Source organism: Fluviicola taffensis DSM 16823, from assembly GCF_943372375.1.
GTDB classification, from domain to species: domain Bacteria; phylum Bacteroidota; class Bacteroidia; order Flavobacteriales_D; family Crocinitomicaceae; genus Fluviicola; species Fluviicola taffensis_A.
Window position 1 is genome coordinate 1 of the sequence record NZ_CALRYJ010000022.1, and the last position, 55,343, is coordinate 55,343.

42 protein-coding genes are annotated in these 55,343 nt (G+C 40.6%); 16 read left to right on the forward strand and 26 right to left on the reverse strand.

All coding sequences use genetic code 11. From position 1 onward, the window contains the following. Positions 1 to 209: 209 nt before the first annotated feature. Positions 210 to 1,088: a hypothetical protein gene (locus tag AAG807_RS19360; RefSeq protein WP_341907708.1), complete on the reverse strand. Its 879-nt coding sequence runs from the start codon at positions 1,086 to 1,088 to the stop codon at positions 210 to 212. 134 nt (positions 1,089 to 1,222) lie between these two features. Beyond that, positions 1,223 to 2,155: an NAD-dependent epimerase/dehydratase family protein gene (locus tag AAG807_RS19365; RefSeq protein ID WP_341907711.1), complete on the reverse strand. Its 933-nt coding sequence runs from the start codon at positions 2,153 to 2,155 to the stop codon at positions 1,223 to 1,225. 233 nt (positions 2,156 to 2,388) lie between these two features. Here AAG807_RS19365 and AAG807_RS19370 point away from each other — a divergent pair, with 233 nt between their 5' ends. Continuing rightward, positions 2,389 to 3,549: a homogentisate 1,2-dioxygenase gene (locus tag AAG807_RS19370; RefSeq protein ID WP_341907713.1), complete on the forward strand. Its 1,161-nt coding sequence runs from the start codon at positions 2,389 to 2,391 to the stop codon at positions 3,547 to 3,549. Between the two features lie 136 nt (positions 3,550 to 3,685). Beyond that, positions 3,686 to 4,849 carry a 4-hydroxyphenylpyruvate dioxygenase gene (gene hppD / locus AAG807_RS19375; protein WP_341907715.1) on the forward strand — a complete coding sequence of 388 codons (1,164 nt, stop codon included), beginning with the start codon at positions 3,686 to 3,688 and terminating at the stop codon, positions 4,847 to 4,849. Between the two features lie 135 nt (positions 4,850 to 4,984). Here the strand turns inward: hppD and AAG807_RS19380 are convergent, their stop codons facing one another. The 7 genes from AAG807_RS19380 to AAG807_RS19410 form a co-directional block, all read right to left on the reverse strand. Next, positions 4,985 to 6,421, reverse strand: a complete 1,437-nt coding sequence (locus AAG807_RS19380) for a glycosyltransferase family 39 protein (RefSeq protein WP_341907716.1) — start codon at positions 6,419 to 6,421, stop codon at positions 4,985 to 4,987. 2 nt (positions 6,422 to 6,423) lie between these two features. Beyond that, entirely contained in the window at positions 6,424 to 6,834 is a 411-nt protein-coding gene (locus tag AAG807_RS19385) for a hypothetical protein (protein WP_341907718.1), read from the reverse strand. Between the two features lie 26 nt (positions 6,835 to 6,860). Beyond that, entirely contained in the window at positions 6,861 to 8,093 is a 1,233-nt protein-coding gene (locus AAG807_RS19390) for a serine hydrolase (protein WP_341907720.1), read from the reverse strand. Between the two features lie 2 nt (positions 8,094 to 8,095). After that, a complete protein-coding gene (lipB, locus tag AAG807_RS19395) occupies positions 8,096 to 8,803 on the reverse strand; it encodes a lipoyl(octanoyl) transferase LipB (RefSeq protein ID WP_341907813.1) in 708 nt (235 codons plus the stop codon). Between the two features lie 80 nt (positions 8,804 to 8,883). Then, positions 8,884 to 10,551, reverse strand: coding sequence for an MBOAT family O-acyltransferase (locus AAG807_RS19400; protein ID WP_341907722.1), 1,668 nt, complete (start codon positions 10,549 to 10,551; stop codon positions 8,884 to 8,886). A 20-nt stretch (positions 10,552 to 10,571) separates the two neighbouring features. Beyond that, complete coding sequence (locus tag AAG807_RS19405; protein ID WP_341907723.1) at positions 10,572 to 11,891, reverse strand: GDSL-type esterase/lipase family protein; 1,320 nt, start codon at positions 11,889 to 11,891, stop codon at positions 10,572 to 10,574. Positions 11,892 to 11,924: 33 nt separating this feature from the next. Continuing rightward, complete coding sequence (locus tag AAG807_RS19410; RefSeq protein ID WP_341907725.1) at positions 11,925 to 13,400, reverse strand: hypothetical protein; 1,476 nt, start codon at positions 13,398 to 13,400, stop codon at positions 11,925 to 11,927. Between the two features lie 416 nt (positions 13,401 to 13,816). Between AAG807_RS19410 and AAG807_RS19415 the strand changes: the two genes are divergently transcribed. Continuing rightward, complete coding sequence (locus tag AAG807_RS19415; RefSeq protein WP_341907728.1) at positions 13,817 to 15,772, forward strand: thioredoxin domain-containing protein; 1,956 nt, start codon at positions 13,817 to 13,819, stop codon at positions 15,770 to 15,772. Between the two features lie 42 nt (positions 15,773 to 15,814). On the opposite strand, the gene msrA is transcribed toward AAG807_RS19415, so the two are convergent. Next, positions 15,815 to 16,474 carry a peptide-methionine (S)-S-oxide reductase MsrA gene (gene msrA / locus AAG807_RS19420; protein WP_341907730.1) on the reverse strand — a complete coding sequence of 220 codons (660 nt, stop codon included), beginning with the start codon at positions 16,472 to 16,474 and terminating at the stop codon, positions 15,815 to 15,817. 188 nt (positions 16,475 to 16,662) lie between these two features. On the opposite strand from msrA, the gene AAG807_RS19425 reads away from it, so the two are divergent. The 6 genes from AAG807_RS19425 (at position 16,663) to AAG807_RS19450 (ending at position 22,710) form a co-directional block, all read left to right on the forward strand. Further along, positions 16,663 to 18,873, forward strand: a complete 2,211-nt coding sequence (locus AAG807_RS19425) for a peptidylprolyl isomerase (protein WP_341907733.1) — start codon at positions 16,663 to 16,665, stop codon at positions 18,871 to 18,873. 76 nt (positions 18,874 to 18,949) lie between these two features. Then, on the forward strand, positions 18,950 to 19,582 hold the full coding sequence (locus AAG807_RS19430; protein WP_341907735.1) for a hypothetical protein: 633 nt from the start codon (positions 18,950 to 18,952) through the stop codon (positions 19,580 to 19,582). Beyond that, positions 19,579 to 20,190, forward strand: a complete 612-nt coding sequence (locus tag AAG807_RS19435) for a hypothetical protein (protein WP_341907738.1) — start codon at positions 19,579 to 19,581, stop codon at positions 20,188 to 20,190. The genes AAG807_RS19430 and AAG807_RS19435 overlap by 4 nt, the downstream gene beginning before the upstream one ends. Positions 20,191 to 20,271: 81 nt before the next feature. Next, positions 20,272 to 20,949 carry an outer membrane beta-barrel protein gene (locus tag AAG807_RS19440; protein WP_341907741.1) on the forward strand — a complete coding sequence of 226 codons (678 nt, stop codon included), beginning with the start codon at positions 20,272 to 20,274 and terminating at the stop codon, positions 20,947 to 20,949. 28 nt (positions 20,950 to 20,977) lie between these two features. After that, entirely contained in the window at positions 20,978 to 22,021 is a 1,044-nt protein-coding gene (locus tag AAG807_RS19445; RefSeq protein WP_341907744.1) for a glycoside hydrolase family 16 protein, read from the forward strand. Between the two features lie 26 nt (positions 22,022 to 22,047). Further along, entirely contained in the window at positions 22,048 to 22,710 is a 663-nt protein-coding gene (locus tag AAG807_RS19450; protein WP_341907746.1) for a hypothetical protein, read from the forward strand. 52 nt (positions 22,711 to 22,762) lie between these two features. On the opposite strand, the gene AAG807_RS19455 is transcribed toward AAG807_RS19450, so the two are convergent. After that, a complete protein-coding gene (locus AAG807_RS19455; RefSeq protein WP_341907749.1) occupies positions 22,763 to 23,911 on the reverse strand; it encodes a peptidylprolyl isomerase in 1,149 nt (382 codons plus the stop codon). A gap of 229 nt (positions 23,912 to 24,140) precedes the next feature. Here AAG807_RS19455 and AAG807_RS19460 point away from each other — a divergent pair, with 229 nt between their 5' ends. Next, positions 24,141 to 25,538: an MBL fold metallo-hydrolase gene (locus AAG807_RS19460; protein ID WP_341907752.1), complete on the forward strand. Its 1,398-nt coding sequence runs from the start codon at positions 24,141 to 24,143 to the stop codon at positions 25,536 to 25,538. 103 nt (positions 25,539 to 25,641) lie between these two features. Continuing rightward, positions 25,642 to 27,180 (forward strand): glycine--tRNA ligase, encoded by a 1,539-nt coding sequence (locus AAG807_RS19465; RefSeq protein ID WP_341907755.1) that lies wholly within the window; start codon positions 25,642 to 25,644, stop codon positions 27,178 to 27,180. A gap of 183 nt (positions 27,181 to 27,363) precedes the next feature. Here AAG807_RS19465 and AAG807_RS19470 read toward each other — a convergent pair whose 3' ends face one another. Next, entirely contained in the window at positions 27,364 to 27,858 is a 495-nt protein-coding gene (locus tag AAG807_RS19470) for an LEA type 2 family protein (protein WP_341907758.1), read from the reverse strand. A 2-nt stretch (positions 27,859 to 27,860) separates the two neighbouring features. Beyond that, a complete protein-coding gene (locus AAG807_RS19475) occupies positions 27,861 to 29,249 on the reverse strand; it encodes a dipeptidase (RefSeq protein ID WP_341907761.1) in 1,389 nt (462 codons plus the stop codon). A 156-nt stretch (positions 29,250 to 29,405) separates the two neighbouring features. Between AAG807_RS19475 and AAG807_RS19480 the strand changes: the two genes are divergently transcribed. Continuing rightward, the gene (locus tag AAG807_RS19480; RefSeq protein WP_341907763.1) at positions 29,406 to 31,604 is read left to right on the forward strand and encodes a choice-of-anchor L domain-containing protein; all 2,199 of its coding nucleotides are present in this window, start codon (positions 29,406 to 29,408) and stop codon (positions 31,602 to 31,604) included. A gap of 60 nt (positions 31,605 to 31,664) precedes the next feature. Here the strand turns inward: AAG807_RS19480 and gpmI are convergent, their stop codons facing one another. The 3 genes from gpmI to AAG807_RS19495 are packed head-to-tail and all read right to left on the reverse strand — an operon-like array spanning position 31,665 to position 35,993. Beyond that, positions 31,665 to 33,194 carry a 2,3-bisphosphoglycerate-independent phosphoglycerate mutase gene (gene gpmI, locus AAG807_RS19485; RefSeq protein ID WP_341907769.1) on the reverse strand — a complete coding sequence of 510 codons (1,530 nt, stop codon included), beginning with the start codon at positions 33,192 to 33,194 and terminating at the stop codon, positions 31,665 to 31,667. Then, positions 33,184 to 34,086, reverse strand: coding sequence for a HAMP domain-containing sensor histidine kinase (locus tag AAG807_RS19490; RefSeq protein ID WP_341907771.1), 903 nt, complete (start codon positions 34,084 to 34,086; stop codon positions 33,184 to 33,186). Before AAG807_RS19490 ends, gpmI begins: the two co-directional genes overlap by 11 nt. A 5-nt stretch (positions 34,087 to 34,091) precedes the next feature. After that, positions 34,092 to 35,993, reverse strand: a complete 1,902-nt coding sequence (locus AAG807_RS19495; RefSeq protein ID WP_341907774.1) for an amidophosphoribosyltransferase — start codon at positions 35,991 to 35,993, stop codon at positions 34,092 to 34,094. Between the two features lie 165 nt (positions 35,994 to 36,158). Here AAG807_RS19495 and AAG807_RS19500 point away from each other — a divergent pair, with 165 nt between their 5' ends. Beyond that, complete coding sequence (locus AAG807_RS19500; RefSeq protein ID WP_341907777.1) at positions 36,159 to 40,070, forward strand: PKD domain-containing protein; 3,912 nt, start codon at positions 36,159 to 36,161, stop codon at positions 40,068 to 40,070. Here the strand turns inward: AAG807_RS19500 and AAG807_RS19505 are convergent. Beyond that, positions 40,054 to 41,451, reverse strand: coding sequence for a hypothetical protein (locus tag AAG807_RS19505; protein WP_341907779.1), 1,398 nt, complete (start codon positions 41,449 to 41,451; stop codon positions 40,054 to 40,056). The two genes, AAG807_RS19500 and AAG807_RS19505, sit on opposite strands and share 17 nt — an antisense overlap. A 1-nt stretch (position 41,452) precedes the next feature. Further along, positions 41,453 to 42,781, reverse strand: a complete 1,329-nt coding sequence (gene mtaB / locus AAG807_RS19510; RefSeq protein WP_341907781.1) for a tRNA (N(6)-L-threonylcarbamoyladenosine(37)-C(2))-methylthiotransferase MtaB — start codon at positions 42,779 to 42,781, stop codon at positions 41,453 to 41,455. A 96-nt stretch (positions 42,782 to 42,877) separates the two neighbouring features. Here mtaB and AAG807_RS19515 point away from each other — a divergent pair, with 96 nt between their 5' ends. Then, entirely contained in the window at positions 42,878 to 43,351 is a 474-nt protein-coding gene (locus AAG807_RS19515; protein WP_341907784.1) for a cytidine deaminase, read from the forward strand. Between the two features lie 3 nt (positions 43,352 to 43,354). Beyond that, positions 43,355 to 44,392: a methylmalonyl Co-A mutase-associated GTPase MeaB gene (gene meaB / locus AAG807_RS19520; protein WP_341907787.1), complete on the forward strand. Its 1,038-nt coding sequence runs from the start codon at positions 43,355 to 43,357 to the stop codon at positions 44,390 to 44,392. Positions 44,393 to 44,396: 4 nt separating this feature from the next. On the opposite strand, the gene AAG807_RS19525 is transcribed toward meaB, so the two are convergent. The 4 genes from AAG807_RS19525 to AAG807_RS19540 form a co-directional block, all read right to left on the reverse strand. Beyond that, complete coding sequence (locus AAG807_RS19525) at positions 44,397 to 45,404, reverse strand: T9SS type A sorting domain-containing protein (RefSeq protein ID WP_341907790.1); 1,008 nt, start codon at positions 45,402 to 45,404, stop codon at positions 44,397 to 44,399. A gap of 90 nt (positions 45,405 to 45,494) precedes the next feature. Then, a complete protein-coding gene (locus tag AAG807_RS19530; RefSeq protein WP_341907794.1) occupies positions 45,495 to 46,148 on the reverse strand; it encodes a hypothetical protein in 654 nt (217 codons plus the stop codon). A gap of 3 nt (positions 46,149 to 46,151) precedes the next feature. After that, complete coding sequence (locus AAG807_RS19535) at positions 46,152 to 46,847, reverse strand: LytTR family DNA-binding domain-containing protein (RefSeq protein ID WP_341907796.1); 696 nt, start codon at positions 46,845 to 46,847, stop codon at positions 46,152 to 46,154. Continuing rightward, positions 46,840 to 47,871 carry a histidine kinase gene (locus tag AAG807_RS19540; protein ID WP_341907798.1) on the reverse strand — a complete coding sequence of 344 codons (1,032 nt, stop codon included), beginning with the start codon at positions 47,869 to 47,871 and terminating at the stop codon, positions 46,840 to 46,842. The genes AAG807_RS19535 and AAG807_RS19540 overlap by 8 nt, the downstream gene beginning before the upstream one ends. 100 nt (positions 47,872 to 47,971) lie before the next feature. On the opposite strand from AAG807_RS19540, the gene AAG807_RS19545 reads away from it, so the two are divergent. After that, positions 47,972 to 48,187, forward strand: a complete 216-nt coding sequence (locus AAG807_RS19545) for an RNA-binding S4 domain-containing protein (RefSeq protein ID WP_341907800.1) — start codon at positions 47,972 to 47,974, stop codon at positions 48,185 to 48,187. A gap of 120 nt (positions 48,188 to 48,307) precedes the next feature. On the opposite strand, the gene AAG807_RS19550 is transcribed toward AAG807_RS19545, so the two are convergent. The 4 genes from AAG807_RS19550 to AAG807_RS19565 form a co-directional block, all read right to left on the reverse strand. After that, complete coding sequence (locus AAG807_RS19550) at positions 48,308 to 48,841, reverse strand: hypothetical protein (RefSeq protein ID WP_341907802.1); 534 nt, start codon at positions 48,839 to 48,841, stop codon at positions 48,308 to 48,310. Positions 48,842 to 48,887: 46 nt separating this feature from the next. Further along, positions 48,888 to 49,412 (reverse strand): 3-hydroxyanthranilate 3,4-dioxygenase, encoded by a 525-nt coding sequence (locus AAG807_RS19555; protein ID WP_341907804.1) that lies wholly within the window; start codon positions 49,410 to 49,412, stop codon positions 48,888 to 48,890. Positions 49,413 to 49,527: 115 nt separating this feature from the next. Then, positions 49,528 to 53,892, reverse strand: coding sequence for a T9SS type A sorting domain-containing protein (locus tag AAG807_RS19560; RefSeq protein ID WP_341907807.1), 4,365 nt, complete (start codon positions 53,890 to 53,892; stop codon positions 49,528 to 49,530). A gap of 305 nt (positions 53,893 to 54,197) precedes the next feature. Next, positions 54,198 to 55,343 (reverse strand): T9SS type A sorting domain-containing protein (locus tag AAG807_RS19565; RefSeq protein ID WP_341907810.1); only part of this gene is annotated, 1,146 nt, incomplete at its 5' end.

The following is a 55,343-nucleotide window of genomic DNA, read 5'->3' on the forward strand; positions in this document are numbered from 1 at the left end:
ATGCTGAAAAACTTAGCTTAAATGAGAAAGAGCAGCAACTGCAATAGCTACTACTCTTTACAAGCTAGCTCAAGGCTGCTTTAATAAAATAAAGGTAAAGAAAATTTAGTTTTCTTTTGGATACTAACACAGAATCTATGTGGTTAAAACAAAAATCCCCTCTACCGGAGCAGAAGGGATTTAATATTATTGAGAGTTATTGGTTGGCTTTATAATTGTCCGTCAGAGTGATAAACACCATCCTTATAGATTTTCACTTTTAGAAGGATTCCATCATTGTCATACACATAAACTTTTCCATCCCAAAGAGCTCCGTTTTTGAAGACTCCATCTTGCCAGATTTCTCCGTCGTTGTTGTAGACTTTATTGTAACCGTTTGGAGCCCATTTGACACCTTGTGTTTTCGGAGTTCCTGCAATTGAAGGGGCTTTCTCTTTCGATTGTCCCGGATCTTTGACTTTCACCATCGGATGAACCGGATCTTTCGCTTCTGTTTTCGTCTGATTTCCGGAACCATCAAAGTAAGAGATTTCTTTCACATCACCGTTTTCATAGTAACGTACTGCTTTTCCGGAAATTGTACCATTATTGGAATCGTATTCGTATTCTACCTGACCGTTTGGATAGTAGTAGCGAATTTTCCCGTTCTCTTTTCCTATTTCATTGTAATTTCCCTGGTAAGAAGGTTGACCATTCTCGTAATAACGAATCAAGGAGTCTTTATAAATGTTCTTCTCGAAATTGCCTTTCTCTTTTGGTTTCCCGTTCGACCAATAGCGTGTGAACTGACCTTTCGGACGGTTATTTTCATAATTACCTTTGAGAGATGGAGTCATTCCATCAGTGTGATATTTAATCCAAATACCCTCTTTACGGTCATCAACGTATTTTCCTTCCTCGACTTTACCGTTTGCTGGAACACCGGAATCAGGACGGTCTTTACCGTAGTAAATCCATTTGCCCTGTTTTCTTCCTTTTTCATCTGTTACATTGAGCTTGCCATCTTGATCGGTAATAGGTGATGCCTTGACAGTCATAAGTAGTGACAGGAAAAAAACAATGAGTCCGACTTGTTTATACTTCCACATGTTTTGAATTAGTTTTGTAGCGCATTCTAAAGATAGAATTATTTTGTTATAGTTGCCCAAATACAACCAAAATTTCGCTGAAGTGCTTTTTTTTTTCGATTAACAAGGAATAGTTTGATTTTTTTAAATCAAAATCACAAATTATTTAACATTTCCTTGGTTGTTTTGTCTAAATCATAACTTTCTTTCCAGCCCCAATTTTCACGTGCTTGAGAATCATCTATGGAAGCAGGCCAGGAGTCAGCGATTGCTTGTCTGAAATCCGGCTCGTAATTTATTGTAAATGAAGGGACTAGTTTCTTTATACTCTCAAAAATCTGCTTGGGAGTGAAGCTCAGAGCAGAGAGGTTATAGCTGGAACGAATGACTACTTGCTCTTTCGGAGCTTCCATTAGTTCGATGGTGGCCCGGATTGCGTCATCCATGAACATCATCGGAAGGGCGGTATCTTCTTTCAGGAAACAGGTGAAATGTTCCCCTGCTTTTGCTTTATAGTAAATGTCAACCGCATAATCTGTTGTGCCACCACCCGGTAAACTCTTGTATGAGATCAATCCCGGATAACGGATACTGCGAACATCCACGCCAAACTTGTTGAAGTAATATTCACACCATCTCTCACCGGCTTGTTTGGAAATTCCGTAAACAGTGCTCGGTTCCATTACCGTATATTGTGGCGTATTGAATCGAGGAGTTGTCGGACCGAAAACCGCAATGGAAGAAGGCCAGAATACTTTCGAAATATGTCCTTCCTTTGCCAGATCCAAAATAATGAACAAACTTTCCATATTCAGTTTCCAAGCAAAATCCGGATTCTTTTCCGCAGTTGCCGAAAGCAAGGCTGCAAGTAAATAAACATCCGAGAATTTTTGTTCTATTATATAAGACCGAACCAAATCCTTGTTTAAAGCATCCAGTTGAATATAAGGACCGTTTGAAAGATTTTCGGGACACACGTCTTTTAAATCAGCGGCAACAACATTTTGAGAGCCGAATTTCTCTCTCAATGTAAGTACCAACTCCGTACCGATTTGTCCGCAAGAACCTAAAACCAGAATTTTTTTCATGGGTGAGATTTGAGCGCAAATATACTTTTTTTTCCCACCAATGAAAGTGTCCGTTTTCGGTTAAAAACTGACAATTCTCATTTTTTAGCACTCTTTTTGTCGCTATTTTTGTCTATCTTTCAGATACTATGTGGTTGGAATTGACGATAAAACTAATGTGGCTCCTTATTCGAAAACCTGAATGAGGGAGCTGTTTTTCTATGGTCTAATTGTTAAAAATTAAATAAATAAACATGCCCTTTTACTATAATTTGGGGAAAATCCCTCATAAAAGACATATACAATTCCGGAAAGAATCAGGAGATTTGTACTACGAACAGTTATTTGGAACGGAAGGATTTCATGGTTTTTCGTCGCTGTTGTACCATGTGCACCGTCCGACGATGGTGAAATCTGTCAAGGAGTTTAAAGATTTGACTCCTGTTCCTGCGGTGAATAAGAATATTACTTCACGCATGTTGAAAGGTTTCAATGTGGCTCCGAAAGATGATTTTTTAGAATCACGTGAAATAGTCCTTTTCAATAACGATTTGAATATCGCTGTTGCAGCACCTAGAAAATCCATGCAGACTTATTTCTATAAGAATGCGGATGCTGATGAAGTGATCTTTATTCATGAAGGAAGTGGGAAATTGAGAACCATGATGGGGAATATTCCTTTCAGTTATGGAGATTACCTGGTTGTTCCCCGCGGAATGATTTACCAAATGGAATTTGAAACAGAGAAAAACCGATTGTTTATCGTTGAATCTTTTTCTCCGGTTTATACTCCACGCAATTACCGGAACAATTTCGGTCAGTTATTGGAACATTCTCCTTTCTGTGAAAGGGATCTAAGAGCTCCTTCCGAATTGGAAACGCACGATGAATTGGGAACATTCACTATTCGAATCAAAAAGGAGAATATATTGCATGAATTGGAATATGCTTCACATCCTTTTGATGTCGTTGGATGGGACGGATTTAGTTTTCCTTATGCATTTTCCATTCACAATTTTGAACCGATTACCGGACGTGTGCATCAACCACCACCGGTTCACCAAACATTTGAAGGACATAATTTTGTAATTTGTTCATTCGTTCCCAGATTGTACGATTATCATCCGCTTTCTATTCCTGCTCCATATAACCATAGTAATATAGATTCAGACGAGGTATTGTATTATGTAGATGGAGACTTCATGAGTCGAAACCATGTGGAGAAAGGATATATTTCTTTGCATCCGGGTGGAATTCCCCACGGACCGCATCCGGGAGCTTATGAAAGAAGTATCGGACAAACAGAAACGAAAGAGTTAGCCGTGATGGTTGACACATTCAAACCATTGAAATTAACACAAGCGGCTGTTGATATGGAGGATAACACCTACGCAACAAGTTGGCTGGATAAATAATTTTCAATTATTTCCCCCTTTGAAGGGGGACTAAGGGGGATGGCACCCCTCTCAATCTCCCCTCTGCGCCTAGGCTGAAGCTTTAGCGCAAGTATAAGGAGAGAGGCAAAACATTTAAAATTAAAACATTAGAAATATGAGTAACGAAATAAAGAACGTTGAATACGGTTTAGAGAAAATTTTTGAGGGAGCACAAGACTTCTTGCCTTTATTGGGAACGGATTATGTGGAGTTTTATGTGGGTAACGCGAAACAAGCGGCACATTTCTATAAAACAGCATTTGGTTTTCAGGATTTAGCTTACGCCGGGTTAGAAACCGGAGTGAAAGATCGGGCATCTTACGTGCTAAAGCAAGACAAAATCAGAATTGTATTAACAACGGCGCTGAAGAGTGATTCTCCAATCGGAGAACACGTGAAAAAGCATGGTGACGGAGTAAAAGTGATTGCACTTTGGGTAGAAGATGCCAGAAAATCATACGAAGAAACGACCAAAAGAGGTGCAAAGTCCTTTTTTGAACCAATGGTTGAATCGGATGAACATGGAGAAGTCGTTCGTTCAGGAATTTATGGGGCTTATGGTGAGACGGTTTTTGTTTTCGTTGAACGCAAAAATTACACAGGTATTTTTATGCCTGGTTATGTAGAGTATAAGTCAACTTACAATCCGGCTCCTGTTGGATTGAAGTTCATTGATCACATGGTTGGAAATACCGGGTGGAATAGAATGAATGAAGCTGTCAAATGGTTTGAAGATGTCATGGGATTTGTGAATTTCTTATCGTTTGACGATAAACAAATCACCACGGAATATTCTGCTTTGATGTCGAAAGTGATGTCGAATGGAAACGGACGCATTAAATTCCCGATCAACGAGCCTGCTGAGGGTAAAAAGCGATCTCAAATCGAAGAATACATTGATTTTTATGAAGGTGAAGGTGTTCAACACATCGCCGTTGCGACAGACGATATCCTAACAACGGTAGCCGATATGCGCTCTCGTGGAATTGAATTCTTGTCGACACCTCCACAGGCCTATTACGATGCAATTCCGGAACGTTTGAAGGATCACATGTCGAAATTCAAGGAAGACATCAAGGAGTTACAAAAATTGGGAATTATGATTGATGCGGATGAGGAAGGTTATTTATTGCAAATCTTCACGAAACCGGTAGAAGATCGTCCGACTGTTTTCTTTGAGGTCATTCAGCGAATGGGAGCAAAAGGATTTGGAGCAGGAAACTTCAAGGCTTTGTTTGAATCCATTGAAAGAGAACAAGAGAAACGCGGAACTCTTTAAGAGACAATAAGACTTATAGACAAAAGAGTCAAGACAGATTTATTAAACTTAAAACCTCGACAATCCATTCATTGGAGTCGAGGTTTTTTTATGCAATATCTTGTCTTTCATCTCTGGTCGTGTGTCTTAAGGCTATTATCTCTTTCCAAATTCATAAACATCAAAGATTTCTTCAATGTGCTGCTTGTTCGTTTGATTGTATTCCGCATTCAAGGTATTCAGAATATTGTTATTCGGTGCAGAAAAATTGCTGGCAGCATCTACCAATACAATGCGTTTCCAGGGGTTGTAATTGACACCTTCCAAACTATTAATACAGTACAATTGTCTTTTGTTCAATTCGTTTTGAACAAATTGGGCATCTGATTTCCCAAATAAGGACCGATCATAATAATAGATGAAATTCAGTGAGAAGTGAACCGGAGCCACTAAAACCAAAGTGCTGTCGTTTTCCAGACTCTTTACCAATGCTACTGTTTCCCGAACTTCTCGTTTATTCGATTTATTTGGTTTCACGGATGCAATAAACAAAAGACAAATAAAGGATGGGATGATGTATTGAAAGGTCGGTTTTTGAATGATAAAATCAACGGAAAGGGCGACAACGATGCAGAAACCAATTGAAATAAACATCAGGTATCGATCCAGGAACATGGGAATCCAAAATGAGATCACAAACATGAAAACGAAGGGGATATAAAACCAACAAATGATTAGACGGGTGGCCAACCGATTGGGATTTTGTTTGCGCTTTATAATCAGGAGAACCAAACCGATAACTAATGCTGCAATGGTAAAAACCGCAGTAACCGGAGCATTACTGAAAACGCGAAGCATCTCATAAAATTCGCTGATTCCGCCGGGAGGAGTTAACCAGGTTCCACCTTGTGTCGAATGGGTGAAACGGAGCAGGGTGATCCAAAGATAAGGAGAGTAGGTCAGCAATAAAACCCCGACAAAAAGCATCAAAAATTTGTAATATTCCCTTAGTAAATCTCGTTGGAAGAGGATAAAGAAGAATTGAATAAACAGGACAAAAAAGCCAAAAAAGTGCGTGTAAATCAATAAGGTGTTTGCCAGAAGAAACCAACACAGTTTCCAATTGCTGCGATTTTTCGAAATGATAATTTCCATATAATAATACATGGAAGCTGCAGTGAGTAATCCCATCAAAGCATACGCCCTGGCTTCGTGGGCAAAAGTAAACTGATAGTTGGAAAACAGGAAGAGAATACTCGCATAAATCGCCACGCGCAGATTGAAGAAACGCAATCCGATTCGATAAACAAAAAGAGCTGTTAAGGCGCTAAAAATAAGTGAGGGGATGCGGACTGAGATTTCAGAAATTCCGAAGAATTTAATCCAGTAGTGAAGTAGAATGAAATGCAGCGGTGGATTATTCTCATTTTGGAAAATGGTGAACAAATTACTCAGTGATTGCTGCGAATGATACACACTGAATGGTTCATCTCCACCCAAAGAGTTGGATCCTAAAAAAATCCCTTTCAGAACAAGATTCAGGATCAGGAATAAAAGCGGAATAATGAAGGCAGTGTAGTAGGTGCGTTTCATACTTATCCTACCATAATTCCTTTACGGCCTAATTTTGGAATCTCCGTGTAATTTTTTTCATTGATTGTTTCCGGCAAGAAAATGAAGCGTTTGTCATACATCACATCGTCCGCCCAAAAAGAAACCCAGTATTCATTTGTAAACCCGAAGACTTCTTCCATGATCGGTTCCAATTTAGCTGCTTCATCCGGTAGAAGGACTTCTAAAGAATGTCTCAAGGTGGAGGTTTTGATTTTCTCTCCTGTATTCACATCTTCTCCATAACCACGACTGGTGATTATGATTCCTTCCATGATATCATCTCTTAAATTGAGCAGGTAAACATAATGTTGTATTCCGCCTTCCTCATTGGTTTCAGGAATAATCACCACTCTTACATTTTCAACTACAGGACCTTTCAATTCTTCTCGCATTACTCATCCGATTTTGGATTGCAAAGTTAATCATTTGCGGCATTTGCAATCGCTCTTCCCATTCGGATGTATTCAAATAAATCGGACGGATGACCTATTTTTTCCTGATTCGCCTTGGTATTTGCGGTCTTCAGAATTTTCGGGTCCGTATCCGGAGCTCTTTTGTGACCGGTACGCACGATAATCAGCTGTTCATCCGGAATCGCGATGATGTATTGACCTTTGATTCCACGGCAGTAATAAACTTGGTTGCCATTGCTTACATAGGTCCAGATATGCAGACCGTAGCGCGTATTCGGGACTCCTTCTTCGGTAGACATCACCGGATTTTTAACCATTTCATAAAAATAGGAAGTAGGAATTACCTGTTTGTCATTCCATTTTCCCTGGTTGGCCAATACTTTTCCAATGCGGGCAAAATCCCTTGTGGTACTGTACAAACAACAGAATGCTTTTTCGTCTCCGTTTTCCTTATCCAGACTCCAAAACGCATCCGATTCAGCTCCAATCGGTTTCCATAGCTTTTCTGAAGCATACTGTGATAAATCTTTCCCGGTTGCTTTTTCCAGAATGAAAGCTAATAATTGCGAGTTCCCGCTTTGATAGATGAATTCCTTTCCGGGTGCACGTTCTACATGCTGGCGCGTAACCAAACCTCTCAAATCCCATCCATAATAAGATTCCGCGTTTTCTGACAGCGGATTTTTGCCGCTTTCACCCCAATCCAAGCCGGAAGCCATCATGAGTAAATGCCGGATCGTGATTTTTTCTTTTCCTTTTCCGGAAAATTCAGGAATGTACTTGGAAACCGGTTCGTCCAAACTTTTGATTTTCCCTTCTTCAACTGCAATTCCAATGAGGATACTCACAACGGTTTTTGCTGCAGAAAATGAATTGGAAACGGTTTCCGGATGATGCTCGTCCCAATAACGTTCATAAATGACCTGATCATTTTTTACAATCAAAAAGGAAGATGTCCTCCAGGTATCCATGTATTTCAGATCTTCTTTGCTGATCAGCTCATTCTTGTTCAGTTTAAAATTCCACGGTTCACTTTTCTTTGGGGCTTGAACCTTTGCATTATGGAATTTGTTCAAATCATAAATGGTGGGGGAGGTTTCTCCTTGCAGATAGGTATAATAAATTCCTTTGTAGAGGTAGAAACGACCGCTTAGGAGAATTAAAATGTTGACAGATAAAAACAGGATTAAAACAAACCAACCAGTTCGTTTTAACCATTTCAGTAGGGTGCGTTTCATGACTATTGTGCGTAAGTGTATCCGAATTGGGAGGCTAGTTTTTCTTTCAAGAGGTCTTTTACTTCCTGCATATCAATCGCTCTACCAAGTTCCTGTTGCAAGGAAGTTACAGATTTATCTTCAATTCCGCAAGGCACAATATGAGAAAAATAGGAAAGATTTGAATTTATATTGAAACCGATCCCGTGCATGGTTATCCATCGGGAGGCTTTTACACCCATTGCACAGATTTTTCGGGCTGTTGGTTTATCCACGTCGATCCAAACACCTGTGAACCCGGAAGAACGTTCCCCTTTGATCCCATAATGAGCCAAAACCTGAATCACCGCTTCTTCCAGATACCGCATGTATTTGTGAATATCCGTGAAAAAATAATCCAGATCAAAAAGTGGGTAAGCAACCAGTTGTCCAGGTCCGTGATAGGTAATGTCTCCACCACGATTGATCTTGTAAAATTTGGCGTCGTGTTCTTCCAGTCCGGTTTCATTCAAAAGTAAATGATCTTCCGTACCGCTTTTTCCAAGAGTAAAAACATGTGGATGCTCACAAAACAAGAGGTGATTTTGTGTTTCTTCTTCAGATGTCCCGTTTCGGCGTTCAATTTTCAGGGCAATACTTGCTCCAAAGAGTTTTTCTTGATAATCCCAGGCTTCTTGGTAATCCATGAGCCCCAAGTCTTGAAAATGAACTTTTGGTAACATAGTTTCTATCTCTTTCTTGAATGATAACTTCGACTATGCTCAGTCTGCTTTCATATTAAAAGGACGCTGAGCGGAGTCTAAGCGTGTTTTTAGAACTCCAAATATACGAAAGGTTGGAAGGAATCAGAAGCTGCCTGATAAAGGATTACAATAAATACAGCAATTATTAACATTTGAACCATCATGTGCGTTTTCACGAAACTTCCCACCATGAAATCTTTCCATTTTTGAGGCATCCAATGAATGAAAAACCCTAATAGCATGATTAGAAGTGCCGGAGAATAAGTATCTATTAACTTCTGGAAAGTCTCCCATTCAAAGTTGAAATGATTGAAAATGCGATCCAACATTTTGCTCGGAGCTCCTTCTGTTTTTAGTCGGAACCAGATGCGTGTAAAAGTAATGAAATTGAAGGTCAGTAGGATCTTCCAGAAATGGACAATCCACCAGGAACTCTTTTCATAAGGAGAAACCTTTTTCCAGTGATTGTAAATAACCAAAGCCAAACCGTTCATGGCTCCCCAGATCACAAAGTTTTGAGAAGCACCATGCCACAATCCACCCAGAATCATCGTGATCAGTAAGTTCAAATCGCGGTACATGAATGTTTTCACTTTCGGACTTATGAGAATGGCGATTCCATACAAACTCATCAAGCCGACATAGACAAAGATCAATTCGAACCAGCCTGTAATGAAGATCAGGAAAACAAAAATGACGATAATCGCAATGAAGGTTCCTACCGTTCCTTTCTTGTTTCCTCCAAGCGGAATATACAAGTAGTCCTTTAGCCAGGAACCCAGGGATTTGTGCCACCTGCGCCAGAAATCGGCTACACTGTTCGCTTTGTATGGAGAATTGAAATTGGGTAATAATTCGAAGCCCATCAATTTGGAAATTCCGATGGCGATATCGGTGTATCCGGAGAAATCACCATAAATCTGTAAGGAATATCCCCACATGGCAATCACGCTCCAATATCCGGGATAAACATCCGGGTTGTCGACAATTGCATTGATGAAATGGGTCGCAATGAAATCGGCCAGTACAATCTTTTTGAAAAGCCCTTTCATAATAAGGAAGACCGCTTCACTGAATTCTTTTTGGGAGAGTTTGAATTTCTGATAAATCTGAGGAATAAAATCGCGCGCACGAACGATTGGTCCCATCAATACATGCGGGAAGTAAGTCACGTAGAACGAATAATCCCAAAAGTTCTTTACAGGTTCGATTTCCTTGCGGTAAATATCTACGACATAACTGATTGACTGGAAGGTGAAAAAACTGACGCCGGCCGGCATCAAAATCATCGTTTCAAAAGTTCCGTCTCCAAAAAAGCCATTTCCCCATTGTGCAAAGGTGTTGAAGACCTCATATTTTGTATGGAACATCTTGTTGAAAGAGTCCGTGAAAAAGTGTGCGTATTTGAAGAAACCCAGGAAGAATAGATTGAAAATTGCGGAAAAAGCAATGATCCATTTTCGTCCCAATTTGTTGTCGACTTTAAAGATCCATTTCCCCAGGAAAAAATTGACGATCACCGAAAGTGCAAGCAAGGTCACAAAGAAACCGGAAGTTTTGAAATACAGGAACAAACTGGTTACCGTAATGAACATACTGCGAACCAATTGGTTTTTATGGAGAACGCTGAAGAGAACCATGAATACCAGGAAGAAAATCCAGAAATCCAGTCGGTTAAACGCCAGGTCATCTGCTGACATATGTGTGAAACTAAAAATGCGGTGCAACGATTCCATAAAAGGGGGTAAACTATTTTTTAATTGATGTATTTTCTTTTTTCCATTTGTTGAAGCCACTTCTCAAAAGCGTCTATAAACAGATCTGCTTTGAAGTGATAACCCGGAGCTGTGAAGTGGACTAAGTCAGCCCGCATTAATCCGGTTGCTTTCCAGGTGCGTGAAGAACCCAATTCGCCCATGATCCCATAAAAGTCCCACACAGGGCATTCATATTTTTTAGCCAATTCAATAATCACGTCGCGTTCACGAGCTACGTTTTTATTGAGGTATTTCTTTTTGTATCCGGCATCATTCGGAACAGTGAGCAGAATTGCACAATCCGGATTGGCAGCCAGGACTTTCAGCATCATGTTTTCCAGATTCTTCTTATAAACTTCCGGATTGAAGGAGCCATAAGGGACGTTTGCATCATTTGTTCCCACTGAAAAGGCAAAAAAGTCAGGAGGGGATTCCTTTAGCTGTTCTTCAAAGTTCTTATTGGCAAGGTAAGTGTACAATCCGGCGCCATTGATTCCAATTGCAGTGTATGAAATTCCGGGAGATGCATTGCTCAATTGAAAGGCATTCAACTGAAGATTGTAAGGACCGGCAATTAATCGGGTAAACTGAAGATTGAAGGTGTCGACAGCATCGGTAAAAACAGCTTCGGTATAACCCAGGCTCTCATTTCGGAATTTGTTTACGATCAGGATTTCATCGGGTCCGAAATTCAATTCGTATGGAAAAGGACCTTTGTTGTGATATACTCTCAGTCTGGTGAATCCGGGCCGAACAACCGTTTTGTCATATTTAAAGGTGATCTCCACAATGGAATCCGGTGTTTCCACCACTGCGCCAAGTAATCCGAAATCAATTCCTTCCGGTCGGTTGAAGTTCACACTTCGGTAAGTGTTCCAATGGTTTTTTGACTTGAATTCATAATTCCATGGATTATTGGTATGCGCCAGGTCAAATGGAAAAATCAACCCGCGTTCTCCGGGAATATCGAGCCAATGTGTCTGCAGGTAGGTTCGAATATCGTGTGTGTAGACATCCGCTTGAATGTGTGATCCACCGATATGGTAAAAATTCAACTTGCAATTCTTGTCCGTGACCATGTTCCTGAAATCCTGAAAAAGATGTTCCCAATTGGCACTTTGCGGACTATAAAACCGGAAACAATTATTCCCGAAATTGATGAATGGGTATTGGTATTTTAAATTCGTGTCGAGGTGATGAAAATTGGGATATGTGTAGTTGTCGAGTGGCGTTTTATCGCGCATGATCTCTACTTGCGACTGACTGTTACAGGCAATAAGAGAGGCAATTAATAATGCGGTATAAAAACTAAACTTCATCCAATATTTCATTTGAGCAACGAGCATGCCGTTTTATTGAGCTCCTTGTTTCCATTTGACGTACTCTGCTGCAAATGCATCAAAGAAGAGTTGTGATGCAATACTTGCTCCCCGATTGGTGAAGTGTATGTAATCGTTTCCTGCCAACCCTTTTTCAACCCAGCTAGGCATGGAGTTTTCTCCTCCCATTGCACTGAACAGATCCCAATAACAAGCGCCTACTTCTTTTGAAACACGCGTCATTTCCTGAACCAGGAAAGGAAGCATCTTATAGGTCACGCGACCTGTTGCTGCCTGCATCGACATATCGCTTGGTCCGATCACTATAATGGAAGCGGATGGACGCAATTTTTTCACAGTGTATAATTGACCTTTGAATTGTTTTGCATAGCGTCTTACGGATGAAGAATCATTCATGTATGGAACCCCGTTTCCTCCAAATTGCATAATGACCATTTCCACATTCAGATCCGCATACATTTTGGCTGCTGTATTGTGGTCGATCTTCCCGAAAAATGTTCCGCTGGAACCGCGCATTCCGATATTGTCGACCATTACACCGTAATCACTTTCCAAAGAGAAACCAATAATTGTTGGACTTACAGTAGCTGAGAATTCGTAACGCAATTTGCCCGGTGTAGAAGGGAATTCCAATGAAAGCACATGGTATTTTCCATCGTTTTCCAAGCTATCTTCATGAACCAAAGTTGTTCCATTGAACACTTTAATCTTGCAGGGAGCATAACAGCTTGTATAGAACATTTTTGCATTGTTGTATGTTCTTGCACGTGAATACGCTGTCTTGGTCGGTTCGATTTCAATAAATGCTTCTTTCACAGACGTGGCACTCAGCATTTGAACACTATCCATTTCAGACGTGAAACGGGCGGCAGTATTCATTGAACCGTATTTCCGCGATTTTAAGCTTGCACCACCAAAGGCAGTGTAGCGGTTGAAATTGGGTGAGCAGGTTTGTTTGAAGGTGATGGTATTGTATTCATTTTTGGCAGGAATCGTTCCCGGACCAAATCCACCGAATTGCGTTTGTAAGCGTTGACGAATGTAAGAAGTCATGCGATCTCCTTCAATTTGCGAATCGCCATAATGTAAGATGCGTACCTTTTTTCCTTTCGCTGCGCCATCCAATTTTTCGAAGAAGGTGTGAAGTGCTTCTTGTCCCTTTTCGTTGAACTGCATACTTGTTGCAGCTTCTGCGGATAATGTTCCACCTGCAGGTGCTCCCATTTTACCATCCGATTCGAATGTATTCTTGATCGTGGTGTCTGCTGAAAGTCCTTCGATATTCAAGGTATCCACCTTCACAATATTGGTGATGTCTTTCTTTTCAACCGGTTTAGGCGGAGTTAATGCATCATTAAGGGTAAGAAACCGGACATCTGCACCAAACAGGTCGATTTTGTCTCCTTTGACTAAAAAGCTGATACCGGTCAATAATGCCAGAATTCCGGCGAGGTAAATAAGAACATGAAATGGTTGTAGTTGCTTCACTTACATTAAAATTGAGCTACAAAATTAATCCAAATTGGGAATAGACCAATGATTGTTTATTATCTGCCCACATTTGAGGATTATTTGTGGAAATGTTTGAGTAGCAAGAGCGATCGCATCCAAACGATTTCCCACAGACGTGCACTGAAGAACACGGAGTTTTTATTTGCTTGTTAATATGAACGATATTTAGATTCAATCAAATAAAGAGTTTGGTTTTCTCTGGATCTGGTTTGTTTACTTCTGTGTTCCTCCGTGCACGTCCGTGGGAGAAAAAATGCAGCGGATTAGATTATGGGTGTGAAGTGTGATGAAGCCCCATTTTTCCTCTAACCCTTCCAAAATACAGATAGACATGTGTCTATTTGGTCTGTGGTGATACTGGTTTTTAGAGGGACTATTCGTAAATTTATCGGATGGAACAGTACACAAATGAATTGATTCACGAAAGTAGTCTCTACCTTCAGCAGCATGCGCACAATCCGGTAAATTGGGTTCCCTGGTCTAAAGAAGCTTTTGAACGAGCCGAAAAAGAGCAGAAACTGGTACTCGTTTCCGTTGGATATTCTGCCTGTCATTGGTGTCATGTAATGGAACACGAATGCTTTGAAGATGAAGAGGTGGCAGCATTGATGAACAAACATTTTGTCTGTATCAAAGTGGATCGGGAAGAGCGACCGGATGTGGACCAAGTCTATATGACAGCAGTTCAACTGATGACTCAAAGAGGAGGATGGCCATTGAATTGTTTTACCATTCCGAACGGACAACCCATTTACGGTGGAACTTATTTTCCGAAGGAACAATGGATGCATGTATTGAAATCCTTGAATCAGACTTATACATCCGAACCGGAAAAGGTATTGGAATATGCGAAAGAACTTTCAGATGGTGTGCAACAATCGGATTTGATTGCAGTAGCAGAACCGGTTTCCCCTTTTCCTACAGATAAATTGTGGGAGTTGGTTCGAAGATGGCAGTCGCGAATGGATATGGTGGAAGGTGGTCCAACTTCAGCTCCGAAATTCCCGCTTCCGAGCAACCTCGAGTTTTTACTGCATTATGGATCTTTGGAAAAGAATGAGCAAATCCAAAAGTATGTCGATCTGACGCTTCATAAAATGGCTTTGGGAGGAATTTACGATCAGGTTGGTGGAGGTTTTTCGCGATATTCAGTTGATGTTTTGTGGAAAATCCCTCATTTTGAGAAAATGCTTTACGATAACGGACAATTGTTAAGTGTATATGCCCAGGCCTATGCTCAAACAAAAACTCCCGAATACAAGCGTGTATTGGATCAGACACTAGGCTGGCTTGAACGCGAAATGCAAAGTGAAGAGGGTGGTTTGTTTGCGGCTCAAGACGCCGATTCGGAAGGAGTAGAAGGGAAGTATTACGTTTGGACAAAAGAAGAGATCGAGTCTGTCTTGGGCGAAAACGCATCCTGGTTCTGGCAATTCTATAATCCCGCGAATAAAGGTTATTGGGAAGATCAACAATGGGTTTTGTTGCGGAATGAAACCTGGGAAGAATTTTGCAAGACCAATCCTTCTGTCACGCCCTCAAAAATCCAGGATCAATTGGATACCTTGTTACATATTCGCAAAAAACGCATCGCACCTGTTACAGACACCAAATGTCTGACGGCTTGGAATGCGCTAACCATAACGGGTCTGGTAGAAGCATTCAAGGCAACGGAAGATCACGCTTACCTGAAACTGGCTTTGCAGATTGCGAAATGGCTTCGGAACTATCAAACGACCAATGATTTTCAATTATTCCATACCAGACAAAATCAAAAGTCATTCATAACCGGATTTTTAGACGATTACGCAACGACCATTCAGGCTTTCCTCTCGCTTTATCAAATTACGGGCGATGAAGCCGATTTGAGTTTTGCTCAGGAACTATGCAACTATGCGTTGACTCATTTCTATGATGGAAAATCCGGGATGTTCTTTTTCACTTCCGATGACCACGATCTGATTGCGCGCAAAATGGAGATCAATGACAACGTGATTCCATCCACCAACAGTATTATGGCAAATAACCTATTGACACTTTCTTTATTGGTTGATAATCTGGACTACGAAGCGAAAGCCAAACAAATGCTCCAGAATGTAATTGAAGGAATGGAACAATATGGTTCCGGATATTCCAATTGGGCATTGCTGTTGCATCGGTTCCAACAGGAAGTCCGTTTGCTTACGATTCCAAAATCAGCAGAATGGAATGTGTTCAGAAAGCAAAGTTCACCGTTTTTGCTGGTACGCTATTCAGATGATCAGGAAGCAACTGTTTGTGCAGCCGGATTGTGTTCTATTCCAATGGTAAACATAAAAGAAGTGGAAGATTATTTGGAGAATATATAAGAACAAGTCGGGGTGAAAAATTTTTCACCCCGACTTGTTCTCTCATTTCTTTTCTTCCTTCAGCATCTCCGGAGCCTTGATCTTGAACCGTTCCAATCTTGGTTCGGAAACTGCTTCAATATATCCGTTGTGCGGATTTTTACACTCAAAGTTCTGATGGTATTCTTCTGCTTTAAAGAAAGCAGTGTATTTCACCACTTCCGTTGTAATCAAAGGGAATTTCTTTTCCCGCAATAATTTCTGGATGTAAGCTTTCGCATGGTCGCGCTCGTAATTGTTCTGATAAAAGATTGCTGAGCGGTATTGCGTTCCTGCATCCGGTCCTTGTCGGTTCGCAGTTGTGGGATCATGAGAATCATAAAACACTTTCAAAAGGTCATCATAGGAAATAACGGTCGAATCATAATAGATCTTCACGGTTTCCGCATGCCCGGTTGTTCCGGTACAAACTTCTTCATAAGTTGGGTTTTCGACATGGCCACCGGAGTAACCGCTTTCAACTTCTGCGACACCTTTTACAGATTCGTAAATGGCTTCCACACACCAAAAGCAGCCGCTTCCAAAATAAGCAACCTGGTAGTTGGCTAGTTCTGCCGGACTTTTATCGACTTTCAGTTGGGATTTTTCTGCGGATTTGTTTTTCTGACCACATGCGCTCAAGGATAAGAGCGTAACGATTAAAAAGAAAACGACGTGTTTCATGAGATTTTTTTTTCAAGTTACGACACGAATGGGAATCCGGATTCGAAACAGGACATTTTTAACCTTTGTTAAGGATAAAAAATGACTTATCGGTCTAATTTAATGAGATTAAAGCAACAAAAAAAAAGAGAAAGGTTTAAAAAGTCGGTTCAACTGATTATATTCGCACCCTTAAAAGAAATTATAGAATGGCAATTATTGGGAAAATAAGAAACATGCGTTACCTACTTGTAGGTATTACGGGATTGGCTCTTTTGACTTTTATTCTTACAGGATTATTTGATAAAATCGGGTCTTCGGTTGATAGAGGTACACTTGGTACAATTGATGGAAACGAAGTGGATACGGCAGTTTATTATTCGAAATTGCGTCAGTTCGAATTCTCTGACAAACAACAGTTTCAGCAACAACAACGCGAGTACACGGACAAGGATGCAGAGCAATCTGCTGATAAGGCGTGGTCGGCTTCGGTGGATGAAATTATCTTGAAAGGTGAATACGATGCGCTTGGTTTAGCGGTTTCTGAAAAAGAGTTCACTGCTTTCCTTTATGGGGAAGAAGGATTTACCTTATTACCGGAAATCCAACAAGCATTTACAAATCCGCAAACAAAGCAATTTGATGCTTCCCAATTGGAAAAATACGTTCAGCAACAGGAGAAATCTACGGATGCTGCTGCAAAAGAAGGTTGGAAAAAGACCAAAGAAGCAATCCGCATGCAACGTATGCAGGAGAAATACTTCCAATACTTGGGTCAAGGTGCTTACGTAACGAAATTAGAAGCGAAGAACGAATATTTGGCTAAGAACGAATCCAAATCGATTTCATTCGTAATGGGTGCTTACCGCGATATCTCGGATGACCAAATGAAAATTTCCGATAAGGAAGTTCGTGCATTCTATGAAAAAAACAAAGACAAGCCGAAATATCAGGTAATGGCTGGTCGTGATGTGAAGTATTTTGATGTGACGATTGTTCCTTCAAAATCGGATTCATCTAAATTCAATAAGGAATTGGCTATTGTTAAGAAGGAATTTGCTGCATCAACAAATGATTCCTTGTTCATTTTGCAAAATTCTGAATTGCCAAGAATGTATGCTCCGGGTCACTTGATGACTTTCCGTCCTGAAGGAGATCCGAAAGCGCGTCCTGAATTGACTTACCCGGCAGCAATGGATACCGTATTCAAAATGGCAACGATCGGTCAGATAGTCGGACCATACGATGATAAAGGAACAACGCGCATTGCAAAAGTGGTTGACTTTAACTCAACGGTGATGAAAGTGCGTCACATTTTGATTAGTGCTCAAAAAGGAGACACGAAGAAAATTGCTTCTGCTAAGAAATTGGCTGACAGTTTGGTGAAAGTTGTTAATAAGACAAACTTCGAGGAATTCGTAGCGAAATATTCGGAAGATCCGGGATCGAAAGATAAAGGTGGTGTTTACGAAGATTTCATGGATTACGAAATGGTGACTCCATTCTCTGATTTCGCAAAAGACAAACCGGTAGGAACTATCGGTGTTGTTCAAACAGATTTCGGATTCCACATCATGGAAGTATTGGACAGAAAATCAACAGTGAAATTCCCGGTATTGTCGGTGGTTCAAAAAACATTGTTGGCATCTGAGGATACAAAAATGAAATTGAAGGATAAAGCTTACAACTTGCTTTCCAAATTGGATAGAGAATTGAGTAAGAAAGAAGATATTACAGATAAGATTATCTTGTTTGATACGATCGCTCGCAGAGAAGGATTCTACTCCAGACCGGCACGTATGTTCGACGAGGCTCCGAAAGTACAAGGATTCACAACTAAAATGGCTGCTCAGTCGATCTTAGAGTTGGCTTACAATGACGAAGCAGCAGTTGGTGATCTATGTTCTTCTCCGATTCAGGATGATAACCGCTTGATCATTGCAATCGTTTCTTCCATCCGTGAAAAAGGTGCACCTGCATTGGTTGACACATACGAGCGTATGAGAACAGATGCATTGAACGAGAAAAAAGCAAATTCCATCTTGAAGAAAATGGGATCTGTAACAAACCTGGAAGCTTTGGCTAAGAAATTGAAAACAGACGTGAAACAAGCTGAAATGACGTTCGCTTCACCAAGTATTCAAGGAGGTGGTTACGAGCCGGAAGTTGTCGGAGCATTGTTCTCAGGTAAAATCAAGGACAAAATGTCTTCCAAAGCAACAGTTGGTCAATCCGGAGTGTATGTATTCCGAGTGAACAAAACGGTGAAGGCTCCTGCAGCGAAAAATTACGATGCAGAGAAAATGCAAATGTTGAGCCAGATCAAGGCAAGCATTGCAAATTCATCCCGTCAGGCATTGCAGAAAAAATTGAATGTAATGGATAACAGAGCATTATTGGATGCTGGAATTATCCGTTAAGTATATAAGTTTTGAAAGAAAAGGTTGGGAATTTTCCCAACCTTTTTTGTTTTCTGTAATCTTTTCTAAAAAACACATGAACCGAATCCTATTCATCATTTGTAGTTCTTTATTTTGGAATTTGAATTCCTTTGCCCAAGAAAAGGAACCAGATTTAAAGCACCTCTTCAATGAGTTTCATGTTTCGGTGAATCATGGGATTCCACTTTATCCGGAAGACAGGACCTTTTTCGGAACAGGTTTCGGAGCAGGCAAAGTTTTCCGCTCGGATAAGATTGTCGCTTTTCGATCAGGGGTGGAGCTACAACTCTTTCACTGCTGGCAATCAAATAGTGATGACCCCAAACCGTATTCGGAAAATATTCATTCTTATTTCGTGGATTTCTCCGTACCGCTTGCATTGAGAATCAATATCAGTCATTTTTTTGTTGAATTTGGGGGTAATGTTGGAGTTGGAGTCGGAGGCAGAAAACATGAAACTGTTTATAGCTCATCAATGGGACAAACTGTTATGACTGTACAAAAGTCGAGGACGGGCTCAGGATTTTGGCTTGGACCTGCATTTGGTATAGGAACCTTAATTCCATTGAACGAAAGATTGGATTTATTGATCAGGCCAGATGTACAATTGAATTGGCAGATTTACGGCGGTATAAACCTCTATGGGCGTTTGTCTGTGGGGATTCATTTAAAGAAGATGGATTTATGAGATGGATAATTTTTTTCTGCTTACATTTTTCAGTTTTTTTTGTTTCAGGGCAAGAAAAAGAACAACCCTTAAAGAACCTCTTCAATGAGTTTCATGCTTCCGTAAACCACGAACTAGGCTATAGTTTCTTTGGTGGTGGTTTAGCCGCAAATCATGTTTTTCGTCCGGATAAGGTCGTTTCGTTCAGAACCGGGTTGGACTTCCAGTTTTTTCGTGCCTGGCGAGATTCAGAGAACAATCATTCCCATTATTCTTCTGTGAAGGATGTTCATTATTCGTACACGGATTTGACCATTCCTGTTGTCATGCGCATCAACATCCGCTGGGTATTTATTGAACTGGGAGTGAATTTGGGAGTAGGAATAGCTGGTCAGCGAAGAGCAACGGTAACGAGTTATTATGATCAGCAACCATCAGTTGAAACTACAACAAAAGACTCCTGGAATCCGGGAATTTCGGTCGGTCCGGTAATCGGAATAGGAGCGCGCATCCCGCTCAATGAAAAACTGGATCTGTTGGTTCGTCCGGATGTTGGATTAAGCGGCTCTTTACAGGAAGAATTTTCGAGTTTGTATGGACGGTTGTGTATTGGGATTCATTTGAAGTAAAAATTGAATAATCTGTTAAAAGGTTGGGAAATTTCCCAACCTTTGTTGTTTTGTGTAATCTTATACTCAAATCACCAATCAATGAAACGATTCACCACATTTTTTTTAGTCGGGTTTATTGGGATGCATACACTGGTTTGTGCCCAGTCGAAAATCCCTACTTTTGAATTGCACGGTTCTGCAAACCATCCATTGAACAATAACTCGGAAGATCGAACATTTTATGGGGGAGGCTTTGGTGCAAATCTGGTTTTTAGAGATGCACATATACTCAGTCTCAAAACTGGCTTAGAGGCCAATTTTTTTCATACCTGGAATAAAAGTATTACTCTGAGTCATATGTCCGGTAAATCCGATGTGCATTCCAAATTCTGGAATCTGTCCATTCCTCTAATGCTTCGGTTGCACTTGGGTGAACGCGTAAAATTCTTCCTTGAAGGCGGCGTTTATTTGGGGATTCCCCTCACAGGAAATACCACTTCAGAGTATCATTCCTATTCTTCCTACCCAGGAGGAACCAATGTTAACGAAACAAGAACGGAAAAGTTCGAAGGATATTTTTCAGTATCTCCGGCAGTAAGTTTGGGGGTCATTTTTCCGGTATCTCAGCGCATAGACCTGTATCTGAGACCGGAGTTTTTATTCCAAAAAAATTTCAATGTCCAAGTCTACGGACCCGGGAGCGATTTTAATAGTCATTTTCGCTATCTCCGGCTTTGTTTGGGAATTCGTATCAATTTGAACGACGAAATTGAGTAAATTCAAGCCCTTAAGTAGGACGAACGATATGATTAAAAACAAAGGGAACATACTGATTTTAGCAAGTGGATTTTTAAGTGTCTCATTCAGTTTCGGACAATGTTTTGACGACACATATACTAAAATATCCAGCAAAGACATGGTTTCGTGCAACGATCAGGGATGGGTATTGGATTTCGAAGATAATTTCGACGGGAAGGAATTGGCATCTAAAGAATGGATCCTTCCTTATCAGGGAGTTTTGGCAGGATTTAATTTTGAGCATGATGGCTCCAAAACTTGGTATGCAAATACCGGATCAACACCTTCGCTTCCGCTTTCGCATAACATCACCGCAGAAAATGGAATCCTGAAGTTGACGGCTAGAAAGGAAAGTACGCCCATTGTTGGGAAATACGTCGTGAATTGGTCAACAAATCCTCCCGGAAAAGATTCTTCTTCGTTTCTGTATTCTTCCGCCTGGATTGAGTCTCAAAAAATGTTTGGTTATGGGAAATACGAAGCTCGGATCAAAATACCGAAAGGAAAAGGATTGTGGCCGGCATTTTGGTTGTTCAACGGAGAAAATGGTAAACACAATTACGAGATAGATATTTTTGAGTTTTGGAACGAGTACAATTGTGTTGGAAGATACAAGAAAAACAGGTTGTCCAAAAATCCGCATTTCACCATTCACGGCGACAGCATCAATAGAACCAGCTCTCAATGTGCAGATGACATGCATCCCTGTTACGGAAATTGGGGCAATTCGAAAACCGATTTCAGTGATGACTTTCATATCTATACCCTGGAATGGGATTATTACAAGATCGTTTGGACAATCGATGGTGAAGTGGTTCATTCCCTGTACCGGTTTAATTCGAAAAACGGAAAACCCACCGATTGCAATAACCTGGTAGAAGGGGGCGAATACAAAGTCAATGAATCCTGGCCATTTACCACTCAAATGCAAGTGCGGTTCAATCTAGGGATTCAACATGGAAATGACAATGATCCGAATTCAAATTTGGATTTCCCGCAGGCAATGGAAATCGATTATTTTCGTTTTTATAAAAAAGGACCTGTTAAATAGCAAGAAAGGCGAAACCAACTCAATCTATGAAAAAACAGATTTTAACCATTCTTTCTATTTTGCTTTCAATGCTTACTCAGGCACAAGATCGTCAAAAAGCTATTCCTGGATGGGAATTTCATGCATCCGTAAATCATCCGATAAGTGCTAAGGAAGGAGTGAGAACTTTCTATGGAGGAGGAATTGGGGTAAATGTGATCTTTAAAGATACCAATCGGGTGAGTTTTAAAACAGGGATCGAGTTGAATTATTTCCATACGTGGGATGCATGGCTTAACTCGGGAAATTTTTCCAATCAAACGAATATTCACTATCAATATTCCGTTTTATCCATTCCTGCACTTGTTCGCTTCAATTTCGGAAATGAATTGAATTTTTTGGTAGAGTTCGGAGCATATCTCGGATTTTCGGTGGGTGGAGAAATGAGATCAGATTATTTTTCCAATGACCCTTTTAGTAATGAGAGCGTCAATGGATTTAAACACGAGAATTATACTCCCGGACTATCCATCACACCCGCGATAGGTTTCGGAACGAGGTTACCACTTTCCAATCGTCTGGAGTTGCTTTTGAAACCTGAAATTGCTTTTACAAAGAATGAGAACTATGGTGAAGACAGTTTCAATAAGCACTATTTCTATGCGCGTTTTTGTGCCGGAATTCATCTGAAACCAAAAACAAAAAAGTAGGTACACGATTAACACGCACCTACTTTTTCTATTTAGTCAATTAAATTCGATCTTACTTATCCATTGGTGGAGTTTGACTCGGACTGCTCACAGCAGGAATCACATTCAATAACTCAATATCAAATACCAAATCCGAGTAAGGAGGAATTCCGCCTGGTCTTCCCGCAGCACCGTAAGCCTTGAAGTAAGGAATCACGAAAATTCCACGTCCGCCTTTACTCAAAATCGAAATGGCTTCGTCGTAACCAGCAATCATTTGACCTACGTTATGCGTAAAATCCAATGGTTGATTGCGATCACGGGAAGAATCAAATTTTGTTCCGTTTAGGAATGTTCCTGTATAATGAGTCGAAACATTGTCGCCCTTGTTTGCTTTCGTGCCGTTTCCTTCTGTTTGGATCACATAAACCAAACCGGATTCCGTTTGCTGTGCATTCGGGTATTTTTTGCGGATTTCACTCAACAAATAAACACGGTATTCTGCTTCTGACATAGCAGCGCATTTTGCAATACGATCTTTTTCAATTGCATCCAATTTTGCTTGCTCTGCTTTCTTTACTTCTTGTTCTGCTTGTACTTTCGCATAAGCTTCTTTGAAATTGGTCGTTGCATTCCAGGTCTTGTATGTTTTTCCATTGCGAATGATCATCACTTTCGTCATGATATCATTTGCCTCGATTTTATTCACCACATCCTGTCCTTGAACTACATGGCCGAAAACAGTGTGTTTTCCATTCAACCAAGGAGTTTCTTTGTGTGTGATGAAGAATTGACTTCCGTTTGTAGCCGGACCGCTATTTGCCATGGAAAGGATTCCAGGACCGCTATGTGTTAGATCAGGTCTTGTTTCATCAGGGAATTTGTATCCCGGACCACCCATTCCTGTTCCTTGTGGATCTCCACCCTGAATCATGAAATCTTTGATCACCCGGTGAAATTTCAATCCATCGTAAAATGGTTTGGTGATTTTGATCGAATCAAAAAGTGTCAGGTTTCCTTCAGCCAAACCAACAAAATTGGCAACTGTCAGCGGTGTTTTATCTGCCTCCAGTTTCACGATGATATTTCCTTTCGTAGTAACAAAAGCGGCGTAAATACCAGGCTCGGAGTCTTTCGGTAATTCAACTTTTTGTGCTAAAAGCGAAGTGGTAGTGATACATAAAAGCACGAATGCTGAAATGTACTTAAGTCCTTTTTTCATATTCAATTATTTGGGTTTAAAAATAGTGCAATTTTGCGAACTGCATGGGAAAAATCAAAAATCAGTCCAAAAACGCATGCAAAATGCAAAATGTAAAACTTGAAAAAGAGGAATGCTAACTTTTGATCCCGATAATTATCGGGATTGAATTCATCATTTTGAATTCTTGTGATTAAAGTCATTTTTTGCTTTGAAAAAAACACGAAATTTGTTCTACAAAAACACAGACATGCGAATTGAACAATTATACACCAAATGTTTAGCCGAAGCGGCATATTTCATTGAAAGCGAAGGAGAAATTGCAGTGATCGATCCACTGAGAGAAGTACAGCCATACTTGGATCTGGCTAAGGAATGGAACGGAGAGATCAAGTACATCTTTGAAACGCATTTCCACGCGGATTTTGTTTCAGGACACGTTGACCTGGCAAAACGTACCGGCGCAAAGATCGTATACGGACCAACTGCAAAAACGAATTTTGAGGCCATCACTGCTGAAGACAACCAGGAATTCAAGGTTGGAAAGATTACTATTAAGGTATTGCATACACCGGGACATACACCTGAATCTGTCACTTATCTGTTATTGGATGAACATGGAAAGGAAACAGCAATTTTCACCGGAGACACTTTGTTCCTGGGTGATGTCGGAAGACCGGATTTGGCGATTAAGGGAGATTTGACACAATATGATCTGGCTGGAATGTTATTCGATTCCTTGCGAAACAGGATCATGATCTTACCGGATTCAGTGACGGTTTATCCGGGGCATGGAGCCGGAAGTTCTTGTGGGAAAAACATGAGTTCCGAAACGGTTGGAACTTTGGGCGAGCAAAAACAAACCAATTATGCTTTGCGAGCTAACATGACCCGGGAGGAATTCATCAAGGAAGTGACGGAAGGGATTCTGCCTCCGCCACAATATTTCCCTAAGAATGCCCTAATGAACAAAAATGGCTATGAATCAATTGATGAAGTGATTTCGAAAGGAAATACTCCTCTTGAAGTTTCTGAGGTGAAAAGATTGATGGAAGATGGCGTATTGGTTTTGGACGTACGTACTCAGGAAGAATACATCCAGGCGGCTGTTCCGAACAGTTTGTTCATCGGTTTGAATGGAACATTTGCCATGTGGGTTGGAGCTTTGATTGAAAATATCAATCAACCGATTATATTGGTAGTTCCGGAAGGAAAAGAAGAAGAGACCGTTATGCGTTTGGCACGTGTAGGTTATGATAATTGCGTCGGATACCTGAAAGGTGGAATGAAAGCCTGGAGTGAAGCGGGAGAGTTCGTTGAAACCATTGAGTCGGTAAGTGCTGAAAGCATTGCTGACAAGATCGCGTCACTTCCAGTTTTGGATGTGCGCAAACCGGGTGAATACGAAGCGGAACATCTGGAAAATGCAGAACATGTTGCTTTGGACTTCATGTTGGATGATTTGGGGGATTTGAAACCGAACAATCCTTATTATGTGCATTGTGCCGGTGGATATCGAAGTGTGATTGCAATTTCGTTATTGAAACAAAAAGGATTCAAAAACTTAATTGATATTGCCGGTGGCTTTGGGGCAATCAAAAAAGCCGGAATCCCAACAACAGATTTCGTTTGCAGTTCCAAAAAATAAGATACTAAAAAGTCGGGGTGAAAAATTTTTCATCCCGACTTTTTTTATTTCTAAATCTATTCAAGGAAGTTTCTTTTTAGCGTATTTCAACTAAATTTGCGCTATGGAACAGAAAGAAGATTTATTAAAAGAGGTTATTTCTCACGCAAAGGAATACGGATTCGTTTTCCCTTCATCTGAAATTTATGATGGTTTGGCTGCAACATACGATTATGGCCAACTTGGTTCTGAATTGAAAAACAATATCAAGCAGTACTGGTGGAAATCCATGGTTCAGATGAATGACAATATTGTGGGAATTGACGCAGCTATCTTCATGCATCCGACAACCTGGAAAGCTTCAGGTCACGTGGATGCTTTCAATGATCCGTTGATTGATAACAAAGATTCCAAAAAGAGATACCGCGCGGATGTGTTGATTGAAGAACACATGGAAAAAATTCGCCAAAAGATTAATAAGGAGGTAGAAAAAGCAGCGAAGAAATTTGCGGATGCTTTTGATGAAGCTCAGTTTCGTGCTACGAATCCGAATGTATTGCGCAATGCAGAGAAGATCAAAGAGATCGAAGATCGTATGCGTACCACTTTGGAGAATAATGATTTGGAAGGGGTAAAAACACTTATTGAAGATTTGGAAATTGTTTGTCCGATCAGTGGTTCCCGAAACTGGACAGAAGTTCGTCAGTTCAACCTGATGTTTTCTACTGAATTGGGTTCCGTTGCCGGAGATGCTTCTACGATTTATTTGCGACCGGAAACCGCTCAGGGAATTTTTGTGAATTTCCTGAACGTTCAGAAAAGTGGACGGATGAAGATTCCTTTTGGAATAGCCCAAATCGGTAAGGCCTTCAGAAACGAGATTGTTGCTCGTCAGTTTATCTTCCGCATGCGCGAGTTTGAACAGATGGAAATGCAGTTTTTCGTTCGTCCGGGTGATGAAATGAAATGGTACAACCATTGGAAAGCTGCCCGTTTGGCTTGGCATAAGGCATTAGGTTTGGGAGATAAATACTACCGCGAACACGATCATATCAAATTGGCACATTACGCCAATGCTGCAAGTGATATCGAATTTGATTTCCCGATGGGATTCAAGGAATTGGAAGGGATTCACTCCAGAACAGATTTCGATTTGAAACAGCACGAGCAATTCTCCGGAAAGAAATTACAGTATTTTGACCCGGAGTTGAACCAGAACTATGTTCCTTATGTGGTGGAGACTTCGGTTGGTTTGGATCGGATGTTCCTGGCTGTGATGAGTGCTTCATATAAGAACGAAAAACTGGAAGATGGTTCCGAACGAGCAGTTTTAAGTTTACCGGCTCAATTGGCTCCTTATAAAGTTGCCATCATGCCATTGACCAAGAAAGATGGTCTTCCGGAAAAGGCGACGGAGATTTTGAACGATTTGCGTTTTGATTTCAATTGTCAGTACGATGAGAAGGATTCTCCGGGGAAACGTTACCGCAGACAAGATGCTATCGGAACACCGTATTGTGTAATGGTGGATCATCAGACATTGGAAGACAACACCGTAACTATCCGTGATCGTGATACGATGGAGCAGGAACGTGTTGCAATTTCAGAATTGAGAGCGAAAATCGAAGAGAAAGTGAGTTGGAGAAACTTGCTTGCGAAATAAGAGATCAGCCGCGGCTGATCGATAACAGATTCGCCGTGACGGATTCGCTTGGGATAATCGAGAATGTTTGGGATAAGTGCAAGAACATCCTTCTTTTACCCGGGTAATTATATGGATCTATGGAAAAAGCCCGAATCCTATTGTACAGGATTCAGGCTTTCTATTTTAGCTTATGAATGAATTCTAGTTGCGATTTGCACCCTTCATAATTCCTTGCAACAGACCATCAAACTTGATATCTCCACTAGATAAGCTGCGTGTTTCATGCACATCGAAATTCTTTCCGAATCCCATAATGCTTCCGCGCACTTTTCCGTCCAGTTTCAATTCAAACTTGTCATCATCAATCAATTTGGCAATTCGGAACAAAGCTCCGTCGCTTAGGCTGAGTTGAAGTGGAACAGTATAAACGTTTTCAGATTTTCTCTTGATCTTGATTTTCTTGTCCAAATCAATCACTCCGATTTCCAGGTTGTTTACAGAAACATTCAACTTCCCTTTTTTGATTTTAAATCCATAGCCATTTTCATTGTCTACTGTTGCATCAAAACTCACGTTCAATGTTTTTCCTTCCAGTTTTCCGAATTTGAAATTGGAATAACCGGAAACTTCTGGTTCTAAAAATTCACAGCTTGATACTGCGATCATTAGTGCGCATAAAAAAAGAATCTTCTTCATAATTACTTCATTGCTTCATTGAAATAATGGAAGAAATACGGAATGGTTTCAATTCCCTTGTAAAAATTGAATAATCCGTAGTGTTCATTAGGAGAATGGATAGCATCAGAGTCCAAACCGAAGCCCATCATGACCGTTTTCAGACCCAATTCTTTCTCGAACAAAGCAATGATTGGAATACTTCCGCCACTTCTAACCGGAATAGGTGTTTTTCCGAATGTTTCCTCGTAAGCCTTCGCAGCACTTTTATATGCAATGGAATCAATCGGTGTCACAACCGGTTCTCCACCGTGATGTGGATTCACAACTACAGTTACTCCAGCGGGAGCAATTGATTCAAAGTGTTTTGAAAACAATTCGGTGATCTTTTCAGGTTCTTGATTTGGCACCAAACGCATGGATATTTTAGCATATGCTTTTGATGCAATGACCGTTTTAGCGCCTTCACCGGTATATCCTCCCCAAATTCCATTTACATCTAACGTTGGACGAATGGAACCTCTTTCGGGAGTCGTGTATCCTTTTTCTCCATAAACAGCATCAATATTCAATGCCTTTTTGTAATCAGCTTCACTATAAGGAGCTTTAGCCATTTCGGCGCGTTCCTCTAAACTTAATTCCACCACATCCGCATAGAACCCGGGAATCGTAATGTGATTGTCTTCATCATGCAGGGAAGCAATCATTTTGGTCAGGATATTGATCGGATTTGCAACGCAACCGCCGTAAAGACCGGAATGCAGATCTCTATATGGTCCTGTCACTTCCACTTCTACATAGCTCAGACCTCTTAAGCCTGTTGTGATAGAAGGAGTATCATTACTTAACATGCCGGTATCGGATACCAAAATGATATCCGCTTTTAAACGTTCTTTATTCTCCTTGATGAAAACTCCCAGGTTCACCGATCCGACTTCTTCTTCGCCTTCAATCATGAATTTTACATTGCAAGGAAGCTCATTCGCCTTCATCATCGCTTCAAAAGCTTTGACATGCATGAAAAACTGACCTTTATCGTCGCAGGCACCGCGAGCAAAAATGGCTCCTTCCGGATGAATTTCTGTCTTTTTTACCACGGGCTCAAACGGAGGTGAAGTCCATAAATCGATTGGGTCCGCCGGTTGGACATCGTAATGACCGTAAACCAGTACTGTTGGCAATGCCGGATTCATGATTTTTTCACCGTAGACAATTGGATGTCCGGCGGTTTTACAAATTTCAACCTTGTCCGCACCAGCTTCTGTAAGGAATTCAGCTACTTTCTCGGCACCTTTGATTACGTCATTTGTATAAGCACTATCGGCAGAAACAGTTGGAATTTTCAATAGATCAATTAGCTCCTGCAAGAATTTGTCTTTTGACTCCTGTATATATTTTTGAGTGTTTTGCATAAAATTTATATTTCTGAGGCAAATTTGGTTAAATCATAGCGTTTTTAATCGAATAATTGTGATTAAAATTTAACAATTAAACAAAATTTAATATTATTGACACATAAATGCAACCTTTAACAAATTATTAAGTCTAAAGGGTATAACTGGATTATAATGAAGAAAATTACTACGATACTTAGTTTGGGTATGTTGCTTTTTTGGGGCAGCAATTCCAACGCACAAATTACGGTTCAAACAGGGCAAGCAGCATCCACATTAGTTCAAAATGTTTTAATTGGAAATGGAGTTTCTGCATTTAACGTTACGTTTAGTGGAGATCCCAACCAGATTGGGAGTTTTAATGCCGCTGGTTCGAATATTGCTTTGCCAACTGGTATTGTCATGTCATCAGGGGATGTAAGCACATTGGTTCCAGGTGGAAATCCTTCCACTGATTACTTCGGACCAGGCGACCCCATGATTTTAGCTACAGCGCAATCTGTTACAACTAATCCATCTGCTGGTTCAATAACTTCTACCAATGATGCTGCAGTTCTTGAATTTGATTTTATTCCATTGGGTGATACTGTAAAATTTAGATTTGTTTTTGGCTCGGAAGAATATACTACTTGGATAAATACCCAATATAATGACGCTTTTGGTTTTTATTTAACTGGTCCAAATCCAGCTGGTGGTAATTATACTAATTCAAATCTAGCCTTAGTTCCTAATACCACTCTCCCAATAACAATTTCCACCATACATCCGGGACTTAATAGTCAGTATTATATTGGTAATCCAATTGGACATTCCTTAAACGGTATTACTGTTCCCATTGAAATTGTTTTTCCGGTGGTATGTGGTGCAACTTATCATTTCAAATTTGCAATTGCTGATTGTGTTGATGGAATCTTAGATACAGGTGTGTTTCTGGAAGGAGGATCTTTTTCTTCAGATGCTGTAAATGTTTCGGTTGCAACTGTAACTGGAGATACAACCGTTATTGAAAATTGTACCGGTGCTCAATTTATTTTCTCTAGACCTCAGAGTCAAATAAATGACACCTTGGTTGTGAATTATGATATTACTGGAAATGCAAGCATGGGAGTAGACTACAATGGTCTAATCAACCCTGTAACTTTTCTACCAGGGCAGGATTCAATCGTCTTAAACCTTTTTCCCGTTGGTGATGGTATCGTTGAGGGGTCAGAAAGTGTGATTATTACGGCTTATACAATTACCCAATGTGGTGATACAATTGTTACGACGGGAACACTTTATATTATTGATGGACCGACTTTGCCGATCAATGAATCGAATCCTACTGTATTTTGTGCCAATGATTCGGTGCTGGTAACAGCAGTAGCCAGTACGGGATTCCCTCCATATACCTATACCTGGTCATACGCAGGACAAACCAACGATACAGCTTATGTGCCCATCCTACAGAATGGATCCATAGATTATTATGTAACAGCGACCGACCAATGTGGAAATACCGGAACGGATACTGTAACAGTAACCATGAACCAGACTCTGGCAATTGATACCATGATGATGTTCCCTGCTTCCGCTTGTACACCGGATGGAGCTGTGAGTGGAATGGGACAAGGAATTACCGGTCAGCCTCATTATCATTGGGAAGGACCAAATACAGGAGGGCCGAGCCAAATTGATGCAACTGTAATGCAGAACCTTTCTCCGGGATGGTATGTGTTTACCATTACAGATAACGTTTGTTCGGTTACTGATTCCATCCTTTTGACAAGTGAACCTGGGCCGATTGCAAATATGTCCTTAAGTTCAGTTTCAGGATGTAACCCGCTGAATGTGACATTTACAAACAATAGTCAGAATGCAACGAATTTTGAGTGGTATTTTGACAATGGTAATAATGCATTTGTAAATGACCTTAGTTCTCAATCGCAAACATTTACAGCTTCGGCTGATCAAATCGTATTGATCGCAATTAACGGACCATGTAGAGATACTGCATTCGCTTCTGTATTGATCGTAGAATGTGGTTGTACGGATCCGCTTGCGACGAACTATGATCCAACTGCGGTTCAAAATGATGGTTCTTGTATTTTCCCTGAGCCGACAGTTATCGTTCCAAATATCTTCACACCAAACGGGGATGCAAATAATGATGTGTTCAAGTTGACGACAACCAATGCAACAGATGTCATTATCAAGATCAATAACCGTTGGGGAAATAATGTGTATGTAGGTTCCGGATTAGATCCGCATTGGGATGGAAAAATCGACGGGACAATTGCTCCTGATGGTGTTTACTTCTTACAATACACTGTAAAAGGATTGATGGGTAAAGAAATTACCGGTCAAGGATTCTTACAGTTGATCAGACAATAATAGATATCAAAAACACGTAGGGGGCGCGATTAATCGCGCCCCCTACGTGTTTTTATGGTTTTAATGATTCAGTGCAACGAGTGTTTTTCCGTCCATTTCCAAAGGAGCCGCAATGCGCATGCGATCTAAAATGGTTGGGGCGACATCCGCTAGAATTCCACCGGAATTCAATTGCAAATGTTCTTTCTTCGTAACGAGAATAACCGGTACAGGATTTAATGAGTGAGCTGTATTTGGTGAACCATCTGCATTGAATGCAACGTCTGCATTTCCATGATCCGCGATAATTATTAATTCGTAGTCCAACTTATTGCACAAGCTGACAATTTCCCCTAAACAGGAATCAACGGTTTCAACAGCTTTTACAATCGCATCATAAACTCCCGTATGACCTACCATATCCGGATTGGCAAAGTTCAGGCAAAAGAAATCAGGTAAATCCGTTCTTAATTCTTCCAAGATGCGTTCTTTCACTTCAATAGCACTCATTTCGGGCTGTAAGTCATAAGTTGCAACCTTTGGGGATTTCACCAAGATGCGGGATTCTCCCTTAAACTCCGTTTCTCTTCCACCATTAAAAAAGAACGTGACGTGTGGATATTTTTCGGTTTCGGCTATGCGAACCTGGGTCCGGTCCATTTTACTTAAAATTTCTCCAAGCGTATTGTGCAAGTTATCCTTTTCGAAGATCACGTGTACATTTTTGAACTTGGCATCATATCTCGTCATGGTATAATAATCCACCCGTAAAGGCTTCATTCCAAATTCAGGAAAAGCTTGTTGGGTCAAAGCCTGACTGATTTCTCTTGGACGATCGGTTCTGAAATTGAAGCAGATGACCGTATCGCCATCCTGGATCATTCCTTCACCGGAGCTTGTAACCAAAGGTTTGATGAATTCATCTGTGATTTCTTCTTCATAACTTGATTCAATAGCTTTTGCAGCATTTGAGAACGGAGTTCCCAGCCCTTTCACCATGGCATCATAAGCTACCTGGATGCGTTCCCAGCGATTATCCCGATCCATGGCATAGTATCTACCAACAATGGTTGCTAGTTTGCCGGTGGATTGTTTCATGTGATCTTCCAGCTTTTGAATAAAACCTAAACCACTTTTCGGATCACAGTCTCTTCCATCCGTGAATGCGTGTACCCACACATTTTTAAGATCGTAGCTTTTGGCCATATCAAGCAAAGCATGCAAATGTTCCTGTGAGCTATGAACTCCACCGGTTGAAACCAGTCCGATGAAATGAACTTTGGTTCCATTTTTTTGCGCTTTCTCAAAACAGTTAACTAAAACCGGATTCTTGGAAAACTGACCTTCACGAATTGCTTTATTGATACGGGTAAGTTCCTGATAAACTACTCTTCCTGCTCCGATATTCAGATGTCCTACTTCCGAGTTTCCCATCTGTCCTTCCGGTAATCCGACAGCTTCTCCACTTGCAGTTAACGTACTGTGTGGGTATTTTTCCAGCAATGAATCCATCACCGGTGTTTTTGAATTAAAAATAGCATCGGCCTTCGAATGGTCTCCCAATCCCCAGCCATCCAAAATTATTAAACCAACTTTTTGATTATCCATCATAAGGCATTTGTATTTGGAAACATGCACCCGGACCATCGACTTTCAGAAGTCTTAAATTTCCTCCCAATGTGCGGGCACATTCTTTGGCTATAAACAGACCAAGTCCTGTTCCTTTTGTACTTCTTGTTTCCTCGTTTTCTAAACGATTGAACTTTTTAAATAAAAGGTCTTGTTGTTCCAATGGAATCCCTTTTCCGTAGTCTCTGACCGCAATGGAGACGTATTGGTCCTCTTTGGAAATAGTCAGATCGATTCCACGGTCACTGTATCCGTATTTGTAACCATTCTCTATCAGGTTATTCAGGATATTGGTGAAGATGAGCGGATCGGTTTCTAACTGGATATCTTCGAAGTCATTCAGATGAATGGGAATGTTGACTCTTTTTTCCTGAATGGAAATCAGTTTATTCAGGAAATCTTTCAATGAGAAAGAGGTTGTAAGTCTTGGCATTGCTTGTTGCTCCAGTCGGGAAGCAGTCAGAATTTGTTCTACCAAGGTTTCCAATCTGCTCGACTCATCCAATGCTTTTTGGATCAGTTCGATTTGCTTTTCTTCACTCAGCTTATGTTTTTGAATCGTTTGAAGATACAATTTGGTTGCTGCAAGGGGAGTTTTCAATTCATGTGTAACTGACAACATGAAGTTATTCTGTTGACGTGCAATCTGAATTTCTTTTTTAATGGAGCGTTTGATTTTCCATAATCCAAAAAGCAACAATACCAGAAAGACAGATCCTTCACCTATGATCATTACAATCCGCTTGGTGATTGTTTGATCGGTATGCTGGGATGCCCGGGTTAAGTCAATAAGATGATAACCCCACCAAAGGAATTGAATCAGTACATAAGCACCCAACAAGTATACGAAAACAGTTGTGGGTTTTTTAAGCATTTTTCTTAATAAGCTCGTTCGTTTTTGCCTTCAATATAATTAATAAAAGCCTTATTCACGACTTTATTTCCTCCTGGTGTCGGGTAGTTCCCTGTAAAATACCAGTCACCCGTATTTCCAGGACATGCTCTGTGCAAATCTTCTACCGTTTGATAAACGATGTGAACTTCCGCTTTGATATTCTCCGGTGTAAGCATTTTTGCAATTTGTGCTGAAATCTCTTCGGCAGTAAATGGTGCGTAAATTTCTTTCACGTAGTTTACAATCTGTTCTTTTGGTAAAGTTTCCTGCTCTTTTGATTTGCGGTAACACTCATCAATGATGTGTTGTTTGCCACTTTCTTTCAATAGGTTGATTGCAGCATCAAAAGCAATGAAATCTCCCATTTTCGCCATGTCAATTCCATAACAATCCGGGTAGCGGATTTGTGGAGCGGATGAAACGACCAGGATCCGTTTTGGCTCCAATCGGTCCAGGATTCGTAAGATAGATTGCTTCAAGGTTGTTCCGCGAACAATACTGTCGTCAATAACGACTAAGTTATCTTTCCCGCGAACCACCGATCCGTAAGTGATATCGTACACCTGGGCAACCATGTCATCCCGGGCATCATCTTGTGTGATGAATGTACGTGCTTTCGCATCCTTGATGGCAATTTTCTCAATCCGTGCCCGGCGATTCAGGATCTCTTTCAATTGTTCAGGACTAGGTTTCCCATCAATCGCCAATAACTGTTCGTATTTTTGTTCGTTCAGATAATCTTCCAATCCTTTGATCATCCCATAAAAACTGCCTTCAGCGGTATTTGGGATAAAGGAGAAAACGGAATTGTCCAAATCGTAATCGATTGTCTTCAATACGTTCGGAACTACAAAACGACCAAGATTCTTGCGTTCTTCGTAGATGTCGAAATCATTTCCGCGAGAGAAATAAATGCGCTCAAAGGAACATTTTGCAGGAGCTTTCGGAGTGTTTATTTCCACTTCAGATACAGCACCATTTTTCTTGATAATCAACGCGTGTCCCGGAGTCAACTCCTTGATCTCATCGTATTTCAGGTTGAATGCTGTCTGAATAACCGGTCTTTCCGACGCAACGACACAGACTTCTTCGTCTTCATAATAGAATGCAGGTCTGATACCATTCGGATCTCTCAAAACGAAGGCATCACCATGACCGAATAAACCGGCCATTGCATATCCACCATCCCAAACTTCAGAAGCTCTTTTCAGGATTTGTTCAATATTGATGTTTTCTGCAATCTTGTCGTAAATCTGGTGGCTATTATAACCAAGAGACTGATACTTGCTCACCATTTCGTCGTTTTCGACATCCAAAAAGTGACCGATCTTTTCCAAAACGGTTACGGTATCTGATTTTTCCTTCGGATGTTGACCGATCTCAAGCAGTACTTCGAACAATTCGTCGACATTTGTAAGGTTGAAATTTCCAGCCACAACCAGATTTCTGGTAATCCAGTTATTTTGTCTTAGGAACGGATGACAGCTCTCGATTGAATTCCTACCAAAGGTTCCGTATCTCAAATGTCCCAAAAATAATTCTCCGGTAAATCCTGCGTGTTTCTTCAGATAGTTTACGTCTTTCAATAGGTGAGGATTTTCTTCCCCAATTTCATAAAAACGCTTGTTGATGTGATCGAAAATATCTTGAATTGGCTTCGGATCGATGCTTCTGTAGCGCGAAATGTAGCGCTCCCCAGGTTCCATGTCTAACTTAATGTTTGCAACACCGGCACCGTCTTGTCCACGGTTATGTTGCTTTTCCATTAAAAGATGAAGCTTATTTAAACCATAAAAAGCCGTCCCGTATTTATCAACATAATACTGTAAAGGCTTTTTTAATCGAATGAGTGCGATTCCGCATTCATGTTTAATTGCATCGCTCATGGGCATCAAAAATCTGGTGCAAAGTTACGGAATCTAAATCGATTCAGGTGAGAAATATTTCATCAAAAAACAACTTTTTATTGAATTCACAGTCTAGTAAATACAGGTAAATAAATAACATTCTTTGTGTTTTTTTATTTTGATTAGTATTCGTAAATTCGTTTGATGTTCTATCGTGTTTTTTTCATGGTAATATGCTTGTATTCAGTTGCTTTTGGGCAGACTGAAAAGGTGTTGTTACATCCGAACGAAGGACAATGGGATTCACAAATTCATTTTAGTGTGGATTTGAAGCAAGGAAACCTTTTTATCAATCAAACCGGATTCACCTACTTTTTGAACGATGCCATGTCTCATCAGCATGAAAAGCATGGGCAGGAATCCACTGTGGCGGATGACCGGAAAATTCATTGTCAGGTTATCAAATCGGAACTTTTAAATACCACCTGGAAGGGAATCAAAACAAAAGGTGATCCAAGCCAGGCTTACCGGAATTACTATCAGGGAAAAGATCCGAGTAAATGGAAATCGAAAGTTTATAGTACAAGCAAGGTTTTATACAGCGACATTTATGAAGGAATTGATTTGAGTGTGGAGGGGAAATCAGATTACCTGAAATATTCATTTGTAGTCGCTCCAGGAGCAGATGTCCGGAAAATTGCAACTAGAATCAGCGGAAGCAAGGAGGTTTTCCTTCGGGAAGGGGATTTGGTTACACGCACGGAATTTGGTGAAATTATCGAAAGAGCTCCCATTGCCTGGAGTCTCAGAAACGGAAAAAAAGTCAAGGTTGCGGTTTCCTTTTTATTGAAAGATGATATCGTCACTTATCAGTTCCCCAAAGGATTTTCTGAAACTGACACATTGATTATTGACCCGGATATCGTTTTTTCAACCTTTACTGGTTCAACCCTGGATAATTGGGGGATGACAGCAACTCCGGATCAAGCGGGAAATTTATATGCCGGAGGTATTGTATTTGCTGGAGCGGGCTCGTATCCTACAGTCACCGGGTCGTTTGATCTGAGTTTTAACGGAGGGAATTCATACACTCTTGGCGGTGGTACCATTCAGGGTTTCGATGTGTCTATTACGAAGTTTAATGCAACAGGTACTGCTTTGATTTATTCAACTTATCTCGGAGGTTCAGGAAATGAGTCCGTGCATAGTTTGGTTACAGATTCACAAGGACATTTGTATGCTCTTGGAGTGACCAGCTCGCCCAATTTTCCAACCATAGCAGGTTGCATCGATCAGACGTTTAATGGTGGTCCCACCATTGTTACCAACGAATTGGGTTTCCAAGGTGCGGATATGTATGTGTGTCATTTTGATGCAAATGGTGCAGCTTTAATCGGTTCAACTTATTTGGGTGGTGCAGGAACAGATGGAATCAACGCGGGAAGTCTCTATTTCAATTATGGGGATCCGTTCAGAGGTGAAATTGTGGTTAAATCCGGAGAAGTGTACGTTGCCAGTTCCAGTTCATCATCGGATTTCCCGGTTGCGAATGCTTTTCAAAGCACTTTAAATGGTGCGCAGGATGCAGTAGTGATTAAAATGAATAACGGATTGACGTCTCTCATCTGGTCGACGTATGTTGGTGGTTCCGGTTACGATTCCGGAAATGGAATTCAACTCTCAAGCACCGGTGAGGTTTTCGTTGCCGGAGGAACAACATCACCCAATATGCCTTTCCCATCCGGAAATAATTTGACCTACAATGGAGGTATTGCAGATTCTTATGTGATGCGTTTATCTGGTGGTACAGGAGCGGTTTTATCGGGGACTTACTCGGGTACGAATGAATATGACCAGGCATTTTTTGTACAATTGGATTTGAGCGACAATGTCTATATCTATGCACAATCAGAGGGGTCTATTCCAATTTACCCTGGAAAATATGGTATTGCAAATTCCGGTCAATATGTGGCGAAATTCTCTCCGAATCTTTCAGCATTATTATGGACAACTCCAATTGGGTCTGGTTCAGGTCATATTGAAATTTCACCAACTGCCTTTTTGGTATCAAACTGTAGCGAAATTTACCTTGCGGGTTGGGGAGGGCAGGTGAATGTGAGTAATGCGCCGGGTGCGGTCAACAGTACTACGTCGGGACTACCCGTTACACCTGATGCCTATCAATCGACCACCACAGGAAGTAATTTTTGGATAGCTGTACTGGAAGAGGAAGCTGCAGGATTGAATTACGCAACATTTATTGGAGGTACTGCCAATTCATCCAGTAATCACGTGGATGGTGGAACGAGTCGATTCGACAAAAACGGAAATATCTACCATGCTGTTTGTGCCGCTTGCGGAAGTGTAAATAATGGATTTACGACCACTCCGGATGTTTGGGGACCGACCAATCCAAGTCCGAACTGTAATCTTGCTGCTTTCAAATTTGAATTGAGTACGATCGAGGCAGTTGTAGCTGCGCCGGATCCGTTGGTTTGTTTACCGGATCCTGTTGTATTTAATAATAACAGTGCAAACGGAAATGAGTTTGAATGGCATTTTGGAGATGGAACCACATCAAATCTTGTCAATCCATCGCATGTCTATAGTGGACCTGGGCAATATACTGTCACCTTGATTGTTAGCGATACCACCCAATGTTTTACTCCGGATACGGTTCAGTTTATTGTAAATATCGGGGATTTCAATGGAGGAATCGTAAACCCGATAGCTCAGACCTGTGCGAATGTTCCTGTGCAAATGGAGGCTTTTGGAGGTTCTGTTTATCATTGGGAACCTGCACAGTATTTTAATAATCCGAACATTTCAGATCCGTTGGTTACAACGGCTCAAAACATTGATATTTATTGTGTCATTTCCGATAGCTGCGGGATTGATACGGTGTACGCCCAAGTAAATGTCTTGAATGGAACACTCAGTATTTCGAACGATACGGCGATCTGTGTCGGGAATTCAGTCAATTTATTTGTGAATGGAGTTGCACAAATTACCTGGAGTCCTGCAACTTATTTGGATAATCCAAACAGTTTGACTCCTGTTTCAACACCATTGCAATCTATCACTTATACGGCGACAGGAACAACTTCCGATGGCTGTCAACTGGTAGCAGATGTTCATATTCATGTAGATACGAGTATTCCACTTCCGGTTATGCCGGATTCCTTGATTTATTGTGTGGGGAGTTCCGGAGTGGTAACTGTTTCCGGAGCAACCTCCTATAGTTGGTCACCACAAACGAATATCACACCTGCTAATGGACCTCAAGTGACGATCAGCGCACAAACGGATCAATACTATTACTGTGATTTTTCAAATGCCTGTGGAACTATCAGGGATAGTATTTTTGTAGGAATACACAGTGCAACGATCCTGGCTGGTAATGATACCACGATTTGCCCGGGAGAAATTACACCTATTCATGCATCGGGTGGAGTTTCTTACACGTGGTCACCAAGCCCGTATGGCTGGTTGCAGACAGATGGTTCGCTAGTTTTGGTGAAACCTTTTGTATCAACAACTTATGTGGTGGTCGGAGTGGACCAATACGGTTGTTCGGATACTGCATCGGTTCTTGTGAATCTGTTTCCTTCACCATTTGTCCAAACAAATCCGGATGTCTACGCCGTTTTTGGTGAAACGGTTCAATTGAATGCCATTTCGAATACCGCGGTCAGCTATGTTTGGAGTCCGGCAGAGTATTTGTCCTGTAATGTCTGTCAAAATCCCGTTACGCAGCCTGATAAAGCGATGACTTATACGGTTACGGTATACGATATCAATGGATGTTCCGCAACAGATCAGGTGCATATATATTACGATGCGATTATCTACGTTCCGAATACTTTTACACCGAATCACAACGGAACAAACGAGACGTTTTTTGCTCTTGGAGTGAATATTCGGGACTTCCAATTGGAGATTTTCAACAGATGGGGAGAATTGATCTATACCGGAGATGCCCTTTCGCAAATGTGGGATGGAAGCTACGCGGGTCTGCCTTCACCGGATGGTGTTTATACATGGAAAATAGAATACAGTGAGATGCTTTCGGATTTAAGACATCAATTGGTTGGCCACGTTAATTTGCTGAGATAACAGGAGTTCTCCAATACAGTAATAATCCGCATTCTCTGGTATGACCAAGCAACATGCGGTATTTTTTACGGTCAGGGTAAGAAGATAAATTCTCAGAAGGGTGAATCAATAAATACTCGGCTTCGCACTTAATTCCATCCCTGAAAACCTCCTGAATCGGAACATCATACTCCAAGCGGTAATAATTGACCATCGGCTCATAGATCCAGGTACATTCTGCAGTGTGAATGGAATCGTCTTGGATATTATTCCTGATTAAAAGCATGGCTTCCTTGATACAGCTATCTTCCGACCAGGTCATGGTTGTTTTTAGATTGTAAGCGAACAAGTTAAACAAAATGAAGAGCACCGAACAGGCAACAAGACTAACCCGGACCAGCTTGAATTTCAATTCATCGACATTTAGCAGGAATGCCAAAAGGATGATTGGAAACAAATACAACGAAGAGCGATTAATGGGATAAAGTGCATCGAAAAGCCCGTTTTCCGCCACCAATGCCATCAGGATGGAAGCCAAAATGATTAAAGCGAATGCACCGGGATGAAATACTTGTTTTCTTCGGATGGCTAAAAATCCTGCAAGAAGCAGCAAAGCATAAAGCAAGTAGCGAAGAATGATTGCCTCCTTGAATCCATCTTTGATATAAAAACTGGAATAGATGAGGTTATCGATGGTCGAATTCAGATTTCCGGTGCCGAAATACAATTCCTTCTGATCTTTCAGGAAGAATAATCGATCCAATGAAAAATACAAACTTATTCCACATAGGATTACTAAAATGGAAAGTAAGGCAATCCAGTTTTTCGGTTTGAAGACCAGCGCACTTAAGACGATCAAGGCTATTGCAATGAGAAAGTAATTGAGCGTATTCAGATTCGCACTTAAAGCCAAAATGGAAAAAACCGCCGACAAATAATAGTGGATGGGTTTCGACTCACTTTTTAGGTCAACAATTCTAAATAGATAAAATAAAGAAGCAGTCACAAATGCAATGGAAAGACCATATCCGCGGCATAAAGAGAAGAAATCAAGGATGAATGGATTTCCACAAAGGAGCAGGAGCAAGGTAAGTTGAGTGAATGTTGATTTCAAAAAGGTCTTCGAAATGCGAAAAAGGAAAAGCCAGAAAACAGCGAATGACAGCATGTTTGGAAGGCGCAGTGCGAATTCCTTTGCCCCGAATAGATAAGTACTCAAAGAGCTCAACTGGGTATTTAACCAGTGATGATTTGCGGTTCCTTTGAAGATTTCGTCTCCCTGAATGATCTTGTAGGTCAGCGCTTCGTCGTGTGTTATTCCAACAGTAAATCCGCGAATAAGAACATAGCTGAATGCAAAAACAAGAACGAGATAGTAGTTGATTTGGGTACTTCGGTTCATCTCAGATGAATTCACATTTCAGCACACCATCCCGATCAATTTCTGTCAATTGAACCGTCTGCATCTGATTCACCAGGTCCGGATTGAAAGCTGTTTTTACCTTCACGTAGTTTTCGGTGAATCCATACATGATTCCTTCGTCTTCTTCCGCCTCGAATAAAACCGTTCTTTTCGAACCGACTTGCGATTCATAAAAAGCGCGTTTTTTCTTGTCGGAAAGAATATGCAATTGCTTGCTTCGTTGTGCCCTGATTTGGTTCGGGACAGGTTCACCTAATTTCACAGCCGTTGTGTTCGCGCGTTCGGAATAAGTGAAAACATGCAAATAGGAAACATCCAGATCTTTCAGGAAGTCCACTGTTTCCAAAAATTCTTCGTCTGTTTCTCCCGGGAAACCTACAATAACGTCCACACCGATTGCACAGTCAGGGCGTAGTTTTTTGATATGATGAACACGTTCCACATATAATTCCCGCAAATATTTTCTTCGCATTGCTTTCAACAGGCGATTGCTACCGGATTGAAGCGGAATATGGAAATGTGGAACAAAACGTTTCGAATCCTCCAAAGTGAATTGAATGATCTCATCACTTAATAAGTTGGGTTCAATAGAGGAAATTCGGTAACGGTCTATCCCATTGATCTGATCCAGTGCCTTTACCAATTCGAAGAAATTTTCTCCTTCTCCCTGACCAAAATCTCCGATATTGACTCCTGTAAGAACCACCTCCTTGATTTTGGTGTCTGCAATTTTTTGTGCTTCCAGTACTGTTTCTGCAATACTTGCATTTCTGCTTTTACCGCGAGCCAAAGGAATCGTGCAGAACGTACAGAAGTAATCACAACCGTCTTGTACTTTCAAAAATGACCTTGTGCGATCTCCCATGGAATGGGAAGGAATGAAACTCGTTGTTTGTTTGATATGCTCAAATTTAACTACAGCTTGTTTTTCTTCATTCTCGCTCTCATTCTCATTCTGTGCTTCCAGTGCTTCCAGATGCTCTACAATGTTGAACTTCTCATTTGCTCCCAAAACAAGGGATACTCCCGGGATTTGAGCAATTTCAGTTGGTTTCAATTGAGCGTAACAACCGATTATCGCGACATAAACCTCCGGGTTTATCTTTTTTGCGCGTCTTACTAATTGTTTACATTTTTTATCCGCATTTTCGGTAACAGAACACGTGTTGATCACCAAAATATCCGGAGTTTCCTCAAAATCCACCTTCGCAAACCCTGCGTTTTCAAAAAGTCGGGAAATAGTGGACGTCTCTGAGAAATTCAGTTTACATCCTAAGGTATAAAAAGCGACTTTTTTGAACTGTTGCATTTTTTTGCAGAATTGAGGGGCAAAGATAGACAATTTCGGGGCGACACAAAAATACCCGTGTAAGTATTCGTTATATTTGTTAGTGTAAACAATGATATGAAAAAGCAATTGAAGATTGATTATGAGTGGTTGGATCATTGGAAGGAACTTCCTGAGTCTGAATATATTTTAATCGAGAAAGCGTACGAAGCTTCGAAAGATGCCTATGCACCTTATAGCAACTTCAAAGTCGGTGCAGCCCTTTTGTTAGCTGATGGAACAATCGTGAAGGGAAACAATCAGGAAAACATTGCTTATCCAAGTGGATTGTGTGCAGAACGGGTAGCCTTGTTTTATGCAGGTGCGAACTACCCGAATACGGCAGTTAAAACAATTGTGGTGCTGGCACAGGGGGATTTGGTTGCAGTGGATGAATGTGTATCACCATGCGGTTCGTGCAGACAAGTTATTGCAGAATCGGAATCACGTCAGCAGGAAGCTATCCGGATTATTTTGGTTGCGCAGGATGGAAAAACCTGGATTTTCGACAGTATAAAAGATATTTTAGTGTTTCCATTTGGAGTAAAGTAAAAGATGAACGAGAAACGCCTGGAGGAATGGTTTTCTTCCCGAAAGAAAATGCGGGAGAATCGAACAGCAAATAAGTTGTTTGATGCAATCCGGTTGGGAGATCGAACAGCTTTGAGTGGGGCAATCACACTGCTTGAGAGTACCCTTGAAGAAGATCAGCAAACGGCAAGGGATTTGATCCGTCAATGTCTTCCTTTTTCCGGAAATTCACTACGTATTGGAATTACGGGTGTTCCGGGGGTGGGGAAGAGTTCGTTTATTGAGAAATTCGGACAGACCATCTTGAAAAACCGCAAAAAAGTAGCTGTTTTGGCAATCGATCCAAGCAGTGAACGAACGGGTGGAAGTATTCTGGGAGATAAAACCCGGATGGAAATCTTGTCCCAAAACGAAAATGTGTTCATCAGACCTTCTGCAGCCGGAAGTACGTTGGGCGGAGTGGCTAGAAAAACCCGTGAAACGATTATCCTTTGTGAAGCCGCTGGTTTTGATGTGTTACTGATTGAAACGGTAGGTGTCGGACAATCGGAAACGATGGTTCACTCAATGGTTGATTTTTTCATGTTACTTCTTCTGGCTGGTGCCGGAGATGAATTGCAGGGAATCAAAAGAGGGATCATGGAAATGGCGGATGGTTTGGCTGTTACCAAAGCGGATGGTGACAATGTAAATAAAGCAAAATTGGCTTCGCGGGAATTGAAAAATGCGATCCATTTATTTCCGCCGACTTCAAATGGCTGGATTCCGGAGGTTAAAACCTGTAGCTCATTGGAGAACACGGATATTGATACTGTTTGGGAAATGATTGAGCGTTTTGAGAGACATACCAAGCTGAATGGTACTTTCGATTCCAAGCGGAAACATCAGGATTTGAATTGGATGCATGAAACATTGAAAGACCTATTGATTCAAGGCTTGTGGTTTCAGGAAAAAACAAGAGCCTATATCGAAGCTAAAGAATTGGAAGTGGAGAATGGAACTGTTTCCGCTTTTGAAGCTGCCGAAGAAATTTATAGGCTCTATAGAAATGTAAATCAATAAAACATTACTTCATAATCAATCTGTTGGACTTTTCAAAAGTCCCGTTTTCATTCTCCACAGTTACTTTGTACATATAAATTCCGGTTGATAAAGAACCCCTATCGAAAGAAATGGTGTGTTCTCCGGTTCCGAAATTGCTTGAAACAGGTTTTGAAACAAAACGCCCGTTCAAATCCAAAATTTGGAGAGTTACTTTAGACTCTGAACGAAGCGTTAGCGCAAAATATCCTTGGTCTTCAATTGGGTTGGGATAGACATTCGAAAGATCAAAATCCGGAGCAGAGAGGTCATTAATTCCTAAAACGGGTCCATTTACGCGAATTTCATGAGTTAATGCATAACCGTTTGCTACGGATCCGCTTAAAGAACACATTTCTGCATTCGTGGAATCGTCGCTAAAAACATTGTCACTTGCATTGTAAGTATAACCACTCATTCCTTTTGTATAACCGTATGCAGTTGCTGAATTCACTAATTCCACAGCACTTCCGCTTCCTTCAGGAAAAGAAATTTGAGTTACCAGCAAAGAGGTTCCCGCCGAATTGTAAATGTGTACGTGAATGTGTGTTGCACGACTCGTGTACCATCCCGGGAAAATCGAAACGAAATTGACATCCCCATTGGAATCGGTTGTTTGTCTTCCTCTCAAGAAATGATAACTGGTATAATCCGTTGTTTGCATGGTAGTGCCACCGTATTCGGAATAGTTTCCATCCTTGTCACAATGCCAAATATCGACTATTGCTCCTTCTAAGGGATTGCAATCAGCATTGCTATTTAAAATTCGAATGTTTATTGTAAATGCAATACCCGTTCGATCTCCTACAATATTTGTTTGTACAAGTGAGCTTGGTGTAATGGTTGGAAATGGACCGGCGGTTTCTGATGGAGATGTTAAACAATTTCCCTTTTCATCACCTTCCGAACCTGATTTATTGCCGAAAACACTTGGAGCAATTGCTGCCACTCCAAGTAAGCTAACTCCATTAATTAGAAACCGTTTGCGATCCATATCCTTGTTAATTTAACCTTCAAATCAAAAATAGAGAAGTCTCTTGGGGGAAACTAATTCTTGCGGTATACAGATACTTTTTTGCGGTGTTTAGAAAGCGAGGCTAAGAATAATGGCATTCTCAGAGAGTGCTTCAAATTCGATTTCCGAAGCGTTTATTGCCAAAAGGCTGTCATTCGTTTCCATTAACCGATTTTGGACTTCAAAGACACCGTTTATGATCGAAATAAACAAATGTTTTTTTTCATTTACGGGTTGAACACCTTCCTTTCTGCCATCATACAGACCTAAATTGAGTTGAAAAACTCCTGATTCAAGCAGCGGAATTAATTCATTTCGCTCAGTTAAATGAAACGAATAAATTCCTGTTTCAAGTGTGTCATCAATGATTTGAAGGGTATAGAATCGGCTCGTTTCCAACGGTAGGCAATTCCCGATGTGGATTAGTTGATTGGGAGATAGGACAAGGATTTGTTGAGGAGAAATCGTCCGGTTTGTTTCCCCTGTCTGAATACTTAATTCTCCTTCAATTGGGAGCAAGATCAACGATGCTGATTCACTCATAATTTCCAATTGCCTTGATTCGTATAGATAATGCTCTGAAAATTGAGTGAAGGGTTCGATGGGTTTTCGGGATTCATCAAAATAATTCTCCTGATTAAATGTAACAAAGCTTCTTCTTTGAAGACCCTGAATCAAACCACGGAGCTCACCTTTAAATAGCTGATAAATTTCCTTTGACATCTTTTATTGATTTAAAGCGGACAGAAAGGAATCTTTATATTGCAAACCAATAGGAAGCTCTTTATCACCAACTACCACTTTATTTCGCTGATAACTGGTTATTTTATCCAATGCGATGACAAAGGAACGATGAATTCGAATGAAGTTATTGTCCGGCAGCTCTTGCGTAAAAGCTTTTAATGTGTTTCGGAATGTGACAGATTCAGTATCAATCAAGTTGATCGTAATATAGTCGTCCAAACTTTCAATGTATAGGATGGAATCCAATTTGATACGTTTATTCGAATAATTGGCTTTTACAACGATTTCTTCTTCCGGTTTTCGCAGTGACTCCAATTCAATCATTCGGATGGCTTTGTCCACAGACTGATTGAAACGGTCGATAGAATAGGGCTTCAGGATGTAATCGATGGCTGAGAGATTAAAGCCTTCAATGGCAAATTGTTCAAAAGCGGTAGAAAAGATGATTTTTACATTTTCGGGACATTTTCCGGCGAATTCAAGACCGTTCATTCCGGGCATCTCAATATCCAAAATGATAATGTCGACCATGTTTTTTGAGAGAAAACTCAGTGCTTTTTTTGCACTTACAAAGCCTTCTAAAAAACAAATATTGGGATTTTCAGAACAGAAATTTTCAATCAAACGAATTGACGGCGATTCATCATCTATTGCAATTAATCTATATTTTCTAACCATGATTGAGTTCAATTTCTAAATCCACTTGAAAATCCTGCTCCGTTTCCCGGATGTTCAATTGATGTTTACCGGAAAAAAGTAAATTCAATCGCTCCCTTGTTTTTGTAATACCCAAACTTTGAGCAAGCAGTAAATTCTCTCCTGCATGATTGTTTTTTCTGTTAAAGGTTGTAAGATGAAGTTTATTTTCTTTTAGATGGACTTCGATTTTGATTGGAGAATCTTTGTCCGGATGAATCCCATATTTGAACACATTCTCAATGATAGGCATCATTAAAAAAGGAGGAATCTGGAAGGTTTCAGAGACTTCCGGGATCTTTATTATCCAGTTATTGTCGTCTTCAAACCGCAATTTTTGAAGATCGATATATTGTTTGCAAAAGCGCAAATCAGCCGTCAATTTAACGACCAAAGCACCATCGGTTTTTAGCAGATACCTTAAAATTTCGGAAAGTTCCAAAATGTAATTCGGTGTTTTTTCAGGTTCCAGAATGGAGATAGAATAAATATTATTGAGACTGTTAAACAGGAAATGTGGCTGAAGCTGATATTTTAAATTTTGCAATTCAGCCTGGTATTTATCCAATTCAATTTGTTTGGTCTTTCGATTCAGACCGATAGAAATGGAAAAAAGCAAAATGAGTGAAAATGGCACTATCAAGCTAATAAAATGAAAGTCAAAAGAAGATTGATGAGGCGGACCAAATTCCCGATCAATAAAATGCGGGGAAGGCGATTTATGGAACAGCAAATAATCAAATGCGATAATAATAAGGAAGCTTACAATCACCCAAAATGTGAAAATGACGTATTTTTTTGAGAAAAAATATTTGGGAATGATAAGGTAGTAATTGAGATAGAAAAAACCGATTATCATGAGATAACCAACGAAATTTCGAATAAAAGGAGGGACAGAAAAAAGATCTAAGCTGTAGTTGAAATCCGGAGATGATATGATCGGAATACTAATGAAAAGAAGTATCAGCAAGATATGTAGGGCGAATGTTTTCCAGGAAAAATTCATGAAACGGAATTTCATGCAAAATACAAAAAAATGAGCGCTTTGACTTCAGATCAATTACGGAAAGAGTTCTAATCCATTATAAAAGCTCTACATTTGCAGCATGGAGAAGATTGAATTTACAATCAACGGAGAATATATCGAGTTATTGGGATTGTTAAAAGCTACAGGAATAGCTCAGACTGGTGGTCATGCAAAACTAATTGTTGAAGACGAAGAAGTATTCCGTAATGGGGAATTGGAGACCAGAAAACGTGCTAAATTGGTTTCCGGCGATATCATCGAAGTGGGCGACGAGGTCCGGATTGTTCTGAAATAATAACTTGAAATTTTAAAGAGTCAAAAGACAAGACTTTTAGAATCAAGATAGAAATCGCTGTGATAACGATTAATCAGCCTTGACTCTTGTCTCAGAACGTCGTCCTGACTCTCTTTCAAGTTAAAACAATTCTTGTAATTCCTTTCGCAGGTATTCAACCGTAATCTCTGTAGGTAATTTTCCTACTTCAGCTACAATCTCAAAAATCTTTGCAGCCAAATCAGTAGAAAGCGCTGTTGCGTCCATCTGATTTCCCGCTAAATTGATGATCTTGATGGTTTCCTCTTTGGAATTTCTTACCATATCCCATGATTGCGGAGAAACGAACATCTGTTGGGATACATTGTGATCATATTCTTCGCGGATAGCCTGCAATAAATCTGTTTGAAGTTTTCTAGCCGGAAGACTCGGGTTGTGAAGGCGCATGACCAAACTACCGGGGTGAATACGTTCCATCAAAAGTGCCGCTCGTTGATAAGCTTCCACTCTCATTGGAAGAAAATGTTTTTGGCGTTCTTTTTTCAATTCGATTTGAACAGCTCTGATCTCACGATCCCCTGTTTTCTTTAGAAAGAGATAAGCCATTAATAAGACCCCTCCTCCGGAGATAATAGAAATTAGGATAGGAAAGATGATTCCAACAAATAGTTGCATATGGATTGTTTTTCTAAGTGAATTCGTTTTTTGGTAAAAGTAACAATTAAATGAATTTTGGATCTACCTCCATTTGATGACCACAAACGGAGCATGTTCTCATTTCTTCCGAATTATAGAATTCCTTGAAACGAGGTAGAAAATCCTTTTCAATGTTATCTAATTTGAATCGATAATGCTTTAGTTCGTGATTGCACTTTTCACAAAACCAGAACAGACCGTCCTGCATCTCTGTGTTTTTGCGTACGCGTTCAATAACCAGACCTACTGTGTTTTCTCCGCGACGGGGATTATGCGGAATACGTGGGGGAAGTAAGAACATTTCACCTTCTTTGATGACAATATCCTTTGCTTTTCCTTCATGCTGGATACGGACTGTGATATCACCTTCGATCTGATAAAAAAGTTCCTCACTTTCATTGAAGTGGTAATCCTTTCGTGCGTTCGGTCCTCCAACAATCATTACAATGAAATCACCAGCCTCCTTATAAAGGTTTTTGTTTCCAACAGGTGGTTTCAATAACTCCCTGTTTTCCTCGATCCACTGATGTAAATTAAATGGCATTAACATATCCCGTGTGTTTTTATCAAAAGTACCAAATGAATGGTCTATTTGCAATAGGTAGTTCTATAAAAAAAGAAAGCCCCTTGTAAATTTTACAAGGGGCTTCAAAGTTCAATTAAACTTATTGAATCACTACTCGGAATACTTTTTCAGCATTGTCGCTTGAAAGTTTGAAGAAGTAAGTACCTCTTTCAACTTCTTTCAAGTTTACAGTGTTTGTTCCTGTAGAAATCGTGTTTTGACCAGTTTGCACTGTACGACCGTTAACATCAGTGATTACCAGGTTGAAATTACCTGTGAATCCTGATTCAATGAATAATACACCTGTAGAAGGATTCGGATAAACCGCTACTGCTTCCAATGCATTTTCATCTACTGATAACCAGTTACAATTTCCTAAAACAGTTACAACCACATTTGCAGTATCATCCGGACAAACGCCGTTTCCTGAGATATAGTCATAGTTGAACTGACCAGGGAAAATTCCGGTTGTTACTTGTGAACTTGGCAACAAGGCATTGGATGGATCATACCAGTCACCATTCAAATCCGTATTTCCATTCAAACCTGCCAACAAATCGATCGGTTCGTTTTTACATGCTGTAATAACACCATCCTGACCTGCATTTGACGGTCCGAAAACTTTCACTTGAGATATAATGGAGTCATAAGCACATCCATCAACCACACGGTACTCGAAATCGAATGTACTGTATGCCAGTCCATTTGATGCAAATGTTCCACCGGTAATACTAGCGTTTACAGAAGGAATTGCAGATGACCAAGTTCCACCAAGGTTATTTCCTGTAATTGTTGAGAACAAGTTAACTGTATTCCCATAACAAACATTTGTTAAAGGGTTAGCACTTCCACCTTCCAAAACAATTTCAGTGACTTTTAAGCTGAAGTTACCTGAAGTACCATCAAACTTGTCATACATGATATAGTAAGTAGAACCTGGAGTCAAACCACAAACTGTGAAGTTCGGAGCTAAGCTTGTTCCACCAATTTCATTGTCATTTGCTGCTCTGAATGTAAATGTATTGAAATCGGCACAGTTAACTGCAGAATAGACTGCCGCTTGACCGTTATACCCGATAGCTGTAGAATTCACACGAACAGAACCGGATGGAGGAGCGATGAATGTGTACCAAAGTGTACCATTCAATGTTGAATTGATCCAACCAGTTGTTGTTTGAGCACCTGTAGCAGGAGGAGCAATGTTTGTTTCGTTTAATGAAACAGCAGCACCATTGTTATTGAATGTATAAGTTGTATTCAACTGAAGTCCTTCCTGAGCACAAACGATGTCGTTTGTAAGCGGCATCACGATTGAAATCGGACCTACCCAATTGGAAGTGTCATTTGTACCACTACATTCAGCCTGAACGTATACTTGATATACACCTGAACCCATCAATAATGGATCTGGGATGGTGTCAGCAAAGTTGATTCCTGTTGCAGGAGTGATTTGTCCTGAACCAAGAGTAAACCCTGTCATACCGTATTGGATATTGAATCCAGTTACAGGGAACACAGGAGTTGATTCGATCCAGTTCCAAGTTAATTCCAATGAATCAGGATCTGAAGTTCCATTTAACAAGGTGATATCAGAACAATTTGGTTTTGTACAGAAGTTTACCAGGAAACCGTCGGATGTAATACTATCTGCCTGACATTCAGAGTAGATGTATGCATCGTAACAAGTTAATTGCTCTAAATTTCCACCGAAGTTTACATCAGAAGTATTTACGTTTAATGTTCCAAGTTCCTGACCAGAAATAGTTGGATCAAATCCGTCCAAACCGTAAACTACAGTCCAGTTTGTCTCACCATATGGACCCGCATCCCAATTCAATTGTGCGTCATCCGTGTAAGTTAAAGTAACCATGTTTTGAACATTTGGACAAAGCGCAGTATACAATCTTACACATGAGTTGTTTTGTAAGTATGTTTGGCTATTGTAAGAGACAGTAATGGTTGATAATGGTCCTGATGCAGAAATGGTAGCAAAGTTTCCAGCGTAGTCATATGCACTTTGTGAACCACCGAATACTTTGTCATCATACAAGTAGAAGATCTCTCCTGTAGTTTGATTAACTGCGATCTCAAATGTTACATTTTGTCCGGAAACCGTAGAGAATTTAGGTCTATTGTACCATTCAACGATGAAGTAGTTATCACCACCGATCGTTGTTTCTTGCCAATAAACATTTCCTTCTTCGTCATCCAAATCCACTTGCCATGCATTTAAAGTTACAGCACCAAACTGAACCCATCCGTTATTGCTAACAGTGATGTTGTTTGAAGTAACTCCTTGGAAAGAAATAGGGTTTACAGTTGTAATTCCAATGGACGCATCATCAGCAAGATTCAAAGCGGTTCCACTTGTGTGAATTGGAGTGAATCCAGGTCCACATTGGCTATCCCAAGCTGAGAAAGGTACATCTGTTGAGAAAGAGAATGGTCCGGCCCAAGCAGAAGATGTTGTACATCCAGCCTGAACATAGAAATCATAATCTGTATCTTCTGTAAGTCCGGTAACAGGAACTGAATCATTTGTTACACCGCTCATCATTGTTCCGGTACCAGGAGTAAATCCAGCAGGACCGTATTCAACGTTCCATGTTGTTTCATTTCCTTGTGCAGTCCATGTTAACATTCCGTTGAAGAATGTAACGTTAAATGCATTCAATGCAGTTGGAGCAGAAGGCTGTGTAATTGTAATTGAGATTGGAGCACTTGTTAAAGTAGCCGCATCTTTCATGACAATTGAATGAACACCCGGCGTCAGATTTGTTGGGATTGGTAAAAATGCACCACCATCAACTGAATAAGTAAATGGCGCTGTACCACAAGTAACCGTTCCCAATGTGAATGAACCATTGTTCATTCCGTTACAAAGGATATTTACTGGTGTTAAAGTTGCCAATACATCCGTAACGTTTACCGTAACCAATGTACGAGTTGCACTAGCACATACTCCCTGATTGTTTGCTGCATAGAATTGGTGTGGACCATTCACAGAAGTTGGAAGCACAGATGTTCCAAGAGCTTCAAGAGTAGTACCTGTCCCTAAAGAAGAACCTCCGGTTGGAGCTGCGAACCAAGAAATAGTGTATGGATCTGTAATGTAAGAAACGTTTACAGTCAAACTCATATTTACAAAGTCGAAACCATACCCATCATCGTCATTAGATACGATTGATACAGATGTCAACGGTAAATAAGGTGTCAAATCAATATTGTTTTGATCACATAAACCAGTTAAAATAGTCGTTCCATTTACAACTACATTGTATGAATACCATCCGTATAATGCACAGTATTGACCAATTGAAGCATTCATTGACGCAGCAACAATGGTAGTTGGTGCACAAGAGAAGTTCGTTACTGTTGCTGTAACAGCAGCTCCGTCATTTCCTGAAGCTGTTGCTGTAGCAGAACAACTTGCAGTATTTGTTGTCGGAGGAGGTAATTGAGCAGAAACCGGCATGGATGACGCCGATGAACAGTAATTGTAATAAGTAGGATTTGCAAGAGCTGCCGGAGGAACTATCGTTTGAATAGTAATTGCCGTACTGGATGTTGTAGACCAACACTGAGTAGCAGTTTCGTATGCCGCTAAGTAATAGGTTCCAGTTGCAGATGCAGTAAGTGGCGTACTCGCATCGGAAGCATTGCTGGATCCGTTAGCGACTGTTTGCCAATAATAAGTTGTTCCGACTGGTGGTGTTCCTGCCGTAAGAGTTGTACTGTTACATGCCGGATTTTGTCCAGCTGTTGGAGCTGCCGGTGTTGCTGCAGTAGGGAAATTACTTACCACCACAGACGATGACGTTGCAGACCAGTAAGTATTTGCTGAACTGTAAGTTCTCAAGTAATAAGTTCCATTAGCAAAAACAGTGTATGGACCTGAATAAGGTGTTGCCATACTTGTTCCTGTTGGAGTTGTTTGCCAGTACCAAGCTTCGTTTGTTCCAGGTGTACCGGTAACAGACAATGCCGAACCTCCTGTACATGTCGGAGCTGTTGGATCTTGCGTTGGTGTTGGAGGCGTTGCAGGAAGTGTTGCAATAAAATTGATGCTTGTGGTTACACAACCGGTAGTTGTTGCACAAGCTGCATTCACACTCCAGTGAGCATAATAGGTTCCACCAACTGTAGAAGTCCAAGTCAACGGAGAAGCTCCATGAGAGATAACCGGACCAGCTGGAGTTCCTTGGTGGATAGTGATGTATCCACCAGTCGCAATAGCGCACGAGTACACTGTACTTGCTGCAACCGAATTGAGTGTGGAATATTCTTCCTGATAAGAACAGGTAGAGATGGTGGCGCTTCCAGATGTAGGTGCCGTGACACTTCCATAACTGGAACTGTTGGTACATTGCGCTAAGGCTTCCTGCTGACTCAGTCCTAAGACTAGCGTCACCATGGAAAATACCGCTATGCCCCTGTAAAGAGTTTGTAGCAATTTTTTCTTCATAAGTTGTATTTATTTACGTTCAAACAAATGTAAAGAATTAACAGTTTAATAACAGTTTTTTTTTATTCTTTTATTCCGATAACAATCTGGACTTCTTAAGTGTAAGGTTAGGTAAACCGTTTGCGTAAATCTCTGAAACCTTCTGTTTTATTGGGGTTTTTTCTGTTTCGTTTTTGGGTGTCTTGTGATCAGTTGAATAATATACCTGTTAATTTTTATATCAATTATTGTTTCAATAATTGATTAATCAACAAAAAACCCCCTTACAACTAAGTAAGGGGGTTCAAAATTGTTCGGTTTTGTGCTTATTGAATCACAATTCGGAATACTTTTTCAGCATTTTCACTTGAAAGTTTGAAGAAGTAGGTACCTCTTTCAACTTCTTTCAAGTTTACAGTGTTTGTTCCGGCAGAAATGGTGTTCTGACCAGTTTGCACTGTACGACCATTGATATCAGTAATAACCAGGTTAAAATTACCTGTGAACCCTGATTCAATGAAGATAACACCTGTAGAAGGATTCGGATAAACCGTTACTTCTTCCAATGCCATTTCATCTACTGATAACCAGTTACAATTTCCTAAAACAGTTACTACCACATTCGCAGTATCATCCGGACAAACACCGTTTCCTGAAATGTAGTCATAGTTGTATTGTCCAGGGAAAATTCCTGTTGTTACCTGAGAGTTTGGCAACAAGACATTGGATGGATCATACCAGTCACCATTCAAATCTGTATTTCCATTCAAACCAGCCAACAAATCGATCGGTTCGTTTTTACAAGCAGTGATCACACCATCTTGTCCGGCATTTGATAATTGGAAGATCTTCACTTGTGATACGATTGAGTCATAAGCACAGCCATCAGTTACACGGTACTGAATATTGAATGTCTGGTATGCAAGTCCTGCAGTATTAAACATGGAATCCTGAATACTTGCATTCACCGCAGCGATTGAAGAAGACCAAACCCCACCGGTATTGTTACCAGAAATCGTAGTGAACAAATCAACGATTGCTCCTGTACATACATTTGTAACAGGTAAGGCAGATCCACCTTCCAAAACAATCGCAGAAACATTCAAGCTGAAGTTACCTGAAGTACCATCAAACTTGTCATACATGATATAGTAAGTAGTACCTGGTGTCAAACCACAAACCGTGAAGTTCGGAGCGACACTTGTTCCACCTATTGCATCATCGTTTGCAGCTACCAATGTGAACGTATTGAAATCTGCACAGTTAACAGCAGAATAAACCGCTGCTTGACCGTTATAGTTGATTGCAGTTGAGTTGATTCTCACAGAACCGGATGGAGGCGCAACAAATGTGTACCAAAGTGTACCGTTCAATGTTGAGTTCACCCAACCAGTTGTTGTTTGAGCACCAGTCGCAGTAGGAGCGATGTTTGTTTCATTTAAGGAAACAGCAGCACCATTGTTATTGAATGT

Bases quoted from the DNA above. Each gene is read 5' to 3' on its own strand.
- AAG807_RS19360 (WP_341907708.1), bottom strand. From the start codon at position 1,088: ATGTGGAAGTATAAACAAGTCGGACTCATTGTTTTTTTCCTGTCACTA.
- AAG807_RS19365 (WP_341907711.1), bottom strand. From the start codon at position 2,155: ATGAAAAAAATTCTGGTTTTAGGTTCTTGCGGACAAATCGGTACGGAG.
- AAG807_RS19370 (WP_341907713.1), top strand. From the start codon at position 2,389: ATGCCCTTTTACTATAATTTGGGGAAAATCCCTCATAAAAGACATATA.
- hppD (WP_341907715.1), top strand. From the start codon at position 3,686: ATGAGTAACGAAATAAAGAACGTTGAATACGGTTTAGAGAAAATTTTT.
- AAG807_RS19380 (WP_341907716.1), bottom strand. From the start codon at position 6,421: ATGAAACGCACCTACTACACTGCCTTCATTATTCCGCTTTTATTCCTG.
- AAG807_RS19385 (WP_341907718.1), bottom strand. From the start codon at position 6,834: ATGCGAGAAGAATTGAAAGGTCCTGTAGTTGAAAATGTAAGAGTGGTG.
- AAG807_RS19390 (WP_341907720.1), bottom strand. From the start codon at position 8,093: ATGAAACGCACCCTACTGAAATGGTTAAAACGAACTGGTTGGTTTGTT.
- AAG807_RS19400 (WP_341907722.1), bottom strand. From the start codon at position 10,551: ATGGAATCGTTGCACCGCATTTTTAGTTTCACACATATGTCAGCAGAT.
- AAG807_RS19405 (WP_341907723.1), bottom strand. From the start codon at position 11,891: ATGAAGTTTAGTTTTTATACCGCATTATTAATTGCCTCTCTTATTGCC.
- AAG807_RS19415 (WP_341907728.1), top strand. From the start codon at position 13,817: ATGGAACAGTACACAAATGAATTGATTCACGAAAGTAGTCTCTACCTT.
- msrA (WP_341907730.1), bottom strand. From the start codon at position 16,474: ATGAAACACGTCGTTTTCTTTTTAATCGTTACGCTCTTATCCTTGAGC.
- AAG807_RS19425 (WP_341907733.1), top strand. From the start codon at position 16,663: ATGGCAATTATTGGGAAAATAAGAAACATGCGTTACCTACTTGTAGGT.
- AAG807_RS19430 (WP_341907735.1), top strand. From the start codon at position 18,950: ATGAACCGAATCCTATTCATCATTTGTAGTTCTTTATTTTGGAATTTG.
- AAG807_RS19435 (WP_341907738.1), top strand. From the start codon at position 19,579: ATGAGATGGATAATTTTTTTCTGCTTACATTTTTCAGTTTTTTTTGTT.
- AAG807_RS19440 (WP_341907741.1), top strand. From the start codon at position 20,272: ATGAAACGATTCACCACATTTTTTTTAGTCGGGTTTATTGGGATGCAT.
- AAG807_RS19445 (WP_341907744.1), top strand. From the start codon at position 20,978: ATGATTAAAAACAAAGGGAACATACTGATTTTAGCAAGTGGATTTTTA.
- AAG807_RS19450 (WP_341907746.1), top strand. From the start codon at position 22,048: ATGAAAAAACAGATTTTAACCATTCTTTCTATTTTGCTTTCAATGCTT.
- AAG807_RS19455 (WP_341907749.1), bottom strand. From the start codon at position 23,911: ATGAAAAAAGGACTTAAGTACATTTCAGCATTCGTGCTTTTATGTATC.
- AAG807_RS19460 (WP_341907752.1), top strand. From the start codon at position 24,141: ATGCGAATTGAACAATTATACACCAAATGTTTAGCCGAAGCGGCATAT.
- AAG807_RS19465 (WP_341907755.1), top strand. From the start codon at position 25,642: ATGGAACAGAAAGAAGATTTATTAAAAGAGGTTATTTCTCACGCAAAG.
- AAG807_RS19470 (WP_341907758.1), bottom strand. From the start codon at position 27,858: ATGAAGAAGATTCTTTTTTTATGCGCACTAATGATCGCAGTATCAAGC.
- AAG807_RS19475 (WP_341907761.1), bottom strand. From the start codon at position 29,249: ATGCAAAACACTCAAAAATATATACAGGAGTCAAAAGACAAATTCTTG.
- AAG807_RS19480 (WP_341907763.1), top strand. From the start codon at position 29,406: ATGAAGAAAATTACTACGATACTTAGTTTGGGTATGTTGCTTTTTTGG.
- gpmI (WP_341907769.1), bottom strand. From the start codon at position 33,194: ATGATGGATAATCAAAAAGTTGGTTTAATAATTTTGGATGGCTGGGGA.
- AAG807_RS19490 (WP_341907771.1), bottom strand. From the start codon at position 34,086: ATGCTTAAAAAACCCACAACTGTTTTCGTATACTTGTTGGGTGCTTAT.
- AAG807_RS19495 (WP_341907774.1), bottom strand. From the start codon at position 35,993: ATGAGCGATGCAATTAAACATGAATGCGGAATCGCACTCATTCGATTA.
- AAG807_RS19500 (WP_341907777.1), top strand. From the start codon at position 36,159: ATGTTCTATCGTGTTTTTTTCATGGTAATATGCTTGTATTCAGTTGCT.
- AAG807_RS19505 (WP_341907779.1), bottom strand. From the start codon at position 41,451: ATGAACCGAAGTACCCAAATCAACTACTATCTCGTTCTTGTTTTTGCA.
- mtaB (WP_341907781.1), bottom strand. From the start codon at position 42,781: ATGCAACAGTTCAAAAAAGTCGCTTTTTATACCTTAGGATGTAAACTG.
- AAG807_RS19515 (WP_341907784.1), top strand. From the start codon at position 42,878: ATGAAAAAGCAATTGAAGATTGATTATGAGTGGTTGGATCATTGGAAG.
- meaB (WP_341907787.1), top strand. From the start codon at position 43,355: ATGAACGAGAAACGCCTGGAGGAATGGTTTTCTTCCCGAAAGAAAATG.
- AAG807_RS19525 (WP_341907790.1), bottom strand. From the start codon at position 45,404: ATGGATCGCAAACGGTTTCTAATTAATGGAGTTAGCTTACTTGGAGTG.
- AAG807_RS19530 (WP_341907794.1), bottom strand. From the start codon at position 46,148: ATGTCAAAGGAAATTTATCAGCTATTTAAAGGTGAGCTCCGTGGTTTG.
- AAG807_RS19535 (WP_341907796.1), bottom strand. From the start codon at position 46,847: ATGGTTAGAAAATATAGATTAATTGCAATAGATGATGAATCGCCGTCA.
- AAG807_RS19540 (WP_341907798.1), bottom strand. From the start codon at position 47,871: ATGAATTTTTCCTGGAAAACATTCGCCCTACATATCTTGCTGATACTT.
- AAG807_RS19545 (WP_341907800.1), top strand. From the start codon at position 47,972: ATGGAGAAGATTGAATTTACAATCAACGGAGAATATATCGAGTTATTG.
- AAG807_RS19550 (WP_341907802.1), bottom strand. From the start codon at position 48,841: ATGCAACTATTTGTTGGAATCATCTTTCCTATCCTAATTTCTATTATC.
- AAG807_RS19555 (WP_341907804.1), bottom strand. From the start codon at position 49,412: ATGTTAATGCCATTTAATTTACATCAGTGGATCGAGGAAAACAGGGAG.
- AAG807_RS19560 (WP_341907807.1), bottom strand. From the start codon at position 53,892: ATGAAGAAAAAATTGCTACAAACTCTTTACAGGGGCATAGCGGTATTT.